The sequence below is a fragment of the Candidatus Zixiibacteriota bacterium genome, from assembly GCA_026397505.1.
Classification (GTDB): domain Bacteria; phylum Zixibacteria; class MSB-5A5; order GN15; family PGXB01; genus JAPLUR01.
Genome location: JAPLUR010000113.1, coordinates 1 through 45,791, shown reverse-complemented (window position 1 = coordinate 45,791; position 45,791 = coordinate 1). Strand labels below are relative to the sequence as shown.

Sequence of the window (45,791 nt, the reverse complement as noted above, 5' to 3'; positions counted from 1 at the left end):
CTTCCGAAAGCGCAAAGACTATGTTTCTCCTGCTAAAATCTAACTCGTTATACGACATTAGGTGTCTCCTTTTGAATCAGCTTGTAAATCTTAAGGATACACCTCTTGTCGTTTTTACACACTTATAAAGATATTACCCATTGTTACTCGCCTGTTCCGGTATTTGGGGCAGAAATGCAAAAAAAGCCCTGCCCCCCGTAAGGGGCAGGGCTGAATCTATACTATAATATCGCGCTGATGCCTACTTGGCGACCGGCTCCTGCTTTTTGTCCACGGCCGGCCGGTCGTTGAAAGTGAAGAGCAGTTTCTCTGCATTGGCGCCGATATTCAGGTTGCAGTCGCCGGCGAACTGACCGCGCAGAAGCTCCTCGGCCAGAGGATCCTCAAGGTACTTCTGTATCGCCCGTTTAAGCGGACGAGCACCCAGCATCGGATCATACCCATTGTGGGCCAAAAATTCGCGCGCCGGGTCGGTCAACACGAAACTGATACCTTTTTCGGCCAGACGTTTGGCCACATCGGCCACCAGAATATCGACAATCAGCTTGATATGGTCGATGTCGAGCGAATGGAATACTACCGTCTCGTCGATGCGGTTCAGGAGTTCCGGGTTGAACATCTTGCGCAGTTCCTCGGTGACTTTCTTTTTCATCGAATCGTACGAGGCATCCTCCTTCTCGGCGCCGAACCCCATGGTTTTGCCGTCTTTGATGCGGCGGGTGCCGATATTGGAGGTCATAATCACGACCGTGTTGCGGAAATCGACCCGGCGACCGAAAGAATCGGTGAGCGAGCCGTCATCCATCAATTGCAGCAGGATATTGAATACATCCGGATGAGCCTTCTCGATTTCATCGAGCAGCACTACCGAGTACGGGCGACGCCGTACTTTCTCGGTCAATTGGCCGCCCTCTTCATATCCGACATATCCCGGAGGCGCGCCGATCAAGCGCGACACGGCAAATTTCTCCATGTACTCCGACATATCGATACGGATGAGGGAGTCGGAATCTTCGAACAGGAACCCCGCCAGAGCGCGGGCCAGTTCGGTTTTGCCGACACCGGTCGGTCCCAGGAAGATGAACGAGCCGATGGGACGGCGCGGGTCGCCCAGTCCGGCGCGGGCGCGGCGGATGGCGCGGGTGATGGACAGGATCGCGTCATCCTGCCCGATAATCCGTTTCCTGAGTTCCTCCTCCATGCGGAGCAGGCGGCGCGATTCCTTTTCCTCGAGACGGAACAGCGGAATACCGGTCATTTTGGAAACGACCGCCGCAATATCCTCCTCGCGAAGCACCGTGCGCTGTTTATCGCGCTGGTCATTCCAGTCTTTCTTCATCTCGGCCAGCTTCTCCTTTTTGAATTTCAGTTCATCGCGGAGCTGAGCGGCCCGTTCGAAAGCCTGGTTCTTGACCGCCTTTTCCTTTTCCTCCTGAAGGCGGGTAATTTCGTTCTCGATATCGCTGAATTCCCGCGGTTTGGCGAACGTGGCCAGGTGCGCCCGGCTGCCTGCCTCATCGACAACATCAAGCGCCTTATCGGGCTGGAATTTGCCGGTGATATATCGGTTGGAGAGTTTCACCGACGCTTCAATCGCCTCATCGGAGATTACCAGCTTGTGATGTTCTTCGTACTTATGGCGCAAACCTTTGAGAATCTGGACGGTATTCTCGGTCGAGGGAGCCTCGACCATGACCGTCTGGAAACGACGGTCCAGGGCGCCGTCTTTCTCTATGTACTTGCGGTACTCGTTCAGCGTGGTGGCGCCGATACACTGCAATTCGCCGCGCGACAGAGCCGGTTTGAAAATATTGCTGGCATCGAGCGAACCCTCGGCGCCGCCGGCGCCGACGATGGTGTGCAGTTCATCGATGAAAATGATAACATCCTTGGAATTAATAATCTCCTGCATGACCGCTTTGAGGCGTTCCTCGAACTGGCCGCGGTACTTGGTACCGGCCACCAGCGAGGCCATATCGAGAGTGACCAGCCGCTTGTTTTCCAGCGTCTGGGGTATTTTCCCCTCGACAATGCGCTGCGCCAATCCTTCGGCAATGGCGGTCTTGCCGACGCCCGGTTCGCCGATAAGGACCGGGTTGTTCTTTTTCCGGCGGGAAAGTATCTGGCTGACTCGTTCGATTTCATCCTCCCGGCCGATAATCGGGTCAAGACGCCCGCGGCGGGCCAGTTCGGTCAGGTCGCGTCCGAAATGATCCAGCGCCGGGGTTTTTGATTTTTTCCGTTTCCTCTTAAATGAAGAGGGTTTCCCGCTCTGAATATTCTTGAGTTCTTCGTAAACTTCTTTATAGTCGATTTCGTACATCGACAGTACCTGCGCCGCCACTCCCTCTTCATCCTTGAGCAGGGCCAGAAGGATATGCTCGGTATCGATGTCCTTGGACTTCAGGGCACGCGCCTCCTGTCCGGAGACCTCGAGCGTCTTTTTCGCCCGAGCGGTCAGAGGCAGCTGGCCCATGGTCATCGTGCCGCCGGCCGGCTGAACAACCTCCTCCACCGAGGCTTTCAGGTCCTGTATTTCGAGACCGAGATTGTTGATGATCTCGACTGCTCGCCCCTCCCCGAGGCGAATCAGCCCCAGCAGGAGATGCTCGGTGCCGATATAGTCATGACGAAGCCGGGCGGCTTCATCGCGGGCGTATTCAATCGCCTTGCGAGCCAACTCTGTAAACATCTCGTTCATCTTATTTCACCATCCTATATAAACAATTATTTTCAACTTTGGTTTGATTCATTACGATTTCTTTTATAATTAAGAAATCTCCTTATTCCGAATATTCTCAAGCTCATCCAAAACATCCCAATACGTGATTTTATATTTTGACATCACTCGGGACGCTGATGTTTTTTCATCTGCGAGCATGGCCAGCAGGAGATGCTCGGTGTCTAAATCCTCCGACTCCAGGGCGCGAGCTTCCTCGTCGCAAAGCTGAAGCGTATTTTTCGCCCGGGCGGTCAAAGGCAGCTGGCCCATGGTCATCGTGCCGCCCGCCGGCTGGGCAGACTTCTCAATTGAGTCCTTTAACTCCTTTAAATCAAGGCCGAGATTGTTGATGATCTCGACTGCTCGCCCCTCCCCGAGGCGAATCAGCCCCAGCAGGAGATGCTCGGTGCCGATATGGTCATGACGAAGCCGGGCGGCTTCATCGCGGGCGTATTCAATCGCCTTGCGAGCCAACTCTGTAAACATCCCAGCCATCGATATTCTCAAAGTTTCCTATAAGTGCAATTTCTTTCAATTCTGTTCTGAATCACTTCAATTTTTCTCTCACCATCTCTGCTCTAACAACATCACGCTCGTCCGGGTTCAAATCTTTTCCAAGATATTTTTGCAAATGAGCCGGCTGCGAGAGAAGCAATATTTCATTTATCGACGATACTTCTATGAAATTGATGATGTTCATGGCGACCCCCAGCCTCAGGGCCGAAAGAAGATTCATGACCTCCTCGGAGGTCAGTGCCCGGGCATATTTTAAAATGCCGTAAGCGCGCCAGATTTTGTCGATGATCTGGTTGGGAGCCTCCTGCATAAGTCGGTCACGCGCAACAGCCTCATCCTCGATAATGGAACGCGCCACGCTGCGAATAAGTTCCAGAATATCGTTCTCCATGACGCCGAGCGTGGTCTGGTTGGAAATCTGAAAAAGATTTCCCAGCACATCGGTTCCCTCGCCGTAAAAACCGCGCACAACGACTCCGATCTTGGTGATTCTGGCGATGACTCGGTCGATATCCTTGGTTATGACCAGGCCGGGAAGATGAATAAGCACCGAGGCGCGCATACCGGTGCCGACATTGGTCGGGCAGGCGGTGAGAAATCCAAAATCGGAATCGTAATCGAATTCAAGGAATTTTCCAATTTCGTTGTCGAACTCGCCCGCCAGCCGCAAAGCCTCTTCCGGGGCCAGCCCGGGGGTCAGGGCCTGAATGCGGAAATGATCTTCCTCATTGATCATAATCGAAATCTGCTCTTGATGGCCGACAAAGAGGGCTCCGGCGCCGTCATCCTGCATGAAAGTCGGCGACATCAGGTGCCGTTCGATCAGAAAATCGCGGTCCTGCCGCGAAAGCTCCGAGGCGCGATGGAATTTCCCTGCGGCGAGTTTCTCGGAGTGACCGTAAGCCGAATCAAAATAACCGACCACCTTCTCGCGGGTGGCGCTGTCGGCCGCCGAGGGGTAGATGCATCCGGCCAGATTACGAGCCAGTCGAACGCGGGTGGATAGTACCACCATGCTCTCCTCCCCTACGCCCGAAAGCCAGCCGGTCAAATTTCCCGCCATATCCTCAAACATACCAATTATTCTCCGCTCTTCGGAGCCATGTATTGTTCTCGGAAGTTTTTCAACTTGTCCCGTAAATCGGCCGCCCGCTCAAAATCTTCACTATCAATCGCTTTCTTAAGTTCCGCCTCAAGGCGCTCCTCCTCTTTGACCGGAATCGGCTGATTGGTGCCGGAGGCGGGCAATTTCCCTTTATGCAGCGAGGAGCCGTGTATTCTCCGCATGATAGTCTCCAGTTGGGGACGAAAGGCACGATAGCATTCGCCGCAGCCGAATCTTCCCTGATGGGTGAATTCCTCGAATGTCAGACCGCAGTGGGGGCATCTGATATCCACGGTCGGCTCGGTTTTCTGCGGGAACTGCTGCTGAATTATGCCCGAGAGAATCTCCGCCAGCGGAAAAGGGACATTATCCAGCGGGGAATGAAATCCACGCTTGGCGGCGCAGTCTTTACACAACGAGAGAACCATTTTCTCGTTGTTGACAATCTGTGTCAGGTGAACTGTCGCCTGTTGTTTCTTACAATCCTGGCAAACCATAGTAATTACCTATTTTTCGGTGACCTCATGCATGAGGCCATCCTCTAATCTTACAATTCTGCGGCAGCTTTTGGCCAATTCCAAATTATGCGTCGCTATCAGGAAAGTGGTCCCGCGGGTTTCGTTTAAATCGCAGAGCAATCGGTGCAGCTTTTCGCCGGTCTTAATATCCAGATTACCCGAGGGTTCATCGGCAATAACCACCTCCGGTCTGTTGACCAACGCTCTGGCCACCGCTACCCGCTGCTGCTCACCACCCGATAACTGTCTTGGCCGGTGCTTCAACCTACTTGCTAAACCAACCTCGGCAAGAAGTTGTTCCGCCATGGCCGTCGCTTTGCGGCGGTTTTTGCCGGAAATGAGAGCCGGAATCATCACATTTTCGACCGCCGTAAAATCCTCCATCAGGTAGTGATGCTGAAACACAAATCCAACATGGCTGTTCCGGAAAACGGCCAGTTCCGCCTCACTTTTCTTGAGGAGCGGTTCGCCGCTTATTTCCAGTGTGCCTCGGGTCGGCCGGTCGAGCCCGCCCAAAATATGAAGGAGCGTCGATTTTCCGACGCCCGATTCACCCACGACCGCGACCATTTCTCCCGAATTAACAGCCAGGTCGACGCCTTTCAGGACCTCCAGAGTTCCTTCGGATGTCTCAAAATTCCTGCAGACCCCCCTTGCCACCAGGAGATGGTTGGCGTTGGTTGCTTCCAATTCAGATTCACTCCCTGATAATGCTGTCATAATCTATATACTTATTTTCGCCAGATTCGTCAAATAATTTAGCTAACTCTTCTATTTTCAGCAGGTTATTGTCTCAAAACATCTATCACCGATTGCCGCGCCGCCTGTTGCGCCGGGTAGAGTGCCGCCAGAAAACAGATTATAATTGTAATTATCCCGGCAAAGACAAAATCGAGCGGGTGCACCTCAATCGGGAGATAGCTAATAAAATAGAGATCGGGCGGAAGCGAAATCAGCGCATACTTATTCTGAATCCAGGCTGCCCCCAAAGCCAGCCCCCAGCCAATGATAATGCCTATTCCGCCAACAACTAAGCCGTTGTATATAAAAATCCTGCGAACCGAAGCCGGAGTCGAGCCGATAGTCTTGAGAATCCCGATTTCGGAACGTTTCTCCATCGCCAGCATGACCAGCGCTGATATGATGGAGAAAGCGGCCACCAGGACGATTAAGATAAAGCCTATGAACAAAATTTTCTTTTCCAGAGCAATCCAGGTAAAGAGATTTTTGTGCAAAACATTCCATGGGACAACATCATAACCGTAACCGATGGCATTTCTGATAAGGGTGTCCACTTTATTGGCCAGATATATATCGGTTAATTTCAGGTGAACCGCGGTGACTTCATCATCCATTTGAAATAATCTCTGAGCCGACGCCAGTGATATATAGGCCAGTTCGGCGTCAAATTCATACATGCCGGTTTCAAAAATGCCGGAAATATAGAATTTGGCCACGCGCGGTCGGCTGGAGCGGCGAAGATCCTCGCCCCGGAGAGAATAAAGTACGACCGGGTCGCCGAGATTGACCCCCATCCGGTCGGCCAGAATGGCCCCCATCAGCATCCCCGAGGCGCCCTCGGAGGTATCGGCGGCTGAAGGCAAGTCAAAGGAATATTTCCCTTTGATAATGTCGTCCGCGATATTGGAGGTGCGCTTTTCTTCATCGGGATTGATCGCCCGAATGACGATACCGTCACCTGACGAGGCGGAGGAAATGGCAGCTTTATAATAGATAAAAGGGGAGGCGGCGACAACCGAAGGGATTTTCTCGACCCGGGCAATCAGATCGCGGTAATCGTGAATGGTCATGGAATCGCGGGGGAAGATGGTTATATGCGAGGTGGTGCCGAGCAGCCGTTTTCGCAGTTCCGATTCGAAGCCGTTGTGCATCGACATGACAAAGCAGACCACGGCCACGCCCAGAGTCACCCCGAGGGTGGTTATCCAGGTGGAAACCGAGGTAAAAAAACGGCCGGAATGGAGATACCGGCCGGCTATGAAGCGTTCATAGTACATAGCTGTATCTTATATTGTCCTTATGACATCGTTCATTAGCTCTTACTCTCATTATCAGGTCGACTTGCACTAAAAGATGTATCGATAGTGCCGGTAACTGCCTTTTCCGGGCGCATCTGCGGGAAGAATATCACATCCCGTATCGAATGGCTGTTGGTCAGAAGCATGATCATCCGGTCGATACCGAACCCCAGCCCGCCGGTCGGGGGCATGCCGTAAGAAAGGGCCGTGACATAATCTTCATCGTACTGCTGCGCTTCCTCATCACCGGCCTGCCGCTGGGCCAGTTGATCCATGAAGCGCTGTCTCTGATCCTCGGGGTCGTTCAATTCCGAGAAGGCATTCCCCATTTCGAGCCCGGCAATAAACAGCTCGAATCGTTCGCTCAGGCACGGGTTATCGCGATGCCCTTTCGCAAGAGGGGAAATCTCGCGCGGGAAATCCTTGATTATGGTCGGCTGAATCAATTTCGGTTCCACGAAATGCTCGAAGAACGCCTCCACCACTTTTCCCCAATTGATCAGACCTTCCGAGTCAATCCCGGCTTCTCTGGCTTTCGCCCGGGCGGCCCGGTAATCGAGCGGCAGAAGGTCGGTACCGGTGGTTTCTTTGACGGCATCAATCATGGAGACTACTTTGAACGGAGGTTCAAAATCTATCTCGTATTCTTCATAGGGTATTTTGTATTTACCGTGCAGATCAAACACCGCTTTGCGGAACAGGTCGGCCAGGAGGACCATGATATCATTATAATCGGCGTAGGCCCAGTACAGCTCTATCATGGAGAATTCGGGATTATGCAGGCGGTCCATCCCCTCGTTGCGGAAATCTTTGCAATACTCCCAGACTTTTTCAAAGCCGCCGACAATAAGACGCTTGAGATACAACTCATCGGCGATTCGGAGGTACAGGTCATAGTCGAGCGTGTTATGATGAGTCATAAACGGCCGGGCGGCGGCGCCGCCATAAAGCGGCTGCAGAATTGGCGTTTCCACCTCGAGAAAACCGCGGCTGTCCAGAAACTCGCGAATCGATTTGATGATGCGGCTTCGCTGCGCGAAAGTCTGACGCACCTCGGGATTGACAATCAAATCGGCGTAACGGCGGCGGTAACGCATCTCTTTATCGACCAGGCCGGCATGTTTATCGGGAAGAGGATGAAGCGATTTGGCGAGGAGCTCAAACTGATGCACCTTAAGTGTCTTTTCGCCTGTGCGCGTGACAAAGAGAATTCCCTCGGCGCCGACAATATCACCCAAATCGAGACGGTCAAAGAGGGAGAAGTTCTTCTCGCCCACGATATCGATTTTAAGATAAACCTGTATCTTCCCGGAGAGGTCGTGGATATCGGCGAAGATTGATTTGCCCATTTTCCTTTTGAGCATGATCCGTCCGGCCAGCCGGATACTTGTTTCGGCGGCGGCCAGTTGGTCAAAGGCGGCCAGCGTTTCCGCTATGATGTGCGTCCGGTCATAGCGGTAAGGGTAAGGATTGATTCCTTCATTCCGGAAATCGGCAATTTTCTTCCGCCGGATCTCGATTAATTCATCAAGAGGAATCTGCGGTTCGGTACTTTCGGAATTATGTTCGGGTTTATCACTCATGGCAATGTTATTTCTTTCGTTTGTTGTTCATTTTCTTCCGGATCGCTTCGGCCACCGGCAGGGGAACCAACCCTCTGATAACGCCGCGATTGGAAGCGACATCTTTGACAATAGTCGACGACAGGTACACCCACGACAGTGACGGCATCAGGAAGACCGTTTCCACCGTGCGTACAAGCTTTCTATTCATCAGGGCCATCTGGAATTCATATTCGAAATCGGAGACCGCCCGCAAACCACGAACTATGGCGCAGGCGTTGTACTGCAGGGCCAGTTCCGCCAGAAGGCCGGTAAATTTTATCACCTTAACCCTCTTCATCCCTTTAAGGCTGGCTTTGACCAGTTGGTATCTTTCCTGGTGAGTAAAAAAGGGGTCTTTGCCGGCGTTTTCGGCGACCGCTACAATGAGATTATCAAACAGGGGAGACGCTCGTTCCACCAGGGAAAGGTGTCCGTTGGTGATAGGGTCGAAAGTCCCGGGATAGATCGCGGTCTTGGCGGTTTTATGTTTCTTTGTGGGCATAAAATGTCACCTCAGTCTGGCCGAATTTCCTGTTTTTCAAGATAATCATTCTGTCGCTTTCGGTCGCAGCGCCGGAACGATGCTCAATAATAAGGAATCCATCAGGCGCAAGCAAGTTATATTGAAGAACGGTCTGGATGATCTCTTGGGGAGCAAATCTGTCATAGGGGGGGTCGGCGAATATCAAATCAAATTGCTCTCCCCGTTCGGAAAGATGGCGGCAAGCTTTGATATAGTCGGCCTGAATGATTTCCTCAATCAGTTCCAGCCCTTTCAGATTTCGTCTGATTGCTTCGGCCTGCTGATGAGCAATTTCGATAAACACCGCCGATTGCGCACCATGCGAGAGAGCCTCGATACCCAGCGCACCCGATCCGGCAAAAATATCGAGGACACGTTTATCCTCGATATCATTCATGAGAATATTGAAAATCGCCTGGCGGACTTTGTCGGTGGTCGGCCGAGCCTCCAGGCCGGGAGTGGATTTCAGAAGCCGCCCTCGGTATATGCCGCCGGTGATACGCATTAGAGATCAACCGTAAGCCCGAGACTGACCAGATACTGGCAAGCCAGCGAGGCCAATTCCGGGGCGAATTGTTCTGTTTTGGGTTCGGGAAGCGCCGCCCTGAGATGCATCGCCTCGCTTATCTTTCCGGCCAGAGATAAATCGGCCATGGTTCCGGTGAGAAGTATCAACGATAGCGGCGCGGTGTGGCCGGCATTGAAAAGAAGCATCCGCCGGAAAGCGATGGTGGCAACCAGATCTGCCAGATAACCGTTTATACCGATCGTGTCGCTTTCCATTACCGGAGGTGATGATTCCATGCCGCCGACCGAAACCGGGAGATCGCTTTCCATAAAGCAGTATGAAGTATAGCCGGGGCCGATATCAATAAGAGAGATAAGCTCGCCTCCCTCGGGCCGGCAAAAGTGCTTATAACCGGCGGCCAGCGCCAGTGAGCGGAGCCGGAAACCGGCCGGCCGGGTCAACTGCTGCTCCAGCAGCGATATTTTTTCACCTATCAGTTCGCGATTGTACGCCACCGCCAGCTTTTCAAGATCGCCGTTGAGGGGATAAGTTTCCAGAAAGTACCGGTCGGAATCATCGAGCAGAGTCGAGGTAAATTCAAACAGCGCCAGTTTTTCCGGATCGAGAGTGCTGTCTTTTGGGATTTGCACCGAAGTGATAATGGCATCTTTCTCATATACCGAGAAGTGGAAATCCCCCTCTTCGCCGAACTGCTTGCGAAGGTCCTGCCCCAGGTCAAATTCGCCGAGGAAATCAATCTGGAATTTCCCGGACTCGGAGGAACGGCGAGCCAACTGAAGATGCGAACCGACCGGGTCGCCGCCATAACGTCGGGCGCGTAATTCTACCATGGCGTCACCTCAACGTAAGGGCGGATTTTTTCATACATGCGGTTGCCAATCCCTTTGACCTTTATTATATCTTCCGGCTTTTCAAAAGGCCCGGCGCTGTCGCGAAATGAGACGATACGTTCGGCCAGGGCCGGTCCAATGCCGGGAAGAAGTTGGAGCGAATCTGCGGGGGATAGGTTAAGATTGACTTTAATGATGGTATCGTGATGTTTTGCCTCGGTCGGCACGGGATGCAGAGGTTCCGCGCCGACAGTGCCGATTGTTTCATAACTTCCGGCAAAGCGGCTCAGGGAGAAGACAAACAGAACTCCCGAGAAAAAGAGCAGTGCTTTTAACTGTGCCGCTGATAAACCGGTAAATCGAGCCATAATCTCTCAAAACTACTTGTCGAGGCGATGGCCCAATATATAAAACCATCCGTAAAAAGCAACTCCCATCAGGGAAAAAGTGTCCATCTTTAATCCTTCTTGAAAACCCATGATTCATTGGTGAAATTGTGCGCCGGATTCATTAAATGAAGCAATCGATCCAGAGCCGAGGGCGTGGCGTGAAAAACCTCTTTCATCGGCCCGAAGTGATCGACCAGTGTATCCAGGTGGCGGCTCAAGGCGGTGTCGGTGAAGATGACGAAATAGTTTATGGAATCGAATTTATAATAGAAACGGTTGGAGGGGCCGAGCATTTCCCAATTTTCTATTTTTATCGGGACCGGACTGGAAAAACCGGCGTAAGCATAGGGGACCAGATTGTTCCGTTCGGTGCGGTCAATCAAGAGATTTCTGACATCTGGTTGTTTGGACAGATAGACAAACGGCTCCACCGAACCTTTGTGCCCATAATGTACTGTGAAGACGGCCAGCAGGGCGATATTGATCACGAGAGCGGCAATACCTGAAATCTTGAACAGGCGGCGATGAACGGGGGCAATCCGATTCCCGGAAAGCCAGCTTTCCAGGCCGATGGTTCCCATGACGATGAGCAGAGGAAAGATGGGGATAAGAAAGCGCTCTTCCTTATGTCTGATGAAACTATGTGCGATAAAGAATAGCGCCGCCGCCGAAAAGATTATGAGATGCCGGGCAACGATTCTCCTGCGGAAAAAGGAAAAGATGAAGTAGAAGGAGAAAGGCGGGATGAGGACGGCCAGGACAAGTACGGCATAAGTCCAGAACGGCTGCGGAATCGGCGGAGCGCCGGGCGGATAGATGACGCTGCTGAGAATATTAATGGTCGATCGCCCGAAGCCGCCCAGATATATCATATCGAGCGTGCCGCTGAAAAGAAACATCGCCAGCAGACCGGAAGCAAAATAAAGCGCCGGGCGGATGTTCCGGGTCAGATACCATGCAGCCCAGGGGATCATTATCACCGCCAGAGCGGCATTGAAGCGTATCATCCAGCTTAGGCCGGCCAGCAAACCGGAAACAATCATCAGGCGGCTGTCATTTTCCTCCGTGCCTTTCCAGGCAAAGAAGAGTGCCGGAAGCAAGAAGTCAGCGGAGACCTGCTCGATCAGGTTTCGCACCGAGAGATAGGGCATCAGAAAATGCCCGGCCAGTATCATCCCGGCCAGCAGGGCATAATTGCTTTTCCCGGTCGCCCGATGGACATATTTATAGCCGAACCAGACGGTCAGGAGAGAAAGAATCGCATGCACCGCTCTGACGAAGTACATCATGCCGTCGAGATTCTCTATTCCAAGCGCTTTGAGCACGGTCATCTGGGTATACAGAAAGAGCACATAGAGCGGCGAGCGGCCGATATCACCCGGCTGGACGGCATTCCACTTCAACAGGCCGTCTTCGTTGAGCAGTCCCGATTGGATGCCGTCATAAGCAACCTGGACGGTTTCGTAATGGTCATCCGAAGCCATGTATCCTTTGGAATAGACTACCGCTATGAGACGCAGAAGCAGCGCCACTGTCAGGCAGGTCCAGAGGGGATGTCTTTGAATGAATCGTTTCATTTGCTCCCTCTTCTGACAACCAGAAAGACCCCGGCCAGAATTAGAAGCGATCCAATCCCGGCCCGAAATGATAATCTCTCGGACATGAAGAAATATCCCAGGATAAGTGCAATGATCGGAGTTATGAATCCGATCTGGGAGACAATAATAGCGCGCAGTCTTTTCAGCAGCCAGTAGTATCCGAGAAAAGCCACGACGGTGCCGAATACGGCAAGATAAAACAAGGCGGTGACCGATTTGAAAGTTATCCGGAAAGCATTCAGCGGCTCGAAAATGAAAGCAGTCAAAACAATAATAAGAGCGCCCAGAATCATCTGGATGGAGGCCATGACGGCAATATCATATTCCTTGAGACGGGCGCGAATGTAAACTGTCCCGTAGGCCGAGGCGGCTGCGGCCAGAAGGACAAGCAGTGTTCCCAGAAAAACAAATCTGGACTGGAGCAGAGAGTCGTAGGAGACAACGGCGGTACCCAGAAAGCCGATTACCAGACCGACCCATCCCCAAAGGTTGAGAGATTCCTCGCGCAGCATGAAATGAGAAATGCCGGCCACAAAAAAGGGAAAGGAAGCAAAGAGAACGGCCGTCAGAGCCGAATCGATGTAAACCTCCGACCGATAGACAAGCATATAACTGAGACCATACATGAATATGCCGGGTATGGCCACTTTCCCTAATTCTTTCCAGGAGCGGGGGAATTTGGCGCTTCGAAACCGGCTGATTACAAGAACCATCAGGCCGGCAATCACAAAACGGAGCCCGGCCGACCAGAGCGGCGGAGAATCCTCCAATCCGACCTTTATGGCCATCCAGGTTGAACCCCAGATAAGACAGAGAAGCGTATATATCAGAATTGCCATGCCGAGGAATTAACCGTGCCGGGCGGTTAATGTCAATCCATTATTGTGCGGCGCCTTGGGGAACTCGCGCATTCATAAAAGAATCCCGGTGGCGATATTCATTTCCATCGTCACCGGGATTGAAAGAGATATGCCCGGGTTCTTAAGGCCCGGTGGGTATTTCACCGCCCGGTGCTCCCTGTGGAGCGGGCGGCTGGGACATATCCAGAACCGACCGTACCAGGGGATCGCTCAGATTAATCTTATAAGCGGCGTACATCTGTGTGGCCTTGATTATCTCCGAAGATCGCTTGGTATCAAAGAGAACCTGCATTAACTTGCGATAGGCATAGGCGCTGTTGGGATTGGCATCGAAAGCCTCCCACAGCAGGGCCAACCCGCCCTCAACATCGCCGCGATAATATTTCGCCAGCCCCAGATCCTGGATGTAAAAGAGGCTGGATGGATTTCTCCGGTGCAAATCGGCCAGTGTCCGCTCCATACCGGCGAGGACGCTGTCGGCTTTAGCCGTATCGCCATCCTTCTTATATTCCTGGGAAAGGGTGACATAAGCCTGGAAAAATTCGGGGTATTTATCGACAATGAAATGAAGCATCTCCAGACCCCTTTCTTTCTGCCCGGTTCTCTGGAATTCATCATATATTCTCAGAGCATTGAATCCCAGCGTGAGCATGACTCCCGAGGCGTTTTCATCCCGAAATATGGTGGGATCATTCAGGCCGTCATATTTATAGACTTCGGTGAACAGCCGATGGCCGCTTTCGACGTCAATTTTGCGCCCCGGCGGATTTTTCACCATCTTATAAAGCATACCGTCGGCAATCGACAGGTCGCGCAGCTTGAGCGGCGATTCGGCATACGGCTCCGAGGAGAAATAAACGGGGTTTTTCCAGTTGTTGGTCAGGACCACGTCATCCATCAGCATGTCCTGAAGTTTCATCACTCTTCCCTCATAGGGGAGAGGAATCAAATAGGTTTTCCGTTTCCGCGGACGGTCATAGAACGTCTCTTTCGGCCGCATGATCTCCTCGCCATCGTAGTCAAAAGGATACCAGTATATCTGGTCGTCCGTGAGCGATAACGGCACCCCGTGATCTTTCATTTGGGCCACGTACCAGTCGGTATTGAAAAGGGAAAGATTGACCACATGAACGTCTTTACGGAGGCCATACACCGCTTGTACGCACCATAAGGGGAAAGTATCGTTATCACCGGATGTGAAGAGTATGGCGTCCTTTTCGCATGTCTGGAGAATATTATAAGCGTAAATGTAAGGGTAATAATTTCGGGAACGGTCGTTCGTGAAATAGTTATGCGCCAGAGCCAGCGAAGGGAGGAAGATCATCAGCGACATGGCCAGCATGGCCGGTCTTTGATAGGCCGCCGGCCGGGCGCTTGCGGTTTTGGCACGTACCCATTCCATCAGGGCGGCGGCCCCTATCCCGATGGCGAGGCCAAAATAGATGAAGGCCGGGGTGAAGAAATAATCCCGGTTTCTCACCTCAAGATAGGCATCACCTGTCCGCTCATTGTATTTGATACCGTCGGCGAAGTTCATGTAAAGAACCAACCCCACCGTCGCCAGGAGAAGGAAGATCAGAAACGGCAGGCCGATCTCCATTTTCTTCCGGATCATGAAAACGACTCCGAAAAGTCCCATCAGGAAAAGCAGGCCGAAGACTTTGGGATTGCTGTACTGGTCTTCGAAATAGCTCCAGAAGCCCATATTGGCATGCCGTCCGAATTGATGCGACCAGGTGCCGCGCCGTTCGAACATGCGGTCCACCATCGATTGTCGGCCGTACTGCTTGCGGTCCAGGAAATCGACAAAGGACTTAAAGCTCCGGGAGGTTTTATTCATATCGATTTCCGGGTCGAGCGCGGAACGGATGGGAATGAGCAGATGGAAAGAAAAACCAATCACGGCCACAAGAATAATTATGATACCGGTTCGCCATTCCGATTGGCGGAAGAAATAAGCGGCCAGCAAAAGCACGAGTGAACCGCCGATTATTCCAAAAAGGAACTCGTAGAATCCGATCATAATCATGGAGAAGGCGGCGATACCGATCAGGATCGGCCAGTTGATATGACGGTAAACCATGATTGCCACGATGGTCAGGAATATGATCGAAAGGGCAATGAAGGCCGGGAATCCGCCGCGCCCATTGGAGACCATGATAATGGCCAGCAATTCGGCCACAAAAAAGGCACAAAGGGCCACCCAGGCTCTGGGCGGGGCATCTTTTTTGAGGATAAAGAAAATCGCCGCCACCGGGATGATCAGAAAAGTGGCCAGATGGGCGGCCACGCTGAGCATGCCCAGATAGCAGGCCAAAATTATTATTCGATTTCCTTTGGGCGTGTCGCGATGTTCATAATATAAAAGCAGCAACCATAGAATCATCGTCATCAGCATCATCGAGATGCCAAAGACCTCGGCCTCCACGGCATTGCCCCAGTGCGAGGCAGAGAAGGCCATAAAAAAAGCGCCAATGGTGCCACCGAGGTAAGCAATGACGCGCTTCCAGCCGTCAAATTCGGTATTGGCATACCAATATTTTATCATCCGAACCACCGACAGATAGCCGAAGAAAGCGACAAAGGCGGAGCCTATCACGGAAAGCATGTTTATGCGGAAAGAGATATCGGCGGCAATAGGGAGGACAGAGATTACTCTCCCCAGAACGACAAATAGCGGCCAACCCGGAGGATGCGGGACGCCCAGAGTATAAGCGCAGGCGATAAATTCCCCGCAGTCCCAGAAAGAAAGAGTCGGCGCAACTGTCATTCTATAAATGACAAAACTGAAAAGGAAGACCAGACCGGCAATGATGGCGTTGGTCCGGTCAAAACCTTCTCCGGGCAAGTATCGTTTAATCTCCAATCTTCCTCCTAAAGCTCAAGACAGACCTTCCGATATACAGGAAGAGCCTGAAAATTATACAAATTCTGAAAATATTGGCACAAATATAAGAAGAATAACAGAATTCACAACATTTTTCTGAACCTGTTTATCCCCCGGGAGATAGGTTTATTGGAGGTAATATGTTTATCTGGTGTACAATGTTGTTTCTCTTGGGCATAGCCGCCTTCCTGGATTCTCTTTTCAATTATGGAGAGATTTTCCGGCAAATCAATTCGGTCCTTTTTATGTTTATTTCGCTTGGTCTCCTGGTCAGGACAACCACCAAGATGAAAGCGCGAAAGATCGAAAGCTACGAAAATCGAATTGGGAGTCTGGAATCAGAGTTGCGGGCTATCAAAACAGAGCGGGAGAAAACGCCGGCTGAATATTAATCGTTATCCCGGAAGGCGATACCCTTCCAACTCCTGGAGTTTCAATCGCACTTCGCCCACAAAGGGGTAGTTGCCGAATTTCTCCAGAAGCGTTTTATAGATTTCGGCCGCCTGCTTTTTGCCGTCTATTTTGCCGAAAAAGATATCTCCTTTGAGCTTCAAACAATAGGGAAAGAAGTAGTTCTGGGGGTACAGCTTCTCGGCTTCATCGATCGTCCCAAGCGCCCTTAGTGTATCCCCCTGTCCGATATAGAATTGGGCGAGTTTGTAAATTGCCGGGCCGGAAAGAGGGGATTCCCCAACGGCAACTATTGCCTGAAGGCGGTTTTCGACCGAATCGGGCATCAAACGATTTTCGAAAAAGAGGGCCTCGGCATAAGGGGTCAGCACATCGGGGGCGGAACCCGATGCCTCACCAATAATCAGGCTGTTGACCAGAGCATCATTGACATAGAAACCGCGAGGATAGGTTTCAATAACTTTCCTGAAAGCGATATTTGCCTCATCGAACTGATGCCGAAAGAGCAGGATCATGGCCACGGCATAGTCGGCGAATTCCCTCTCTTCTGTTTTGATCCGTTCTCGCTGCAGATTCAGGAAAGCGGCTTCCGCCGAATCGAGCTTTCCCTCTACCAGGAGCATTTTGGCCATTTCCAGGGCAGCCCGAACATTATAAGAGGAAAAGGCAAAAGCCGAGGAGACGATCCGATAATAGACGCGGGCCGAATCGTATTGGCGAAGGTTATAGCGATAGATATTTCCCGTCTCCAACATCGCTTCGGCCTGATCTCTGGGTTGCGGGTACCTGGCAGCGATCTCTTTATATTGGGCAATCGCCTGCGGAAAGCGTCCCACCCCGGCCAGCGCCTCGGCATAGTAGAATTTATATTCCGATAGTGACCAATTGGAGGCATACTTGCGGTCGATATATTCCGCCGTTTTCAGCACCTGTTCATACAATTTTCTTTCGCGGCATTGCCGCAGGTATATAAAAAGCTCGCGCCCGTCGCTCTGTGTGAGCGAATCAAGAAGGATCGTGACATTGTAGGCCTCGGCATACTGATTATTCTTTATATAAGCCTCATTGAGCATCCTCAGGGCCGGAATTTTATTCGGCACGGAATCGAGAACCGTCTTTAGCCCCCGAATCACTTCCGGCGGTGCCCCCTGTAACCGGATCATCCCGGCAATCTTGCGGTCAACATCCCGTGCCTTGGCGGTATCGTTTCCCAGTCCCCGGAAACATTCCAGAACAGCATCATAATAGGCCCCCTTCATCTCCAGTAGGGAGGCCATCTCAAGGCCAAAAAGGTTATTATTTTTGAATTCCTTTCGTTTTTCCTGAATCAATTTCAAGGCCCGGTCCCCTTCGCCGTAGTTGATGAGTAGATGCAACGTGGAGTAAACGATATCAGGATTGTCGGGGAAAAGCCGTTCCGTCTCCCTGACTTGTTCGTCAATAAGGGAGTCGGCGCCCATCCGGAGATAGAGATCAAGCAACAGATATTGATTTCTATAATCCGATGGTTTTCGGGCTAATCGGTCGCGCAATAAAGCTTCCGCTCTGGCATTGTCTTTGAGCGCCCCATAGCAGTTCAACATGAGATCGACCAGGGTTTCGTTATCCGGCTCCTCGGCGTAGTAAGTTTCGAGCAGATTAATGGCGCTGATATAAGCCCCCTGCGCGATAAGCTGCCGAACTACGGCCAGCCGGCCATCCCGGCCGGAAATGACCGATTGGCTGTCGCCGGGGAGGATGCGGGTAGGAGGTTGCATCGGCTCCGACTGAGCCGCCACAATCGGTACGCCCAGAGCGACCCATATTCCCAAAAGAAATAGAATTGCTTTACTTATTTTCATAATCTGGGGTGGCCGGAGCGGATTCGGTTTTCTCGAGGAGGGCCTTAAAATAGGCTTTTATATGCTGTTCATATTCGGGGGGATAGCTTTCATCGAGAAATTGCCGCAATTTATCCTCAACCTTAAGTCCGCCCTGAAGCTGATCGCCCGATAGAGCCGGCGGCGAATTGCGCAGAATATCTTTTCCGGTCTCAGCTTTGCGCTGTTCGGTGAAATCCTTTCTTTGCATGGTGCGGGCGGCATCGAGCATGCGGGAGTACACTTTAAGCTGACGCTCCAATGTCTCCTGACCGACCGGGCCGGAACTTAGTTGATCGACGATCTCTTCCATATCTTTCGAGATGGCGTCCAGACGGCCAAGCACCTCGCGGCTGTCGCCGAATTCCTGCTCGAGTTGCTCCAGCGATTTATGGATTCCATCCTGCTCGGCGGCAAGGCGCTGCATTGCTTCACGGTCGCCGGGGCTTAAGTCTTTTGGGTTCTGGCACTGCGACTGGGTTTTCCGATTCAGCATATCCTGACGGTCGCAGAGGGAGTTGAGTTTCTGGGTCGGCTTATTGCACGAACCACCCTTGTTGCAATTTTTTTGAGATTCGAGCGCATCAAGCATCCGAACCGCCGCCCGGTTGAGATTATAGAGCGCCTCCTGCTGATAAGTGCCTCCCTCGGCTCCGAAGCGGTTGGTAAACTTGTCGATCGAAAGGTCCATATTGGCCATAGCCTTCTGGACAAGATTATCCAATTCCGCGGCGATAAAAGGAGACTCTTTCCCCATTTCGACGATTCTTCGGGCCAGCCCGCCCACCGATTCTTTCAAAACCTGTTGCTGCGCGGCCAGATCGCGAAGGACCTCGGATTGACCCTGAATCATCGCCGCCTGGTCGATCAAAACCTCCTGATTGTCGGAAAGGTAGTTGATATCATCAATCGCCTCGCGCATCTTGCCGGCAATTTCACTGTCGCCCCCCTGACACATGCTGGCCTGACCCTTCTGCATGGAATCGAGCATCGAAAGAAGTTTGGAAAGGGCCTGCTTGCCTTCATTGAGGGCAGGGTCTTTTTTCTTACCGGAAAGATTCTGAGACATGTTTTCCATATTCTGCCCGGCATCATTCTGCTCCACCGCCTTGCAGAATTGATCCGCATCCTGGGCCTTGCTGTAAGGGGTCTCTTTAAGCATCTGCCGCAATTCCTGAGCCTGGCGTTTCAGATCATCAAGCTGGTCTTTCACTTTCTTTTCTTCGGGAGCAAGTGAGGGGAGTTTCTCGGCGGCCGAATCCGAGGTATTTTGATTCATCTTCTCCTGTTTGGCGGCCAGCTCCCTGGCTATCTCGGTCAGAGCATTAACCTTCTGCTCGATTTTCATTTTCTTAAGAAGGGCGATCGTACGGTCCAGCCGCTCCATCAATTCCTGCTGGGAAAGCTGAAAATCTTTAAGCGCCTGTTCCAATTGTTTGGGATCCATTTTCTTGAGCGCTTCCATCAATTTCAACCTTGTCTCGCGCATTTCCGGAGTGGCGATCTCCTCGAACAGCTTCTGAATTTCCACCAATTTTTCCAGGACTTCCCGGCTGGTGGCGCGATTTTCCTGCATCTTGTTGACCAGATTTTCCATTTGTTTGGCCGCATCCTGAACCTGTTTCTCTACATCACCCTGCTTATTGGCGATTTCCTCAAGCTCCTGCTGGTGCTGCCAGGCAAGCTTCTTATCGCCGCTGTTTTTTTCCTCCTCAAGCTTGCGGGCGATATTTGTCAGCCGTTCCGCCAGTTCCTTCTGCGCCTTCATCGATTCTTCCGCCCGGTCGATATTCTGGTTCTGCTCCCGCTCGGTCTGCGAAATGATCTCATCCAGAGAGGGGAGACGGGCGATATACTGCCGCGACACGGTCACCTTCGGGCCGCTGATACGGTCGTTATCGGCCAGCTCGAAATGATACTGCACGTAATCGGAGGGCTGAAGGTAGAGCGGCTCGATATCCCAGGCGAAATCGATTTCACCCTCGGTTTTGATCCGATCGGAGAAATGAAGCACGGCGATTTTTTCTTCACCTTTATTACCGCCGGAAATGATATTGTACTTCAGAATCAACGAGGAGAAACCGTAATCATCGGAAATGCGCAGCAGAAGCGGAACAATCATATCCTCGTTGAGATTCATATCACCGCCGGGGCGGATTACCTCGATAACGGGGTAATCGTCGGGGATAGCCGTAATCTTGTATTCGATCGGGTCGGGGTTGACCTCGTTCTGCTTATCCATCAGATGAATTACATACCGGCGGTCTTTTTCCACCCGGAACGATTGTTCGGCCGTTAGGCCGTTTATCTCAAAAGGCGAGCGGGAGGAATCTTCAAATAACATCTCGGCTTTGACAGAAGGGAGATTGGTCTCGATTTTCATGGTAACCCGTGTTCCCAGGACAGCGGAAATGTTGCCGTCGTTTTCATCGATGACCGCCGGGGCAAGGCCGGTATAATCGGGGTAGAAGAGCGAAAGTTTGATCCCGGTCACACGCGGACGATCGACCACCTCGATATGAGCGGTTGGAGTAGTAATTCTTCCGGCGCGGACATAATATTCGAGCGGCCGCCGAGCCTGCTTGACAGTCGTGAGTATCAGTGCCGAGTCGCCAAACGATGAAGGATGATGTGCGATTCCGATCAGATTGATTTCGGTTTTCTGCCAGTTTCCCTCGGTGAATCGGTAATAAACCACAGCCTTATCGGGGAATTTGTCCCCTTTTATCACTGCCCCGATATCGATATCACGGTACTTGATGGCGGTAAAATCGCCCGGATAAGTGCTGAGCGTATATCCCAGGGGCGGGATGATAAGTTCGGTCGGGCGGGAATAAACCTCGTAAGAAAAACTGAAGAGGCCGGGGAATAGAAGCAGCATCAGCAGGGCCGCCGCGCCGGTCAGAGCCAGATTCCTCAGATTGTGCCAGAAAGGATAAGCCGAAATTATCTCGTTAAAATTAAGGTCGGTGCTTTTCTGTTCGGCCTGAAGAAGCGTGGCATAAATCAAATCGGTCGAATAGCCGGCCAGATCCGATTCTTTCGACTCGGAAAACTGCAGCGCGGCAATCAGGCGTCCTTTCAGGTCCGGAAATTTCTTTTCCAGTTTCAGCGCCGTTGTTTCGGCGGAACCATGGAACAGGCGGGAGAAAGCCAACCGCCAGAAGATATAGAGAAGTGCCAACCCTGATGTCGCCAGTAGAATTATCTTAACCCATACCGGTATGACTACCACCCCGGCCAGCAGGGAAAGGACAATCATCACGACCAGAAAACCCATGACCGTTCCGGCGAGGCCGGCGGCAAAGAGGAGCGCCCGTTCGCGGTTCAGAGTGCGCCTGATCCGCTTTTTCAGCCCGGCAATTCTTTCGTGCTCTTTCATATTGTTCCTTGTCAGCCCTTCGACCTTAATGGGTCAGGGCATAGACTAAAATATTCATCCCCATTTTCAGGGCCGCTTCCCGCTTTTCGGGCGGATCGTTGTGCACCTGCGGGTCCTCCCAGCCATCACCTATATCGGATTCATAGAGGTAATACAATACCACGCGGCCATCGATCGTTATCCCGAATCCCTGGGGTGGTTTGTTGTCGTGCTCGTGGATTTTGGGCGGGCCGGTGGAAAAATCGTAATAGCTGTGGTAAATCGGATGGTCAAAAGGGAGTTCCACCAGCGGCCGCTCGGGGAAAAGAGCCGCCAGTTCCTTTTTTAGATTCTTCTCCATCCCGTACGAGTCGTTGATAAACAGAAAACCGCCTCCGGCCAGATAGGTTCGCAGGCGAACTTTTTCATCATCGGTGAATTTCATGATCCCATGCCCGGTCGCGAACAGAAACGGGTACCGGAACAGGTTATCATCCATTATCTGGATAGTCTTCTCCTCGGGATCGATCGGGAAATTGCTGTTTTCCCGAAGGAATTTGAGGAAATTGGGGATCGAGGATCCGCCCCAATACCAGTCGCCGCCGCCGCTGTAGTGAAGCCGCGCCACCGTGACCGCCGAAGGGTTGATTGACGGGGGTGGGGGAGGGGGCTGAGGCACGCGCAATTGTGGCGGAAGCATGCCCCGCCGCTCCTGAGCGCCGATCGGGTTTGCGATAAATAAGGCAAGTAAAATAGCAAGCAAGTAAATTCTGGGCATAGTTACACCATCATATTAATATACTACCCAAATCGAGTTCCCGATGAAAAATATTAACGGAAATCAGTGGGAATGCTCAAATAAATACCCCCGGGCCCAGTGATGAGCGCGGGGGTGGGAGGGATTATGTCTAAGGTCGTCCTAATATAATATGTCGTTAAATGTTGTCAAGAGAAAAAATGCGATAAAGAAGCCAAAATCGGCTCCTCCGCACTTGCCTGAAAATCAAGCGGTTAGGGATAGAACGGCGCCGAACAGGTATTTTGATAAGAAATAAAGTGGCGCATGCGCTTGACAATTCGGCGCGGTGTGCGTTCTTTGAATTAAGAGCCAGATTCAAGTCTTTACATCGGGCTATTACATCGCGCTTCACAACAGGCAGTGGCTTTTTTAGTTAAATTTGGCGTTTGATACGCTGTTACATATCTCTTACTGTTTGGCGGCGATTAATTATGCGGTCTCGGGAATGATTCTCTTAGAGATTGAAAATGTTGTTTTTCAGGGACTTTTAAGGCTGGATTGCGGGGGGAGGTGATTAGTTGGCGGAAGCACTCGGGTTACAAAGCCATTAGTTCAATGACAGCTTAACAACGCCCCGGCCGTTCATTCAGCATGAGTTGAGCCGGGCCCGGGGAGAAGCAGGTAAACGTGCATTGGAAGGGATGAAAGAATGACAAATAGAATTTTGGTGAACTCGGCTATTCTGCTTCTATTCCTCACCTTTTTGGTATCGATTACCCATGGCATGCAGAAACCAATAAAGAAGCAGGACCCCTTTGCCGCACCGGCCCAAAATGCCGCAAAGGGAACCGCGGATAAGGGGGGCACAGGGCAGAGTTTGGGATATGTTAATTACCCAAGTCCTGCACCAGGTTATAAAATTGGCGTGACAATCCATGATAACCAACACTATGGCAGTATGCAGCGGCAGGTTGACTGGCGCGGCACACAGATGGTTCATTTTGCCTGGACCAAACAGACGACGACAGTGATGGACGAGCTTTGGCAAACCGGCTATGAAGCCTATGACGCCGGCTTGGGGATATTTCTCCAGGAGGGTTCCGCCGATAGCGGCGGTTGCGATGTTCATGCCGGAGCCCCCAATAATATTTCCGGTTATGTGGGCCTTGATGTGGATACCGAAGGTAAAGCAATTCTTTGCATCGATCACACCGAGACCGGATATGCTGGCGATTCTAAACCTACAGTCTGGTATGACTACGCACCGGGCTTCTGCTATTTTGTGCCTTACCGGAGCAAGGTTCCGGACAGCACAACCGACTATGGAAATCCTGGGCAATATGTGTATCGGTGGCCCTCGATGGAATATCAAGTCTGGAACGGTGACACTGTAACCCATGTTTTGGCCCAATGGGATAATTGGCACTATCTGGATCCACATCTGGGTAGTGGATATTCCGGTAACATGCGGATTTCCTACTTTAGAAGGGTAGGCAGTGACACTGTAGGTCACTGGGAATATCCTCCTAAAGCCATCGATACCGTCAGTTCCATTTCCGCGGTAGTAACCGCCTCAAGAGTCAGTGGAAAGGTGGCTTTAGTCTGGACCGCAGGCTATGCGGAGCCACCCGATGACAATTCTTCACCGTGGCGCTATCCACAATATTCGGATGTATATTATATGATGTCTGACAACATGGGGGCTACCTGGACGCCGACCGTCAATGTCACAAAATACAATTATGTTCCAGATGAGAGCGGGTGGCTAGCGGAAACTGACCTTTCGGCTCTTATTGATACCGATGATCAGCTTCACATCATTTGGAACGCGCGCGAGGCGACGCCCTCCCTGGACGGACCGGTTTTCAACCATTTCCATGGCTGCCGCTTGTTTCATTGGGATAATGGAAACAATGTGATTACCACAATTAAAGACGCCAACTGGGATATTCCTGATTCGGGATGCTATGGCGATGTCTGGAACCGGATGAGTATAGTTAAGATGCAGTTGTCAGAATGTGATGGGAAGTTTTATGCTCTATTTGTCCAGTTCAATGATATTGCCCATGGTATAGATAACGACTGTTATCGCCAAATGGATGAAGCGGCGGCTAACGGCGAGCTTTATATGTCCGTTTCCGACAACGGCGGTTTGAACTGGGATATCGCCCGTAACCTGACCAATACCTATACGCCTCATTGCGACACTATTGGCGCGGTTATCTGCGGCTCCGAGATGTGGCCCTCGATGTCCCGTTTTGGTATGGATAAGAGCGGCGGCGACTGGACCGGTATTCCGATTGTTGACCCCTCGGGAAGCTATATCGGGAACTGGTACCTTGACGTCCTCTATGTTCAGGACCGTTATCCGGGCGCCTGCGTGCAGGATGACGGCGTCTGGACATATAATCCGGTGAAATGGTTCCGCCTGCCATGCGTCGCGCCGGTTCCGAACCCGCGGCTGGAATGCACCCCCAATGAGATCGGTGATCCGGCCTGGACGAAACCGTCAACCCCGCTTGACACGACAGTTCGTCTGGAGAACATCGGTAATGCTATTCTGCATATCTTTGCGGTCAATATTGTCAAAACGACTTATCCCGGCCAGGATTGGCTGGGTATCACCGGTGTTCCGTGGACGATTTCGCATCTGGTTCCGAACTTTGTCAATGCGACCGTTAACTTGAACAAGGGTGGCGCGATAACAAGCGGTCCGAAGGTTTGCGAAGGTTTCATCGAGTTTGTAACCGACGCTCCGACCTCTCCGGATACTCTGCCTGTTCGTCTGATTGTTGCCGATACGGTTCAGTTCCCCGAGTGGGCCAGTATCAGAACCGCATGCAACCGGATTGTGCTGAACAACGCGGGAAATCTTGGTCGTCAGGGTAATCAGGGAGGGGGCGCATATGACCTCGATTTCTTCAACGACTGCGACACCACCCTCAACACCAACAGTCAGGATGACAACGCCAAGATATATCTCTATGACGCAAGTCCCTTCATTCTGCGGGCTAAGGGTAACAATCCCGGCGACACCATTCTCAACTCTTACATTTTTGATGCCGACTGGCTGAATAAGAACGGCTTCCGTCCGGGGCAAGCACTGGTGGTTGATTCCACCAGCCATGCGGACTATCAGTATGCCTATACCAACCAGTTCCTGACCAGCGACTCCGGAATGGGTATTGAGTGCGAGTACTGGATGCCTCCGCATCCGGATACCTGCGGATTCCTTATCCAGAGGCTCAAAATCGTCAATAAGCGCGGCGTGGCTTACAGCAATCTGATGATTGGCGAACTTATGGACTGGGACATTCCCTCCGACTCTGGTGTGGAAAACGGTTCGGATTATGACGCCACGCGTCAGATGATGTGGTGCTATGGCGGCGAATATGGCCCGGACAGCATTACCAATAATGACTGTGTGCCGGCGAACAATCGCGCCGGTGGTTTCGCCTACCTCAACGGTTATAAACTGCCCGCAAGCAGTTCCGCCGACCGGTTCCCCAACATCACCTGTATGTATACCGGTTTGAATGCCGACTGGGTCTATTCGACCGGTAACTTCGTGCCGCAGCAGTTGTATAACAAGCTGAATACTTGCAGCGGTTATCAGCCCTGGCAGTCGACTCGGCCGATGATGGAAGATTCGCTGTATCAGGATCTGAATATGGTGGCTTACTACGGTAAGAAGAACCTGGGCGTGAATGATACGCTGATCTTCATCAAGATTCTCGCCACCGAGTATAACACTGGCGCTGCTGGTCTGAAGACCACCATCGACAAAGCCGAACAGTGGTGGAGAGATCGGTTCAACAATGCCCCGATAGTCCAATCCAAGACTTTTTACGGCAATAAGGCCCAGTTGATGATCGGCACGGTAACCGGCTTTGACCTTGATGGTGATGTCATCACAATGACGGCAACCGGTTTGCCGGGTACCTCGATCTTTGCCGACAATGGTAATGGTACTGGCCTCTTCAACTGGACGCCTCCGGATAGTGGTCATTTCTCCTTTACGGTGACCGCCAACGACGGCAGAGACTCCGGTTTCGCGACCATCTATGTCGTGGTTACCACTAGCTGCTGTGTGAAACGCGGCGATGCCAACCATGATGGCAGAGTCAACATTCAGGATGTTACTTGCATTATCAATTTCCTATATAAGAGTGTTTTTTGTATCCCTTGTAAGGTCGCTCCAGGCAAGTATCCGGAAGCTGATCTGAACTGCGATTGTATCTTAAATATCCAAGATGTCACTGGGTTGATTAAAGTGCTATACTCAGGCTTTCCCTTAAGCTGCCCTACTTGTCAGGAGTGGGAACAGAAATGTATGAGCAAGTGAGCCGGATGGACAATTCAGGGCTGTCCTGCTCCCATTTGCGGATTAATGTGATCCGGTAGTTTATGAGATTTGAAAATTCGGGAAGCTATCCTCGTGATAGCTTCCTGAATTTTATTAAGGGGTTAGCTCCGAGGCAAAGAGGGAGGAGTTGCTCCTCCCTTTTTCATTTTATCAAGGAATTACTTGTACCAAACACCGCCAATAAAAGCACTGTCCAGAAAATAGTCGCCGTTATCCAATAGCCCCACCCCTTTGCCGTAGTACTCATCATAGGCGGTAGAACCATCGGGGATATAATGCAGTTTGATCGCCCTGGCAAAGGTGCCCGCCGCCACTGTCCTGGTCATATACCCCTTGAATTCCAAACTGCCGGTTAAGTCGGAGTAGTAAAGAACATCTCCCTCATAGAAATAAATCCTGGAGTCGTAGTGGTAAGGTTTCCCCTGAACGAGATTGAACGGAATCAGAAGCGGCGGATCGGCCCAGTGGTCTTTCAGCAGAAGATGCAACTTGAATCCGCTGGTATCGACCGTCCAGGCCTCGGCAGTACTGTCATTCTCCAGAATCCGCTTGCAGGTTACAGTCAGCACCGTCGTATCGCCGGAAACCGTCCGGACAATTTTGCGCTGGTCGCTGGTGGTAAAGTACCAGGTATCACCCTCGGCCAAAGGGAAATATTTGGCCCCTTCAGTGAATTTGGCCGGTTCCTCCGGCTTGTTCGAGGAGCATCCGGCCAATAATAGTATTGTCATTAATAGAATAATCTTTTTCATCTGTCCACCTCTGAATTGATCTGTCTCAAGATAGATTCTCATCTTAATCGTGTCAAGCGATGACTCAATATCCTCAAACTATACGATACCCGATTCGGTTTATGTTATGATTTCCTGCGCCGCGATATTACCTCTCTATGCATTCACCTGACTTTGGCCGGGAAGCGGTTTTCAATCTCAGCCATATAGAGCATCAGGGTCAGCAGTTGGTAAAGCTGCATCGCGGTAGGATTTCCCGCCAGAAATCGGTCCAGAGCAATCTTGTCGAAATAATGGGAAACAAGAGGGCTCTGGCTATGGACTTGCCGAATTTCGGCAACAAGCGGCTGATATATCGGCCCTTTATTCCGATAGCGATAAAGCTGCTTCCGGACCGATTTGAATCCCTTAAAAATGTACCGATTATCTCGCAGATTATTTTTCAGGTTCTTCCGGGCATTGAAAAGGCGGCGCCCGGTTTTGCTCTTCAGATTATTTCTGAGGCCGTAAATGGGGATATCAAGCGCCCGGGGATCGAGGAGCAATAGAAAATCGATAAAGAATCCGAAATCAATCATCTCCGGTCGGATTTGATTCATTTCAAATTCAAAGAGATTCTTCCCCCAGAGCGGCTGGACTGTCCAGGAGAAAAGGCGGTGTCTGTTTTCGCCGCCATTGACCACCCGGTTGTAGTAATCAAAGTACAGGTGGCGGATTCTCCCGGAATCATTCTTTTCCGGGAATCGGGCAATCTCCTGTTGCAGGTTATGCCGGAAATCATTCGCTGACAGATTTATCATACCGCAAGCATCGGAGGCATTGATAAGATTGGTGTAGGCATCATCGTTCAGTGCCACGGCCAGATCGCGATATGGTTTTTGCAGATGATAAGGATGGCGGATAAATTCACCGCCAAAACCCATAAAATGTGCCATCAGACCTGATAGCGTTTTTTCCCGCTCCAGATCATCATAGAAACAGGTCAGCGAGGTCCATCCGTTAACCTGGCAGTCGGTCAAATAGATGATTCGTTTCATTTCGGCGAAATTGTCCGCCGGATAGACAGCCGCAAATTTGTGGAGCTTTTTCCCGAAATGGTCAGCCAGCGCCTGCGCCACCGCGCTCTCATCGCCGGTGGCCAACCGGTCATGGCATGGGGTGAAATCGGCCCCGCTCCGGCAAAGCTCCAGAAACAGCGCCCGGGTGTCAAAACCGCCGCTTAGGTCGGCGATTATCTGTATCCCCTTTTCCTCGAATCTGTTGACCCGTGTCAGGAGAGATTCCTGAAAAAGACTTACGGTATGATTGAGAATTTCATCACGGCTTAACCCGGAAGCGGCTGTATCAAAACAGACCGGCCGCAGCATTTCGGATTGTACCACGACTTCGGAACCGGAGAAATCGATTTCAAAAGATGAAGCCGGGGAAAGGCGGCGAATCTTTTTGAAGATCGTCTTCTCGCCCAGAGTATATTCAAAAGCCAGAAACTCGGCCAGAGCCGGCGGGTCAAACTCGATAGATTCCAGCCAGTGCAAGAGAAATTTCGTTTCGCGCGAAAGGGCAAAGAGACTCTTGTTAGCCACAAAGAAAGTCGGCAATCGCCCCCAGCGATCGTTAAATATTATCGCCCGCGATTGATTCTTGAAATAGAGAAGCGCCAGAAAATCGCCATCGGAGTGATCGATAAAATCGAGGATCAATTTCTTATGATCTTTTCCCGCAAGATATGCCTCGGCGATTTCTTGAAGGGTGGCGTGGATTTCGAAATCTGTCCGGTTGTAGATCATCCCCTCGATAAGTACAACCATGTCTTTGTCTTCAAAAGACTGTGAGGGATACCCTTTATAGCCATGAAAGGTGATAGAGACATTGTCCGGAGTAAAAAAATCATTAAGAGTAAGCCCCTCCCGGTAATCGAATTCCGCTAAAGAAGATCCGAGTAGAGGGCGAGATAATGGCTGATGGCTGAAAATGGCGTTTATGCCTGGCATGCGATAAACACCTCGTTAATAAGTGCCGACAGATAATCGAATGTATCGCTCACTGCTTAGAGCCGGGGAACCATGATAATGCAGCTTTCCGGACAGATATCGACACAGAGGCCGCACCCGTAGCATTTATCGTCATCAACCACCAGCTTGCTTTTTTGCATACTGCGGGCCTTGAAATAGCAGACCTCGACACAAATACCGCAGTGGGTGCAATCCTCGAAATTCGTTTGGGCGAGATGTGTCCCCTTATCGCATTTCTCATCGGCGTTGAGAAAATACCCGCAGCAATCATCACAGCAGAAACAGATGCCGTCGACCACGCTTTTGTCCTCCGTGTTCCGGAAAGGACGAGTGACCAGGTTTTTCTCTTTGGCCTCATCAAAGATCGCCTCGACCTGGGCAAATGAAATCTCTTTTATACCGGAACCGCTGGAACCGGCATCTTCGCGGAACATAAGGCAGACATCGATACGGGAACGGGTGCAAAACCCGCGCCCCTCGCGGCAGCCGCAGTTACAAACCCAGAATCGGGAATGCCTGTTCGCCAGGCGATGGGCATTCTCCCGGGTGCATACATAGTGCATGGCTAAATCATCATTACTCATACGGCCGCCCTTCCATTTATCAGATGTCTCGAATTTACTCTCATCATTATCAGGATATTCCGGATCATTTATTAATCAGCAACGGCCGGATATCGGCCATAGAGGTCCAGGCATTTTTGTTCTGTTTGGCAAGGAATATGACTGCCTCGGCGACTTCATTAACGGTCAATTTCAGCGCCGCTTTCGATGGCGAATGCGACTGCCGCGACATATTCGACATCAGTTTGGTATCGGTGGAGGCGGGCGCGAGAACCGATATTTTGATATTATCGTTGCGTACCTCGCCGGCGACCGCCTCGGAGAAAGCATTAAGCGCCGCTTTCGAGGAAGAATAGGCCGCCAGCCCTGGGACACCGATCCGACCGGCGCCCGAGGAGATATTTATTATCTGCCCGCCCCCTTGCTTTTTCAGTTGGGGAAGAAGCTCCAGAAAACTGAAATAGACAGCCTTCAAATTGGTATCGAAAATAGTATCGAATTCCTGCTCGGTCGTTTCGATCAAAGGTTTGTGGATACCGACCCCGGCATTATTGACAAAAATATCTATCCGGCCGAATTTTCTGATCGTGGAAGCGACAATTTTTTTCATTCCCGAACGGCGGGTGATATCGGCGGTGACAACCATATAATTTTTGCGGTCGATCCCGAGACTTGCGGCCACCCGGAGGAGTCTCTCTTTGTTGCGGGCGGTAAGAGTGATTTTGGCGCCCTCGGAGGCAAACTGCCGGGCGATTCCCTCGCCGATACCCTGGCTGGCGCCGGTGACAACCACGACCAGATCTTTCAGAGACCGCATATTAGGCAATTCCTGCTTTTCAAATAATCGAAAGACAATCTATGAAATTCCTTCGGAAAAATAAAGGGGGCGAAACGTCCTAATTATGGAAGTAGCCAAAAATGACCGGAGCCCGCTCTCCCCTCGAGAGCGGGCATCCAATCATGAGAAAAGAAGATGGTGCCTGACAAATCATTATCAGTCTTAACCGGTCAGGCTATCAAAGGACCACTGAAATGACCGTCAACGTATCAATAAAGTAGCAACGGCAATGCCGGAGAAAACCCGACTGCTTTTGTATTCTTTGCAATCTCAATTCTTATAATGACTTATATTGGCGATTACAATTGTTTGCTTTTATAATGAAAGGGGTAATTCGCAAATTCATACGAGTTGTCTTATTATTGTAAGCTTAAGCCATTGATTATTAAAGAGTTAATTTTACGACCCCGAATGCCCCCATTCGCAATTTGGTACGATTATCTCAATTGATCCCAATAAAACTCAGGAAGCTATCACGAGGATAGCTTCCTGAATTTTTGGATCTCATAAACTACCGGATCACATTGGTCCGCAAATCGGAGCAGGACCGCTCTGATACAGGAACTTGACGAGATAAGTAATATCAGCAATGTTGGTTATCCCATTACCATTGGCATCCCCTTCGGGATATTTGCCAACGCCGCCCTGACAAGGAGGCTTAGGACCACTCTGATACAGGAACTTGATGAGGTAAGTAATATCAGCAATGTTGAGTATACCATTGTGGTTGGCATCGCCGGGCTTCACACAGCAGGTGCTAATGATATTAACCTGAATCACCCGCGAACCGGTCGCCTTGCCGTCGTTGGCCGTCACGGTAAATGTGTAATTTCCGACCACCGGAGGCGTCCAGTTGAAGGTGCCGGTGCCGTTACCATTATCGGCAAATATCGCGGCGGGTGGCCCGGCAGGTAAGCCGCTTGCCGTCATGCTAATGGCATCACCGTCAAGGTCAAAACCGCTGACCATAAAGATCATCGGCACACCCGTGGCGCCGTACCTTACACCCGGATCAAGCACGATTGGGGCATTTTTGAACCGATTCTTCCACCACTGCTTGGCTTTGTCGATGCAGTCCTTCAGACCAAGAGCGCCATTGTTATACTCGGTGGCGATAATCTTGATGAAGACCAACGTATCATTCATGCCCAGGTTCTTCTTGCCGTAGTAAGCAACCATGTTCAGATCCTGATACAACGAATCCTCCATGGTCGGTTCAGTCGATAACCAGGTCTGATAACCGCTGAAATTATTCAGCTTGTTATACAACTGCTGCGGCACGAAGTTACCGGTCGGATATATCCAGTCGGGGTTCAAACCGGTATACATGCCGGTGACGTTGGCAAACCTATCAGTCGGACCGGTCGTCGGCACTTTGTAACCGTTGAGGTAAGCGAAACCGCCGGCGCGATTATTGGCCGGCACACAGTCGTTGTTGGCGATACTATCCGGGACGAGTTCGGCGCCATAGCACCACATCATCTGACGCGTGGCATCATAATCAGAGCCGTTTTCCACACCCGAGTCGGAGGGAATATCCCAGTCCATAAGCTCGCCGATCATAAGGTTGTTGATAGCCGCGGCGCTCTTATTGACGATCTTGAGCTTCTGGATAATGAATCCGCAGGTATCCGAATGCAAAGGCATCCAGTATTCGCACTCAACACCAATCCCGGAGTCCTTGGTCAGGAACTGGTTGGTGTAGGCATACTGAAAGTCCTCATGGCTGGTGGAATCGACCACGAGACCTTTCCCGGGGCGGAAGCCATCGTTGTACAACCAGTTGGCATCAAAAATGTAGGAGTTCAGAATGGTGTCGCCGGGGAGAGCGCCTTTGGCGCGAAGAATAAACGGACTCGCGTCATAGAGATATACCAGGGCATTGTCACTGGCACCGTCTGTGTTGCCGGTCGTGTCGCAGTCGTTGAAGAAGTTCAGGTTGAAGCCATAAACATCGTTCAGACCCTCGCCGATATTACCGAGATTACCGGCATTGTTCAGAACGATCCGGTTGCAGGCCGTTCTGATACTGGCCCACTCGGGGAACTGAACCGTGTCGGCAACAATCAGACGAATCAACAGAGTATCCGGCGAGGTCGGAGCGTCGGTTACAAACTCGATGAATCCTACGCCAACCGCCGGACCGGTGGTTATCGCACCACCCTTGTTCAGATTGACTGTCGCATTGACAAAGTTCGGAACCAGATGCGAAATCGACCCCGGAACACCGGAGATACCCAGCCAATCCAGACCGGTATGAGTGGTCTTAACAATATTGACCGCATAGATATGCAGAACGGCATTACCAATGTTTTCCAGCTTGAGGGTTGAGTCAAGTTGGACACTCGGTTTCGGCCAGGCCGGGTCAACAATAATGCTGGGGTCCAAGCTCAGCTGCGGGTTCGGAACACACTCGACGCACGGCACGCGGAACCACTTCATCTGGTTATAAGTCCAGACGCCGTCATCCTGCACGCAGCCGCCGGGATATTTGTCCTGAACGTAGAATACGTCAAGGTACATATTCCCGGTATAGCTTCCCGAGGGGTCAACAATCGGAATACCGGTCCAGTCGCCGCCCGAACGATCCATACCAAAACGGGACATCGAGGGCCACACTTTGGAGCCGCAGATAACCGGGTTGCCAGATCCGGCAGTGTCGCAATGAGGCGTCCGCGTATTGGTCAGGTTGCGGGCGATATCCCAGATCAAACCGCCATTGTCGGAAACGGAAATGAAAAGTTCGCCGTTGGCCGAACCGTTCCGATGACCTATCCAGTTGGAAGAGTGGCAGTCGTTGGTGATACCGTTGAAATAATCGTTATACATCACAAAGAGGGCGTAGAACTTGCCGGCGCACTCCGAAATCTGCATCTTCGTGATACTCATTTCGTTCCAGGCGCCGCCATAGCAACCATCGTCCGCAAGGACCCAGTTGGCATCCTTGATGGTCCGAATGAGGTTGCTGCCTTCGTCCCAGTGGAACAGACGGCTGCCATAAAAATGGTTGAAATCCGGTCCGTCCGGAAAGGGCGTCACGTCGCGCGCGTTCCAAATGATGTGCAGCTTGTCATCTGTGCCAATCAAAGCCGACATGTCGGTATGAGCCAGCCAGCCGGTATCGGAGGGGTCAAACTTGGTGACATTGACCTTGGGCCCCCAGGTGTCGCCCATATCGGTCGACATCATGTAATAGACATCATTGACTCTCTGATCGCCGTTGCGCTGCTTCGACTCGGGATCGCCCACAATGTCGGGATAGCACATCAACCAGCACAAAGCCACCTTGCCGCTGACCCGTGAGGCGCTGACCGTCTGAGAAACCGCGTTGACCGTGTCAACCATCATCGGCGGATATTCCCAGTGACCAACGGTATCACTGCCATGTCTGCGGAAATAAACAATGAACTGCGGCTCCATATCGCTTTTGAGCTGTTGTGAGAAGAGATGGGTGACCGTATCACCGTTCCAGACCTGATATTCCATTGAGGGCCAGAGATAACGTTTCTCGTGTAGCTGATCGGCAAAGTAGTTCATCGTGCTGTCCGGAACCTTACTTCTGTAAGGCGCAAAATAGCAGCCGCCCTGATCGTAATCATACCAAATGGTGGTGGCATAATCGGCGGCATCACCGGTCTCGGTGTGGTGGTTGGCAATGACCGCTTTACCTTCGGTATCAACATCGAGAGTTGCATAACCGGAACCATTATAGCGATTCACGGAGTGAATATCGCAACCGCCGGAATCGGAAGCACCCGCCTGGGCAAACGTCCCCAAGCCGGCGTCATAGGCTTCATAGCCGGTCCGCCACCGCACGCCCCGCTTGACCGAGATCATCTTCGTCCAGGCAAAATGAACCACCTTGTTTCCGCGCCAGTCAACCTGGCGGCCCATACGGCCATTATGCTGATAATCATAAGTAGTGACACCGATCCTGTAACCAGGAGCGTATCCCAGCACCTGATCAAAACCAAGGCTTGCCGGTGCCGGTGCTTTACCGGAGGTTTCTTCAACCGGCTGCTCGGCGCCGATAATCTGAGATTTCCCCATGGGCCGATTGATGGGGACCTTATTGACCACCTTATTACTACCGCCGCCCGCACTCGTACCAAATGAAGAAGCGGCAAGAAAAGCAACGGCTAACAAGGAGATAATGAAAATCGCCGATAATTTCCTTGTCATTGCTGAACTCCTTTCAAAGCATTTTTATTTAAAATTCCCAACTTATTCCCTAAATCTATTCCATAAAAATTCCTGGACAAATTTAGGTAAATGAACCCGCTTTTCCCCGGGCCGGCTCAAACATACTATATGAACGGCCGGGGCGTTGTTAAGCTGTCATCGAACTAATGGCTTTGCAACCGTTATGCTTCCGCCAACCGATCACCTCCCCCCGCAATCCAGCCTTAAAAGTCCCTGAAAAACAACATTTTCAATCTCTAAGAGTATCATTCCCGAGACCGCATAATTAATCGCCGCCAAACAGCAAGAGAAATGTAACAGCGTATCAAACGCCAAATTTAACTAAAAAAGCCACTGCCTGTTGTGAAGCGCGATGTCATAGCCCGATGTAAAAACCTGAATTTGGCTCTTGATTCAAATAACGCAAATCCGCCCGAATTGTCAAGCGCGTTGTAGGATTTTTTTGTGAAATTCTGCAATCTGCTTTTCCCGTTGCCTTTCCGGCGGAATTGATTAAATTACCGCCTTAGATTAGTTACTGTTAATTCAGGAGATAGGAATGGTTGCGTTGGACAGGCTTCAGAAAATAGTCAGTGAGAAAAATATTGAGTATATCGATGTCAAATTCAGCGATCTCTTGGGCGAATGGCATCATATAACACTCCCGGCCGAGGCTCTCACCCCGGAGCTGTTCCGCGATGGTGTCGGCCTTGATGGCTCCTCGCTTCCGGGATTCACCCGCATCGAAAAAGGGGACATGATTGCTATCCCCGACCCCGAGACCGCCTTTATCGATCCGTTTTTTGAAAAACCGACCCTTTCGTTTATCTGCGATATAATGGCTGTCGAAAAAGAAATCGAACCTTATTCACGCAACCCGCGGCGGGTGGTGCGTGATGCCGAGAATTATTTACAGACCGTTGTACCGGGCGCCCATTCGATGCTCGGCCCGGAGTTTGAGTTCTACCTTTTCGATGATGTCCGGTTCAATCAGGGACCGGGGGAGGGGTACTATTTTATCGACTCCGAGGAGGCCGAATGGAACGCCGCCGGGCGGGAGGGTGGCAAAAACCTCGCTTACAAGGTGCAATATAAGGGCGGGTATCATGCCGCCCCCCCCAAAGACCGGACTTTCAATCTTCGTTCCGAAATGACCACCCTTTTAAAAGAAGTCGGAGTCGCCATAAAATATCACCATCACGAGGTTGGCGGCGCCGGCCAGCATGAAATCGAAACCAAGTTCGATACCATGCCGAAAATGGCCGACCAGTCGATGATGGTCAAATATTTCGTGAAAAATCATTCTTTCCGCTGCGGCAAGTCGGCCACTTTTATGCCCAAGCCGCTTTTCAACGAGCCGGGTTCCGGGATGCATGTTCATCTGTACCTGGCCGACAAGAATGGCTCCATATTTTATGATAAAGAGGGCCCGGCGGCGCTCTCCAATGAGGGGCTGTACTTTATCGGCGGGCTGCTCATGCATGCCGGGGCGGTGCTGGCGTTGACCAACCCCTCCACCAATTCCTATAAGCGGCTGATCCCCGGTTTTGAGGCGCCGGTTCGCGGAAACTACTCGGTCGGCAATCGCACCGCCTGTGTCCGGATACCGGGGTACCAGCGGAATACCCTGACTTACCGATTTGAATTCCGTCCTCCCGATGCCACCTGCAACCCGTATCTGGCTTATGCCGCCATGGTCATGGCCGGAATGTACGGTATCAAACATAAAATCGACCCCGGGCAGCCGTTCGACCGCGACCTGACCCATATGTCCGAGAAAGAGCTGGCGCAGATACCGATGCTTCCCACCTCGCTCACCAAGGCGCTCGATGCGCTGGAAAAAGACCACCAGTTTCTTCTCGAGGGAGGGGTATTCACCACCGATTTGATTGAATCCTGGATTGCGCTGAAGCGTAAGGACGTGGAGCAGATTCGTATCCGTCCCCACCCCTGGGAGTTCTATTTGTACTATGATAAATGATTAATATCTTATTGATTTAATCAAATTCGCAAGGGATTGAAACCTTTGCTCAAATTCATGGGAGGCTAACATGCGTACATTATCATTAGTCATGGCATTCATTATTCTCTGTTCTATTTCTTTGGCAGAACCGGGCAGGCATAAGTGTGACAGCAATTTTGTCGTATCTGGCATCAGTCCGCTCGCAAAAGAAACCCGGATGAAGTTATGTGGTAATATCGCAAATCTAACAGCGGCCGAGAGAGAAATCATGGATAGTATAGTCGTTACCGAAAAAAGGATTCTTGACACGCTGAAGAAAGGTGTTTCTGTCGATTTATCCCAAAGAGAATGCATAGGTCGAATAATCAGGGCTTCTTTTATTGAACGCATTGCAACACAGGCCAAAGATAGTGGTTTGCACTACCACGGCATTATGATTGCGGGTGCCGATATTATAGGTGATCTCAATTTGCTAAATGCGACCGTGCCATATGAATTAAATATGAATGATTGTGATTTCTGGGATGATGTCAGCTTTCAAGATTGTATTTTTAAGAGGGATATCCGTCTGGAGAAAAGTCGATTTCACGGCAAAGCCATTTTCAATAAAATGGAAACTCTCTGCAGTTTTTCGCTTTCAAATGCAATATTGACAGGAAATGTTGACGCTAAATATGTTAAGATAGGCATGAATCTCATTGCTGATTCTATTTTTGTAGTCAGCAAACTTGCAGATACTGCTATCTATAGGGATACTCTGAAATCGATTATAACCAAATGGAAAGAGAGTGAGCATAATCTTGACGCACTCATAACATATTTGAAAAGGGACTCCTCTATGTATGTAAGTTGCAGTACCTCCAACTGTAGTTTTTATGGGGCAAAAATTGGGGGTGGTGCCCAATTTGGGAACGCAGTCATATTTTCTTCACTTGATTTTACTCATTGTCGAATAAGCAATAATCTGGAATTAGTGAATACCATGGTATTAGGAAGTGAAGGACTCAGTATCAATGGGTCAGAGGTAGGTCGATCTATTTATCTTAGGAATTGCCAATTCATTGGCACAATCGATGCGCAAGGTGCAAGAATCGGTTCAAATCTGAGAGGTGACACACTTATCTGCAGTGGTGACGGGAACTTCACCGATATCAAGGTGGAGTATAATGTGTTTCTTGAATATTCCCGATTTGACGGAAGTATTAGTCTGACGAATGCCTCAATGAACCGCGATTTAAGGATGAATCAAGCGCGGATATTGGGTGATAGCACAGTTTTAAGCGGCGTCGCCGTTGGTGGTACCGCATATCTTGATGGATTGTTATTTGGTGGAATGCTAATAATGAAGAATGCCTCTTTTCACAATTTAAGTTTTAATGGTTTACAGCATGACAGGCATGGGGCCGATCTACAAAAAAATGATTATGTATTTGATTTTGACGAGATGACTTATATACAAATTTCCGCGGATACGACGAAGGACGCGTCAATGAATATTCTATTAGGTCTTCTCGATTCAGCGTCCTTTAATATTGGCATGTATACAACTCTGGAGGGTTTTTACAAACGTGAGGGGGAAGGCGAGCGGGCGGATGCGGTTTATAAGAAACGCATGTGGCGTGAATCCAAGGAAAAAGGCGGATTTCTAAATTGGGTTCGATATTATCTATATAAATGGTCAATAGGATTCGGACGCAATCCGGAATATTCTTTTGGCTTTTTTTTGGGGCTGGCGTTTCTCGGTAGTTGGGTCTTCAGAAAGCGGAATATGAATGTAGGTTGTGAAGAAGAATATAGATCATTTTTTTACAGCCTAGACCTTGCACTGCCGTTGATTGCTCTCGGGTTTAGAGATAAGTATAATCCCAGACAGGGCGCCATGTTACAGGCGTATAAGGTTTTACATATAATATTAGGATGGGTTTTTATGATTTTCAGTCTCGCTGCATTCGGCGGTCTTTTTACTTGAAGAGCGATTTTGTTCCTGTTAAACATGCTAAGGTATTGGGATAGATTGAGAAAAAAATGTAGATAGATCATTTTTCTATTGCAGGAATTACGTTCTTGATATATAATATAAATAGATTTGCTTCCAGTTCTTGCCTACAATTTGGGTTAGGAGGTGATGATAATGAGGATTTTTCAACGTGTGATTTTTGTTCTTCTCCTGCTAGTGCTATTTGCTGTCTTGTTATTTCCTTCGGTCAGCCAGTACGCAAGCAATGACCCGGTTGGCCTGAAGGTAGAAATCCGTGTGATAGGCGGCTATCATAATTCAACACCATTATTTGCTTCAAATGACAACGCAATGGGAAAGAATTTCTGCTGACAGCAGAGGCAGCGGCGCTTTTTGCAAGCACCTGGGACAAAATTCTTTCTTAACAGCTACTGAGCCAATGGATTGGAAGGCGGCTTCAGTCGGGACTGCCGCCTTCTTTTATTGATTTTGTTTAAGAAATAAATGCTCTATTTATTGGTTCAGCACCATCGCCCCTGCTCGGCATGTCGGCATGATACGAACCTGATGGATATTCAGGTGTGGCCTGTGTATAATCCGCAGATAGGTTACACAATAGACCGGGCACATTGGTAACACTTTTTATTGGTCGTTGTCATTTTGCCTGGGTGCTCCACCCGCCATGGCGTGCTGTGGGCTGGCCTGCAAAATCACTACAACATCGATGGCGATTTCTCCTCGTACCCCTTTACAGGAGTATGAAAACATGTCAATAAGCGAAAAGCAGCTTATCGCCAATCGCGCCAAAGCCCAAAAATCCACCGGGCCGTGGGTATCTCCCACGCACGATTGCGGTCGAAATTATCCCTTCCGGTGTAAAACCATCGCCCCAGCCTGGCAGGTCGGCATGATACGCACCTGATGGATATTCACGTGCGGCGGCCGGGTCACGCAGAACAGGATCGCCTCGGCTACATCCTCACCGGTTAGCGGCGCTACCCCCTGATAGACTTTCCCCGCCCGTTCGTTGTCGCCGTGGAATCGGACCATCGAAAACTCCGTTTCCACCATCCCGGGATCAACCGCGCTGACGCGGAGCGGGGTATCGACCAGATCAATCTGCATCCCCTTGGTGAGGGCATCAACGGCAAACTTGGTTGCGCAGTAGACATTCCCGCCGGGGTAAAGCTCATGCCCTGCAATCGACCCGATATTGACAATATCCCCCTTGCCCCTTTTAACCATCCAGGGGATCACCACCCGGCTGACATAGAGAAGCCCCTTAATATTGGTGTCGATCATCTCTTCCCAATCGCTCAATTTCCCCTCATGGAGCTTATCCAGGCCGCGGCTCAGGCCGGCGTTATTGACCAGAATATCGACCTTTTTCCATCCAATCGGGAGTGCCTCCAGTCTTCCCTCCACCTCCCTCTGGTTCTGGACATCCATTTGGAGACAGAATGTCTCGATTTCATATTTCTTCTTGAGGTTCTTGGCCAGCTTTTCCAGCCGATCCATCCTTCGGGCGACCAAAAGAAGCCTGACACCCTGTTGGGCAAATAGATGAGCAGTCGCCTCACCAATCCCGGAGGAAGCCCCGGTTACCAGAGCAAGCTTATTCTTAAGAGATATCATACAACATGAATCCTTTTTGGTTAATGAATTTAATGGGGATATATTAAGCTCGACCGGGAAGACTGTCAAGGCAAGAGGTGGGCCGTGGAATAGTCGCCCACTGTTGGCCGGATAGCCAAAATATGGGGAAACGCCAATTATTTCCTCCTGACCGTTCCTCAAACCGTATCAAATTCAACAGTTGAACAATGATTTAAGAATATGTAGCATAACAATATAAGTGCTGCCAGTTGAATATTGGAGCAGACCCATATCGGGGCATAGTTTCTGCAACTTTGAAGAATCGAAAAGGTTAACATTCGCCCGCTTAAGGTCGATATTATTATTGGGGTCATCAAATAATTCTTCGACTTTGACGGGAGTCCGAGAGGTTATGAGATGGCTTCAAAGAGAAAAAACGTTATAGCGATGCCGCGGAAAATATATTGGCATCTCTATAGCTTGCAGAACCTTAACTGTGAGAAATTTATCAGGGTCGTGGAGAAGGTCTTAAGAAATGAGTATCAATTGATTAAGTGATATCGGCCATGATTCTGAAAATTTCTTGATTATTTTTGTTGACTTGTTGGGAGAGGGTCGCTATTTTCCAACGACTTTTTGTGAGCGCTGGAAATCTGCGGGTTTCGGGCATGTAGTCAACATATAGAAGGAAAGGTCATGCTAAACAAAAAGCTTTCATTTATGTTAATCGCCGGCAGCCGGGATAAGTTGCGCCATTTCCAGGTTTCCTATCGGTTTCTATTGGGTTGCGCAATTATCGCCGCTTTCCTTTTCATCGCCAACATCCTCCTCACCACCTCCTTTGTGAAGTCGCAGGTTTCAGCTTTTGAAATAAAGAAGCTGCAGTCGGAGAATAATTATCTCTCCAGAAAATATCAGGAGTTACGAGGTCAGGTTTCGGAGATAACAAATATTTATGACGGGCTGGTTCAGAAAGAGGTGGCTATCCGGAATATTTTCAATCTACCCGAGGTTGGCACTGATGAGCGGGAGCTTGGGATAGGCGGACCGGAAAATGCCGCTTTCAGAACTGTTTCCAATGCCATGCAACTGGCCACATCGGCCGAATCGGCCGTTGAGGCTTTGCTGAGGCTGGCCCGGTTTGAAAAGGAGAAGTACGAGGAAGTATATAAATCAATGACGGCCAAGAAATCACTTCTCGATCATACTCCCTCGATAGCCCCAACTCATGGCTCCCAGAGCCGTGGCTTTGGGATGAAATATGATCCCTTCACCGGCAACCAGCAGTTCCACGGCGGCATAGATATTGCCAACCGAACCGGCACCCCGATCTATGCCACGGCTGATGGCGCAGTCGAATTTGCCGCTCATGACAATGGCGGACTGGGCAACCTGGTGGTACTCGATCATGGATACGGGTTTACAACCAGGTATGGTCATATGAGCAAGATGAAGGTTTTTGTCGGTCAGACTGTCAAGCGGGGCACTTTGATCGGTTATATTGGCTCCACCGGCTATTCCACCGGGCCGCATCTTCATTATGAGGTTCTAAGAGATAACCGGCAAATCAATCCCCTTGACTATATTGTGAGTATGCGGTAACGGCCGGCAAATCCAACGATAAAAGCATTTCAACCCCCGTTCCGACCCCGGAATGGGGGTTTTGATTTAGGTCAGATTGTAGGTCAAAATTGACTTACAAAACTTTCTATAAAGGGTTGCAGGGCACGGATCAGCATCGGTCTGATATGGATTTTGAGGGGAGAAACAGGATGTGAATAAAGATAAGTGTCAAACCCCGACCAAGGGGTCGGGACAGGCGCAAGGACCTCGAACTACCCGGCTGACTTTATTTAAGTAAACTTACTCCATGTTAGAAGAATGAATTTGATTTGTTGATAAGTGCTGATATATTAATTGATATCGGCCGCCACAGGTGGCCGAAGGAAAAACTCAAACCGAAAGGAACAGGAAATGAGAAAAATCATCACGTCATTGATCATAATCCTGCTATTCGCCCTGACGGCGACTGCCGGCACACGTTCCGCCGGTTTCTACGGTGTAGGGCCAAGAGTCGGCTTTACGGTTAATCCCGACCAGATTCATTTTGGGGGTCATATAGACTTCGGAGAGATTGCCACAAATTTGATGATGGTTCCAAATCTGGAAATAGGTTTTGGCGACAATCTGACTACGATTGCACCGTCCTTTGAACTTGATTATCGCTTCCGCTCCGACTGGGGCGTCTGGACGCCCTATCTCGGCGGCAGTGCCGGGCCGATTTTTTATTCCGCCAAGCACGGCGGCAGCAATACTGAATTCGGTCTCTATATCGAGGGCGGGATCATGAAAGGATTATCCGGCAGAAATTCGGGATATTTTTTCATTGAGGCCAAGCTTGGGCTGGCTGACGCCCCCGACGCAAAGTTTACGGTCGGTTGGACTTTTGGCAAATAGTCCGAGCGTTGCCGGATTGCGGTCCTGACATAAGAAATACTGCGGCCGAGAAGACCAAGATAGTAGAATATGTTTAGGTAGGTCAGGAGCTTTACGCTCCTGACATTACCGTGTCAGGTCTGCAAGAGACCTGACCTACAAAACTTTACATGCACCCAATCTTCGGCGCGGGGCCGCCTTTGTACAGGTAATTTATCAAATAAGTAATATCCTGGATATTCACCAGACAAGTGCCGTTGATATCAGCCACAAACTTCGGTTTCGGTTCTGCGCCGTCATTATATAGGAAGTTTATGATAAAGGTTATATCCTGGATATTGACCAGCCAGTCGCCGTTGGCATCACCCAGTTTCCAGGTGCGGAAATTATGGATATCGGTAGAATAGGTGAAACGTCCGGTCTTATCGGTCGCTTTCACTTTCCACCAGTATCTGGTGCCGAAAAAGAGACTATCGGTCGGGGTATATTGGTTTTCGGGAATCTCAATCGTCTTAACAAACTGGAAATTGCTGTCGAGCGCAAGGTACAACGTATAGCGCACCGAATCGAGCGGATCGGGATCGATGGAAATCCCCCAGAAGAAATAAGGGAGCATGTTGAATATAATATTTCCGGCCGTATCGGGCGGCTTGACCAGCTCAAACGGCCAGGGAGATTCCTCGACCGCGTTGACATATAAGTTTCTGCGTTCACCATAGGGGGTCCAGTCCGAATATTCGTATCCATCGAAACAGCGCGCCTGCCAGATATACTGCCAGTTTTCATTGAGGGGCGAGGAAACGATCCAGCCGGTCGAATCGACGCCCGAGGGGATATTGGTGCCGGTGGTTGTTTGGGGCGGCCCCCACATACTATGATTGGTAATGGAAAATTCATAGACGAGCGTGTCGTTTTCGGCATCGGTGGCGTTGTGAACATAAAGCGTTGGTGTGGCGGTGTTGACAACCGCCCCGCTATCCGGCGACGCCAGCACCGGCACGGACGGAACCGAATTCATTCGGAACGAGATCTGATACCAGTTTGACCAGACGACTCCGTTATGCACCCGGAGCCGGAGATAATAAGTAGCCCCGTCAACAAGCGGCGCACCGGCATAGGTGACAAAGGTATCGGCGGAGGCGACCGGCGCCGGATTCCACATCTCGGCAAAGGCCCAGTCTGAATCTGTTCCGACCGCAATAAGAAAGCTGTCTTGCGGAATCGCGCCAAGATCATGGTAAGACCAGTAGATCTGCGGAGTGTTTGACTTAACATGCATAATATTCTCACCTTGCATCCCGAAACTGCTGATATAAGGCCCGCATGCGACATCAAAGGCGCCAATAAGCTGCCCGCAGCTATTATTAGCCGGTGCACAAGAAGAACTTATGCTTAAATGAAAGTCTTGATTCTGTGTAGCACAGAATAGAGGATCTGCTGAAATATTGCCATTAATACCCAGTTGGCTACTTATACCTCCCGGCCAGCCGCTGACACCACTGGACCAAATATTTGAACAACCAAATAATATCGTCTCTGGTCCGCAGACTATTGGCAGAGCAGTGCCATTGTAGGCTATTATGCAATTCTGGGCCTCAATATAGCCACCGCCTATATAAAATGCAGATCCTGGTAATGGTCCTTCCATGCCGTCGGCAAAATTACCCGCAAAAGTATTATTCCGCATTGTACAAATGCTATTTTCACTGCACATCGCACCACCACCCCCACCATAATCGACAAATACCGAATTTTGGGAGAATAAGCAATAGTCAATGGTGCTTTGAGTAACATTAGATAAGTAGCATGCACCACCATTAGATCCACTATTTGAAACAAAAGCACAATTGTCAGCAGTCAGTGTACCAGTATAGATCGCAATTGCGCCACCATGCCCTTCAGAACCTTCTTCAATAAATGCAGCATTGTCGGTAAAATCGCATCCAATTAACGTTATACTGGTACTATAAACAGCTATTGCTCCTCCATCTCCCTTGTCAGAATAATTATGATGAAATGAACATCCGGTAAATGTTATATTTGAATTCATTGTGTATACTGCACCACCATTACCGACAAACGTACGGGGCGCCAGCGACGATGACAATAGTGAAGACGCCTTACATGCACCGCAGCCTACCCAATTATCTCTAAATAGGCAATTGACCATATGAGCATTTGAGTTAATCAAGTATACGCAACCAGCATTGATGCCCCAATGATCCTTTATGACACATCCAATTATGGTTGGTGAGGAATTGATACAATTTATAGCCCCCCCATGCATAGCCCCCTGCCATGCTTGATCTTTTAGAGGCTTGATAGTAAAGCCTATAATGGTTGTAGTGCTATCCTCGCCATTTATTACATTAAAACCGGTATTATCCCATTCCACGCTGTCGACCAGAATTATCGTGCTATCAGGTCCACTAATTGATTTTATCACAATTGATTTACCCTGCGGATTAATATTTCTGTTTCCCGGGCCAGTATAATTACCTGCATTAATAAGTATAGAATTGGAGTGAACCCCTTTTGTTGGACAGGTTAGGGTAGGACGGTTTGGCGGTTCACTTTTTCGTTCCTCAGTAGGGCCTCGAACTCGTTGGGTGGTCGATAGCCCAGAGAGGAATGCAATCGTTTCTCATTATAGACAT

Annotated in this window: 31 protein-coding genes; 7 read left to right on the top strand and 24 right to left on the bottom strand. The window is 50.3% G+C overall.

Annotation, left to right across the window (positions count from 1 at the left end; translation table 11 throughout):
• Positions 1 to 241: 241 nt before the first annotated feature.
• The 14 genes from NT002_11735 to NT002_11670 form a co-directional block, all read right to left on the bottom strand.
• The gene (locus NT002_11735) at positions 242 to 2,701 is read right to left on the bottom strand and encodes an ATP-dependent Clp protease ATP-binding subunit (GenBank protein MCX6829935.1); all 2,460 of its coding nucleotides are present in this window, start codon (positions 2,699 to 2,701) and stop codon (positions 242 to 244) included.
• Positions 2,702 to 2,770: 69 nt separating this feature from the next.
• Positions 2,771 to 3,217: a hypothetical protein gene (locus NT002_11730; protein MCX6829934.1), complete on the bottom strand. Its 447-nt coding sequence runs from the start codon at positions 3,215 to 3,217 to the stop codon at positions 2,771 to 2,773.
• Between the two features lie 52 nt (positions 3,218 to 3,269).
• Complete coding sequence (locus NT002_11725) at positions 3,270 to 4,313, bottom strand: protein arginine kinase (GenBank protein MCX6829933.1); 1,044 nt, start codon at positions 4,311 to 4,313, stop codon at positions 3,270 to 3,272.
• 5 nt (positions 4,314 to 4,318) lie between these two features.
• Entirely contained in the window at positions 4,319 to 4,840 is a 522-nt protein-coding gene (locus tag NT002_11720; protein MCX6829932.1) for a UvrB/UvrC motif-containing protein, read from the bottom strand.
• A gap of 9 nt (positions 4,841 to 4,849) precedes the next feature.
• Entirely contained in the window at positions 4,850 to 5,581 is a 732-nt protein-coding gene (locus NT002_11715; GenBank protein MCX6829931.1) for an ABC transporter ATP-binding protein, read from the bottom strand.
• A gap of 65 nt (positions 5,582 to 5,646) precedes the next feature.
• Positions 5,647 to 6,879: an ABC transporter permease gene (locus NT002_11710; GenBank protein MCX6829930.1), complete on the bottom strand. Its 1,233-nt coding sequence runs from the start codon at positions 6,877 to 6,879 to the stop codon at positions 5,647 to 5,649.
• Between the two features lie 35 nt (positions 6,880 to 6,914).
• Positions 6,915 to 8,483 carry a lysine--tRNA ligase gene (gene lysS, locus NT002_11705; protein MCX6829929.1) on the bottom strand — a complete coding sequence of 523 codons (1,569 nt, stop codon included), beginning with the start codon at positions 8,481 to 8,483 and terminating at the stop codon, positions 6,915 to 6,917.
• Positions 8,484 to 8,490: 7 nt separating this feature from the next.
• A complete protein-coding gene (gene coaD / locus NT002_11700; GenBank protein MCX6829928.1) occupies positions 8,491 to 9,006 on the bottom strand; it encodes a pantetheine-phosphate adenylyltransferase in 516 nt (171 codons plus the stop codon).
• The gene (gene rsmD / locus NT002_11695; protein MCX6829927.1) at positions 8,987 to 9,532 is read right to left on the bottom strand and encodes a 16S rRNA (guanine(966)-N(2))-methyltransferase RsmD; all 546 of its coding nucleotides are present in this window, start codon (positions 9,530 to 9,532) and stop codon (positions 8,987 to 8,989) included. The genes coaD and rsmD overlap by 20 nt, the downstream gene beginning before the upstream one ends.
• The gene (locus NT002_11690; GenBank protein ID MCX6829926.1) at positions 9,532 to 10,386 is read right to left on the bottom strand and encodes a hypothetical protein; all 855 of its coding nucleotides are present in this window, start codon (positions 10,384 to 10,386) and stop codon (positions 9,532 to 9,534) included. The genes rsmD and NT002_11690 overlap by 1 nt, the downstream gene beginning before the upstream one ends.
• On the bottom strand, positions 10,380 to 10,754 hold the full coding sequence (locus NT002_11685; GenBank protein MCX6829925.1) for a helix-hairpin-helix domain-containing protein: 375 nt from the start codon (positions 10,752 to 10,754) through the stop codon (positions 10,380 to 10,382). The genes NT002_11690 and NT002_11685 overlap by 7 nt, the downstream gene beginning before the upstream one ends.
• Positions 10,755 to 10,843: 89 nt before the next feature.
• Positions 10,844 to 12,352 carry a glycosyltransferase family 39 protein gene (locus NT002_11680; GenBank protein MCX6829924.1) on the bottom strand — a complete coding sequence of 503 codons (1,509 nt, stop codon included), beginning with the start codon at positions 12,350 to 12,352 and terminating at the stop codon, positions 10,844 to 10,846.
• Complete coding sequence (locus tag NT002_11675; protein MCX6829923.1) at positions 12,349 to 13,212, bottom strand: EamA family transporter; 864 nt, start codon at positions 13,210 to 13,212, stop codon at positions 12,349 to 12,351. The genes NT002_11680 and NT002_11675 overlap by 4 nt, the downstream gene beginning before the upstream one ends.
• Positions 13,213 to 13,354: 142 nt before the next feature.
• Positions 13,355 to 16,099 carry a DUF2723 domain-containing protein gene (locus NT002_11670; protein MCX6829922.1) on the bottom strand — a complete coding sequence of 915 codons (2,745 nt, stop codon included), beginning with the start codon at positions 16,097 to 16,099 and terminating at the stop codon, positions 13,355 to 13,357.
• A 161-nt stretch (positions 16,100 to 16,260) separates the two neighbouring features.
• On the opposite strand from NT002_11670, the gene NT002_11665 reads away from it, so the two are divergent.
• The gene (locus NT002_11665) at positions 16,261 to 16,512 is read left to right on the top strand and encodes a hypothetical protein (protein ID MCX6829921.1); all 252 of its coding nucleotides are present in this window, start codon (positions 16,261 to 16,263) and stop codon (positions 16,510 to 16,512) included.
• 3 nt (positions 16,513 to 16,515) lie between these two features.
• Here NT002_11665 and NT002_11660 read toward each other — a convergent pair whose 3' ends face one another.
• Genes NT002_11660 through NT002_11650 form a run of 3 tightly spaced genes read right to left on the bottom strand, consistent with a single transcriptional unit; the run spans position 16,516 to position 22,529 of the window.
• Entirely contained in the window at positions 16,516 to 18,372 is a 1,857-nt protein-coding gene (locus tag NT002_11660) for a hypothetical protein (protein ID MCX6829920.1), read from the bottom strand.
• Complete coding sequence (locus tag NT002_11655) at positions 18,359 to 21,772, bottom strand: hypothetical protein (protein ID MCX6829919.1); 3,414 nt, start codon at positions 21,770 to 21,772, stop codon at positions 18,359 to 18,361. The genes NT002_11660 and NT002_11655 overlap by 14 nt, the downstream gene beginning before the upstream one ends.
• Positions 21,773 to 21,797: 25 nt before the next feature.
• A complete protein-coding gene (locus NT002_11650) occupies positions 21,798 to 22,529 on the bottom strand; it encodes a DUF4159 domain-containing protein (protein ID MCX6829918.1) in 732 nt (243 codons plus the stop codon).
• A gap of 670 nt (positions 22,530 to 23,199) precedes the next feature.
• Between NT002_11650 and NT002_11645 the strand changes: the two genes are divergently transcribed.
• Positions 23,200 to 26,835, top strand: coding sequence for a hypothetical protein (locus NT002_11645; GenBank protein MCX6829917.1), 3,636 nt, complete (start codon positions 23,200 to 23,202; stop codon positions 26,833 to 26,835).
• A gap of 179 nt (positions 26,836 to 27,014) precedes the next feature.
• Here NT002_11645 and NT002_11640 read toward each other — a convergent pair whose 3' ends face one another.
• The 5 genes from NT002_11640 to NT002_11620 form a co-directional block, all read right to left on the bottom strand.
• Positions 27,015 to 27,608 carry a hypothetical protein gene (locus tag NT002_11640; GenBank protein MCX6829916.1) on the bottom strand — a complete coding sequence of 198 codons (594 nt, stop codon included), beginning with the start codon at positions 27,606 to 27,608 and terminating at the stop codon, positions 27,015 to 27,017.
• A 143-nt stretch (positions 27,609 to 27,751) separates the two neighbouring features.
• Positions 27,752 to 29,578 (bottom strand): hypothetical protein, encoded by a 1,827-nt coding sequence (locus tag NT002_11635; protein MCX6829915.1) that lies wholly within the window; start codon positions 29,576 to 29,578, stop codon positions 27,752 to 27,754.
• A gap of 56 nt (positions 29,579 to 29,634) precedes the next feature.
• A complete protein-coding gene (locus NT002_11630; GenBank protein ID MCX6829914.1) occupies positions 29,635 to 30,183 on the bottom strand; it encodes a 4Fe-4S binding protein in 549 nt (182 codons plus the stop codon).
• A gap of 64 nt (positions 30,184 to 30,247) precedes the next feature.
• A complete protein-coding gene (locus tag NT002_11625; GenBank protein ID MCX6829913.1) occupies positions 30,248 to 30,979 on the bottom strand; it encodes an SDR family NAD(P)-dependent oxidoreductase in 732 nt (243 codons plus the stop codon).
• A 540-nt stretch (positions 30,980 to 31,519) separates the two neighbouring features.
• Positions 31,520 to 35,182, bottom strand: coding sequence for a hypothetical protein (locus NT002_11620; GenBank protein MCX6829912.1), 3,663 nt, complete (start codon positions 35,180 to 35,182; stop codon positions 31,520 to 31,522).
• 559 nt (positions 35,183 to 35,741) lie between these two features.
• Between NT002_11620 and glnA the strand changes: the two genes are divergently transcribed.
• The 3 genes from glnA (at position 35,742) to NT002_11605 (ending at position 39,474) form a co-directional block, all read left to right on the top strand.
• Positions 35,742 to 37,163 carry a type I glutamate--ammonia ligase gene (gene glnA / locus NT002_11615; protein MCX6829911.1) on the top strand — a complete coding sequence of 474 codons (1,422 nt, stop codon included), beginning with the start codon at positions 35,742 to 35,744 and terminating at the stop codon, positions 37,161 to 37,163.
• A 70-nt stretch (positions 37,164 to 37,233) separates the two neighbouring features.
• Positions 37,234 to 39,114: a hypothetical protein gene (locus NT002_11610; protein MCX6829910.1), complete on the top strand. Its 1,881-nt coding sequence runs from the start codon at positions 37,234 to 37,236 to the stop codon at positions 39,112 to 39,114.
• Between the two features lie 162 nt (positions 39,115 to 39,276).
• Positions 39,277 to 39,474, top strand: a complete 198-nt coding sequence (locus NT002_11605) for a hypothetical protein (protein MCX6829909.1) — start codon at positions 39,277 to 39,279, stop codon at positions 39,472 to 39,474.
• A gap of 489 nt (positions 39,475 to 39,963) precedes the next feature.
• On the opposite strand, the gene NT002_11600 is transcribed toward NT002_11605, so the two are convergent.
• Positions 39,964 to 40,737 carry an SDR family oxidoreductase gene (locus NT002_11600; GenBank protein MCX6829908.1) on the bottom strand — a complete coding sequence of 258 codons (774 nt, stop codon included), beginning with the start codon at positions 40,735 to 40,737 and terminating at the stop codon, positions 39,964 to 39,966.
• A 657-nt stretch (positions 40,738 to 41,394) separates the two neighbouring features.
• Between NT002_11600 and NT002_11595 the strand changes: the two genes are divergently transcribed.
• Together NT002_11595 and NT002_11590 are read left to right on the top strand one after the other, a co-directional pair.
• A complete protein-coding gene (locus tag NT002_11595) occupies positions 41,395 to 42,300 on the top strand; it encodes a M23 family metallopeptidase (protein MCX6829907.1) in 906 nt (301 codons plus the stop codon).
• Positions 42,301 to 42,672: 372 nt separating this feature from the next.
• Positions 42,673 to 43,155, top strand: coding sequence for a hypothetical protein (locus NT002_11590; protein ID MCX6829906.1), 483 nt, complete (start codon positions 42,673 to 42,675; stop codon positions 43,153 to 43,155).
• Between the two features lie 145 nt (positions 43,156 to 43,300).
• On the opposite strand, the gene NT002_11585 is transcribed toward NT002_11590, so the two are convergent.
• Complete coding sequence (locus NT002_11585) at positions 43,301 to 44,413, bottom strand: dockerin type I repeat-containing protein (GenBank protein ID MCX6829905.1); 1,113 nt, start codon at positions 44,411 to 44,413, stop codon at positions 43,301 to 43,303.
• Positions 44,414 to 45,791 lie beyond the last annotated feature (1,378 nt).

What these genes read in the sequence shown, in the direction of transcription:
- NT002_11735 (MCX6829935.1), bottom strand. Translation starts at nt 2,701, where the DNA reads ATGAACGAGATGTTTACAGAGTTGGCTCGCAAGGCGATTGAATACGCC.
- NT002_11730 (MCX6829934.1), bottom strand. Translation starts at nt 3,217, where the DNA reads ATGGCTGGGATGTTTACAGAGTTGGCTCGCAAGGCGATTGAATACGCC.
- NT002_11725 (MCX6829933.1), bottom strand. Translation starts at nt 4,313, where the DNA reads ATGTTTGAGGATATGGCGGGAAATTTGACCGGCTGGCTTTCGGGCGTA.
- NT002_11720 (MCX6829932.1), bottom strand. Translation starts at nt 4,840, where the DNA reads ATGGTTTGCCAGGATTGTAAGAAACAACAGGCGACAGTTCACCTGACA.
- NT002_11715 (MCX6829931.1), bottom strand. Translation starts at nt 5,581, where the DNA reads ATGACAGCATTATCAGGGAGTGAATCTGAATTGGAAGCAACCAACGCC.
- NT002_11710 (MCX6829930.1), bottom strand. Translation starts at nt 6,879, where the DNA reads ATGTACTATGAACGCTTCATAGCCGGCCGGTATCTCCATTCCGGCCGT.
- lysS (MCX6829929.1), bottom strand. Translation starts at nt 8,483, where the DNA reads ATGAGTGATAAACCCGAACATAATTCCGAAAGTACCGAACCGCAGATT.
- coaD (MCX6829928.1), bottom strand. Translation starts at nt 9,006, where the DNA reads ATGCCCACAAAGAAACATAAAACCGCCAAGACCGCGATCTATCCCGGG.
- rsmD (MCX6829927.1), bottom strand. Translation starts at nt 9,532, where the DNA reads ATGCGTATCACCGGCGGCATATACCGAGGGCGGCTTCTGAAATCCACT.
- NT002_11690 (MCX6829926.1), bottom strand. Translation starts at nt 10,386, where the DNA reads ATGGTAGAATTACGCGCCCGACGTTATGGCGGCGACCCGGTCGGTTCG.
- NT002_11685 (MCX6829925.1), bottom strand. Translation starts at nt 10,754, where the DNA reads ATGGCTCGATTTACCGGTTTATCAGCGGCACAGTTAAAAGCACTGCTC.
- NT002_11680 (MCX6829924.1), bottom strand. Translation starts at nt 12,352, where the DNA reads ATGAAACGATTCATTCAAAGACATCCCCTCTGGACCTGCCTGACAGTG.
- NT002_11675 (MCX6829923.1), bottom strand. Translation starts at nt 13,212, where the DNA reads ATGGCAATTCTGATATATACGCTTCTCTGTCTTATCTGGGGTTCAACC.
- NT002_11665 (MCX6829921.1), top strand. Translation starts at nt 16,261, where the DNA reads ATGTTTATCTGGTGTACAATGTTGTTTCTCTTGGGCATAGCCGCCTTC.
- NT002_11660 (MCX6829920.1), bottom strand. Translation starts at nt 18,372, where the DNA reads ATGAAAATAAGTAAAGCAATTCTATTTCTTTTGGGAATATGGGTCGCT.
- NT002_11655 (MCX6829919.1), bottom strand. Translation starts at nt 21,772, where the DNA reads ATGAAAGAGCACGAAAGAATTGCCGGGCTGAAAAAGCGGATCAGGCGC.
- NT002_11650 (MCX6829918.1), bottom strand. Translation starts at nt 22,529, where the DNA reads ATGCCCAGAATTTACTTGCTTGCTATTTTACTTGCCTTATTTATCGCA.
- NT002_11645 (MCX6829917.1), top strand. Translation starts at nt 23,200, where the DNA reads ATGACAAATAGAATTTTGGTGAACTCGGCTATTCTGCTTCTATTCCTC.
- NT002_11640 (MCX6829916.1), bottom strand. Translation starts at nt 27,608, where the DNA reads ATGAAAAAGATTATTCTATTAATGACAATACTATTATTGGCCGGATGC.
- NT002_11635 (MCX6829915.1), bottom strand. Translation starts at nt 29,578, where the DNA reads ATGCCAGGCATAAACGCCATTTTCAGCCATCAGCCATTATCTCGCCCT.
- NT002_11630 (MCX6829914.1), bottom strand. Translation starts at nt 30,183, where the DNA reads ATGAGTAATGATGATTTAGCCATGCACTATGTATGCACCCGGGAGAAT.
- NT002_11625 (MCX6829913.1), bottom strand. Translation starts at nt 30,979, where the DNA reads ATGCGGTCTCTGAAAGATCTGGTCGTGGTTGTCACCGGCGCCAGCCAG.
- NT002_11620 (MCX6829912.1), bottom strand. Translation starts at nt 35,182, where the DNA reads ATGACAAGGAAATTATCGGCGATTTTCATTATCTCCTTGTTAGCCGTT.
- glnA (MCX6829911.1), top strand. Translation starts at nt 35,742, where the DNA reads ATGGTTGCGTTGGACAGGCTTCAGAAAATAGTCAGTGAGAAAAATATT.
- NT002_11610 (MCX6829910.1), top strand. Translation starts at nt 37,234, where the DNA reads ATGCGTACATTATCATTAGTCATGGCATTCATTATTCTCTGTTCTATT.
- NT002_11605 (MCX6829909.1), top strand. Translation starts at nt 39,277, where the DNA reads ATGAGGATTTTTCAACGTGTGATTTTTGTTCTTCTCCTGCTAGTGCTA.
- NT002_11600 (MCX6829908.1), bottom strand. Translation starts at nt 40,737, where the DNA reads ATGATATCTCTTAAGAATAAGCTTGCTCTGGTAACCGGGGCTTCCTCC.
- NT002_11595 (MCX6829907.1), top strand. Translation starts at nt 41,395, where the DNA reads ATGCTAAACAAAAAGCTTTCATTTATGTTAATCGCCGGCAGCCGGGAT.
- NT002_11590 (MCX6829906.1), top strand. Translation starts at nt 42,673, where the DNA reads ATGAGAAAAATCATCACGTCATTGATCATAATCCTGCTATTCGCCCTG.
- NT002_11585 (MCX6829905.1), bottom strand. Translation starts at nt 44,413, where the DNA reads ATGCATGTTAAGTCAAACACTCCGCAGATCTACTGGTCTTACCATGAT.